Source organism: Aquaspirillum serpens DSM 68 (genome assembly GCF_000420525.1).
Lineage (GTDB): Bacteria > Pseudomonadota > Gammaproteobacteria > Burkholderiales > Aquaspirillaceae > Aquaspirillum > Aquaspirillum serpens.
Window position 1 is genome coordinate 1 of the sequence record NZ_ATVC01000012.1, and the last position, 44,770, is coordinate 44,770.

Sequence of the window (44,770 nt, forward strand, 5' to 3'; positions counted from 1 at the left end):
TGTGCTGGCAATGTTAATTGGGACCTCTTTTATTGGCTTTGGTATGGCTATGTTTAGCCAAGCAGGTTTGCTTACAGGTAGTACGGCAGGCGTGGCATTTTTACTGCATTATCAATTTGGACAACCGTTTGGTTTGTGGTTTTTCTTAATCAACTTACCATTTTATTGGCTTGCAGTGCGACAAATGGGATGGACATTTACCCTGCGAACCTTTGTTGCAGTCAGTTTGGTGTCTGTATTTGCCAGTTTACATCAGACTTTTTTACCGTTTGAGGGTGAACTCAACCCGTATTACACCGGATTATTAGGCGGTTTATTAATTGGCATGGGCTTAATTGCGTTATTTCGACACAAAGCCAGTGTGGGTGGGATCAATATTTTGACTTTATACCTACAACAACGTTACGCCATTCGGGCTGGCAAAGTTCAATTTGGTGTTGATTTATTGGTCTTGCTCTCATCATTATTTATGGTGAATGTACCGGAGTTAATCGGTTCTCTCATCGGTGCGGCAGCTCTTAGCTTAGTTATCGGGTTTTATCATCGGCCCGATCGCTATATTGCAATGCACTAACTGAAGATTGGCAATGAGCCCAGCCGCAATAAGCGATGGGCTCATGCTTTTGGGATGTAGTATCCCATACCGCGCCGAACTTGGATCGGAAGATCAACACCAAATTGGCGGCGCACTTTATTGCGTAACCGGCTAACAATCACTTCTAGGCGATGCTTGCCTATCTCGCCTTCCTCAAGCGCCATCTCCAGCAGAAAATCCTTATGCTCTATGAGCTCACCTTGAGCGAGAAAGAGTATTTTCAGAAAGTTCATTTCGGCCAGAGAAAGCGCCATGCTGTCTTGTTTTGGTGCGAATGCCAAATGACACATTTCTTCATTCAACATCCACGGGCCACAAACCAACACCTCGGTGCCTGATTCTGGCAAGGATGACTCTCCGTACATGCGCTCAATAATACGTCGAATCGCTAGCGACACTTCCATGATGTCAACTGGCTTGACAAAATAGTAATCGGCCCCTGAATCAAACCCTTCCATTTTATTTTCACGCAAACCGCGTGCTGTAATAAAAATAATCCCAATTTTTTTATTATGTTGTCTTAGATGACGAGCGATCGATAAGCCATCTTCGCCAACAAGCCCAATATCTAAAATGACGGCGGTAAAGCTTTGTACGCATAAGCTGCGGTAAAATTGTGTTGCATCTGAGAATTCTTCTGTCTCAAATCCTAAGTATCGAAGTTGAAAAACCAGCTCTTTTCTTAAGATTTCTTCATCTTCGACCCAAGCAATTTTATGATTATCGAATAATCCCATTTAAAAGTGACACTTTAGAATATGAATATACACTTGCCTACTCTAACCTTTACCAGTGGCCTTGGCAATTTGATTTTTGCTATTTTAGTTATTTTGTATATAAAACAATCAAGATCGACACAAAAGTCATTAAAAATTTGGTGTACGGCTAAGATCTTACTGAGCACAGGCTTTTTACTGAATTTTTCTCAGATTTTTTTCCCCAATCAAATTCCACCAGTAGTAGGAAATTTATTTCAGATAACTGGTGTAGCCACCGAATTTGCTGCTTACTGTTGTTTGCTCAATAAAACCTCTTGGCTGAAAAGATTGTGGCTATTTTGCGGCATCACGCTGCTGATTTTATTGGCGATTGCGATAGGCGAAGAAACACAGGGAGTTCGTCTGTTGTGGCTGTCAGCAGTCATTAGCTGTTTATTACTAGGAATAGCCATGTTGTTGTTCTTACACCCTCAACGTTCTGGCTTGGTGTGGGTGATTGGATGTGTCAATTTATGTGCAGCGACATCGATGTTGTTGCGGGTGTACTACGGGGTATTTATTGGTGAGTTGGTACGACATGAGATGAACTGGGCTAATTTAGGAATTTATCTGATGGCCTACATCACATTGATTATCAACGGTTTTGGTTTCTTGTTGCTGGCAAAAAGCCAAGATGATGAAGAAATTGTCACTTGGGTCGAGGCGGTGCGAGAAAACGAGGAGATACAACGCACCATGCTTGCCACCGCCTCACATGCTTTTCGCACGCCTTTAGCCGAGATTCAGGCCAGTTTAGATTCCTTACGGATTGTGGGAACCGATTTGCCGATGCCGGTATTACAGCGAGTGGACAATATTCGCTATGCAGCAAAGAAAATGTCTAACCTTGCCGATCGTTTGATTAGTGAGGAGCAGTTATTAGAACCTCACCGAGCACGGTCGCAAGAGGAAGTAAAAGCACCAGTCACTGACTATTCCACTTTGCACTTTTTAGAATTGGTAGCACACGAGTTTCGTAACCATACCGCTACGATTAAAGCAGGCGTGGATTCTTTATTGTTACTGAAAAATGAGTTGCCTGAAGCCGCCGAAGAAAATATGCAGCGTTTACGGCTAGGTTTGTGGCGGCTGGGAGATTTAACAGAAGATTTATTACAACAACACCGTTTTCGGACTGAGGTGGGATTAGATAGTGCTGTCTATCCGGTAGAGCTGTGGTCGTTGTTGAATAACAGTATTCACCACTATCAGTTGTTATATCCACATCGCAAAATCGAATTTATTTATCCTGAGCAAGAGATCAATTTGACGGTGGATGCAGCGTTATTTGGTATTGCTATCGATAACTTGATTGATAACGCGCTGTGGCACACGCAAAAAGAAAATAGTCCCATTATGGTAGAGGTCGGATTGAGTGAACGTGCAGTCGTCATTGCGGTGAAAGACTTTGGTGCCGGCATCAGCGCGGAAGATAAAAGCCAGATTTTCAAGCGTTATGTGTCCAGTCGCGGGGAACGGGGGCGAGGGTTGGGGCTACATATTGTTTGGCAAATCATGCAATTGCATAACGGGCAAGTGGAAGTGATCGACAACACACCAACCGGCACGGTGATGAAGCTGTCGTTTCCACTGGCACCACCACCCTCGATCACCTCTCCCTAAGGTGGCGATGACCGAGCGTGTGAAGCAATAGACTACAGCAAAAGCAAGGCCTCGATTTGTGAGATAAAGTCTGCCGAGGGATGTTTAGTAATCAGGCCTTGCGAAGGTGATTGGATACCTCGGATAAAGAAGCACGCAAAGCCGCCGAGGTGTTGTTCTGGCTGGTAGTTGGGCAGGCGGAGGTTAAGCAGGCGATGCAAGGCCAAGGTATAGCAAAGACCTTGGACATCGTAACGATGTTGCAGAATAGCGGCTTGCATAGTTTCGGCGGTGTAGTGATGATCGTCATGGCCGAGACGATTCGATTTATAGTCCAACACGAAATAACGCCCAGCATATTCAATCACCAGATCGATATAACCTTTGAACATACCATGTAGTGTATGGGCATTGAGTGGGGTGCGGTTGTCGCCTGGGAAGAGGGTATTAAGATCGTTCTCTAGTCTTTTGGTGTCGAGTTTCTTTTGAATAGAGAACATAAACTCCATTTCGGTTTGCACTTGATGCGGAGCAAGATCGGCAAGCCGTAGCGGTGGCAATTCTGGATGTAAAGCCAGCGGTGTATCTAACACCAATTTCAACCAGCTATCAAAAACCTCTACCCACTCGCTGAGATCACGGCGTTGACAACGCAGGGTGATCACGCGTTTTCGCTCGCGATCGTTGTGATGGGCAGCAGCAAAACCATATTCAGCCGCCCATTGCAACAAACCATGTAGAAACACACCAGCGCGGGGGCCGGCTTCAAAGCGATGAATATCGTGTCCGGTGGCAGCAGGAAGGGAAAGACGCGGGGGCATCACCGCCGTCAAACCTTCATCGGTAATCACCGGATGCGGCATGTTAAAAGGTTGTCGTTGGTGGCGATCGGGGAGCAAAGCAGAATAGCTGGCAATCCACCAACTGCGGTCAATCATACCGGTAAAGGTTCTTGCTTTATTCAAAGCAACAGGGGAAAGATTTGGCAAAGCGTCAACCGAACCGCTCACTGTGCGTGGTGCATGTGATACCGCAAAATAATCCGGCTGCTGGTACTGTAACGTGTTGAGCTCGTTAAGCCATTCCTGCCCTGTCCATCGTGTAGTCATGCCAAATAAACGACCTATGGCAGTGGTTTCATAGCCAATGTTTTTGTTAGCAACAGGGGCAATGCCGAGGGCAAGATGGTATTTGGCACGAGTTAACGCGACATAGAGTAGCCGCATTTCTTCAGCTTGCCATTCGGTAATAAAACGTTGCCATTCTTGTTCAGTGGCCTCTTCACCTTTGGCGATAAAGTGTGCCGAGCCGTCGGGTTGATGGATGAAAAATGCATTTGTTTTTTTCTGCTCTGGCCAGCGCGGGGCGCAAACAAATGGTAAAAAAACAATAGGGTATTCAAGCCCTTTGGATTTGTGGATCGTGACCACTTTGACCAAATTGGCTTCGCTTTCTAGGCGCAAGATAGCCTGTTGTTGTTGCAAATCAGGTTGTTCTATCAGTTGGCTGAGATGGCGAATTAAACCTTGTTCACCTTCAACTTGAGCCGAGTCAGCTTGAAGGCGCTCGGCAAGGTGTAAGAAGTTGGTCATCACTCGCTCGCCCCCCACCTCTTGCAACACCCGTTTTGGTACACCTTCATCTAGCAACAGTTGGCGCAACATGGTCAGGATACCGTTGCTTTGCCATAACGAACGGTAATCACGAAACCGCTTAATATAATTTTCCCATGCGATTTCATTGGTCACCAATTGTTCGAGCTGCGCCCATGACCAAGCCAGCGAGGGGGTGGCGAGGGCGCGGCGGACGCGATTGCCGTCTTCTGGATAGACGATGGCTTCCAGCCACAACAGAATATCGGCGGCTTGTTGGGTTTGAAAGACAGAATCACGGTCGGAGAGATACACCGAACGCACCCCCAAGCGGCCAAGGGCTTGGCGCATCACATTCGCTTCAAAGCCGCTCCGAACCAGAATAGCAATATCTTCCGCACGAATGGGGCGGGTGGACTCACCCTCGCCGTCGCAGGGCAGTTGGACGTGTTCCGCACCGGCTAACCAATCGGCAATTTGTTGCGCCGTATATCGGGCGGTCAGCAGGCGATAGTCAGTGGAATTGACTTCGTCAGTCCCAGCTACAAACTGAAAATCTACCGCCGCTAATGGCGTGTTATCTAGCGTTAGTCCTAGCGCTTGGTGATGGCTTTTCACGGGGAAAAAGGGAATATCAGGATGAAAAAATACCCCATCGCTGTTGCCTTGTCCCGTTCTCCATTCGCTATCGGCGTCGCCAAATAGCTGATTCACCGCCTCGACCAGCGGTTTGCTGGAACGGTAGTTGGTTTCTAATGTAGTGCGGTGCGCATCGGAAATAGCTCGACGGGCACTGATATAGGTAAAAATATCTGCCCCCCGAAAGGCATAAATTGCCTGTTTAGGGTCACCAATCAGCAATAAACCATATTCAGTGCTGTTTTGCTCGGGGTAGATTGTCGAAAAAATGCGATATTGGGCGGGATCGGTGTCTTGGAATTCGTCAATCATCGCCAGCGGAAATTGCTGCCGCAACACTTGTGCCAACGGATTTTCTGCGGCGGGTGGAGAGGTCTCCGTTCCATGAGAGAGCGCCTGATCAAGGCGTATAATCATGTCATCAAAACCAATTTCTGCTCGCCGTTGTTTTTCTTGATTCAAACGGTGGCCAATCCAATGCGCAGCGTGCTGCCAAATTTGTAAGGTCAATGACGGAAACGCTTTGACCTGATCGCGTAATTCAGCAAGGGCAGCGAGGGCGGCTTCGACTTCCTCTCGTTGGTCGGTGATTAAGCTGCAATTCTTTTTCAGGGCGGTGGTAATCCCTTCGGGTGATAAATACTTCCAAAAACCCTCTTCTTTCAAAGGCACGGGTAACAATGTTTCAGCGTCATCACTGTTAACCCATGTTTGTAAGCCATTAAGCCATATTTGCAGCTTTTCTGCTTTAATGCGACCGCCATGAAATTGTTTTTCTGCCTCAGTCTTGAGCAAAGCGCTAGCCAGCGCATCGAACCACCCTTGACGCCAAGGTTGCCGCAGCAAGGCAAGACGGTCGCAATAATCTTGGTTCAGTTCGGTGATAACCTCGGCCAAAGAAACGTTAGGAGACTGGCGAAGGTCGAGCCCACCTCGGGTCATCAATCCTTGAATATGAGTAAAAAGATTGGTTGGGGTTTGACCGAGGATGGCCAGCGCCTTTTTTAAAATAGGCCCTTGCAGCGTTTGCACATGCACGCGCCAGTAATCACGAGCCGCCTCTTGTTTCAATTCAACATCATCTGTATTCACCTTAAGCTCAAACAGACTTTGGCTATCAAAGGCATGTGTGCGCAGCATTTTTTGGCAAAAGGCGTGGATGGTATAAATCGCAGCCTGATCCATCACTTGTGCCGCTTGATCAAGACGATAGGCACATGCAGCAGCTTTTTTATCATCGCTCTGAGTGTAGCACTGATACAACTGCTGCAAAAACGGGTCATTGGCAAATTCTGCCGTCCGAAACACCGAGGCCGCTTGTTCCAAACGCCGCCGGATGCGGTCGCGCAATTCTTCAGTCGCAGCCTCGGTGAAGGTGACGACAAGAATCGATGACGGCATCTGAGCGGGCAGGGGACTATAACTATCGTCCTCATCCGCCGGCCCGAGAATTAAACGCACATATAAACTGGCAATGGTATAGGTTTTGCCAGTGCCGGCACTCGCCTCAATCAGGTGGTTACCGCTGAGAGGAAAGGTAAGCAGATCGAGTGTTTTGATTGATTCTGTGCTAGGTGCTGTGGTGGTGTTCAACATCGTCTTTCCATCGTCAGGGAGTATCGAGCATTTAGTAGTGGGGTTGCCAATATCAGCAACCCAATAACGGTTTATTCGAATTTGTCATCAATAAGCGGATAGCACGCTGCAGCGACTGAAGTGGCATAGCATAGCCCATAGAACTCATTGGCATAGTGTTCAAATCCAGCGGCGAATAGTGCTGACCAATTCGGCCATGCCCGCGCCAAGGCGGCGTCTCTTTCCACTTCACCTGTTTGATTAAACCCACCTTCATATTCATCTTTTGCCCGTTTTTGCCGCTTTTCACCGTTATCATCTGTTGCCGCAACGGACAAATAGACAGTAGCCGTACGAATCGCCACCGGCAGCGGCTGTCGCATCGCCTGACACCATAACGTGGCAAGCTGCTGTAACGCTTGTTGTGCTTCTCCAGCCGACAGTGGAGACCACACCAGATAGCATTTATCTTTTGGCGAAATCAGTACGGTGGATAAGGGCAATCCCTTGGCACTGGCGAGTAAATGTAACGGCCAATACAGAGCAATGGTATCTAAGCGAGGCGTCTGTTCTTTGCCTTGGAATAATGTGTTGGGTAAGACATGAAATAATGCCTGTTGCTGGTTGGGCCCCGTCCGGCGGTGTTTGATATCGGCATGAAGCTTCCATGCTGGGGTGTCGTCAGGCTGAACGGTTAACGAAAGCGAAGCAACTTCTTCTATTTCTTTCGGCCATTGCTCTGCCGCCTGTTGCCATAAGGAAAAGCCACACCATAAATCGGCTTTAAGGACTTCTAAATCGGCTTCGGCCACTTTACCCACCGGTAACAGCCCTTCGCCCCGCAGTTGCTTGCAGAAATCTTCCCAACGCATCGCCAGTTCGTATTCAGTTAAGCTGTCAGCTTGGCGAAGCAGCGTATTAAGGGCGCGTGAGCGCAACTGATAGAGGTCGAGGCCATCAAGGGCGAAGGCTTCGCAATCAAGCGGTGCTTCACTGTCGCGGAAGTAAATTTGCAACCGTTGAGAAAAAAACGCCGCCACTGGCTTTTTAAAGAAATAGGCCAATTGTTGGATCGGCATGCTGTCAGGGGGCGTGTATGCAGCGAGTTGGCCCGACTCGGGAAAGCTTTGTTCAGCAGGTGTCAGATGGACACCTTCCCAATGTGCGGCATAGGTCCACGCGGTTTGCCCTTGGAAATAACGCAGGCTAAAGGGTTGCAGTGGGTGTTCAGTCGTCAACAGGGTGCTAAGGCGGTGGTTCGGTTCGCTTTCCAGTTGCCATTGGCGGTCGAGATAGTTTTGTAGCTGACTGATTAACACCGAGGGGGGACGCCGGCGGTTATCACGGCTGTCTTGTCCAACATAGCTGATATATAGGGCTTCTCTGGCGGAGAGGACAGCTTCTAGCAATAGATAACGATCATCCTCGTGGCGAGAACGATCGCCCGGTCGGTAATCTTGTGCCATTAAGTCAAAATCGATGCGTTGGGTTTGGCGCGGATAATCGCCGTCGTTCATGCCCAATAGGCAAATGAGTTTGAACGGAATAGCGCGCATTGGCATCAATGTCCCAAAGGTGACAAAGCCTGACATAAACTGCAATGCCACACTGGTATCGGTAAACCCTTCTAACACCACTTCACGCACCACGGCCAGTGGTATCGGATGATCAATACCGGCCTGATCGCAGGCGATCACCCAATCGGTCACGCTTTGGGTAAATTTTTCTAATAGCGCCTGAGTAAATTCATCTTCAGCCACAATACAATCTTGTAATAACCGACCCAATTGTTCTTGCCACTGTTGAGGGCTATAGGCTTCGGTCAGGGCTTGGCTGTGGTCACTGAGAACCCTCAGGCAGTGTGCCAATTTACCAACCAACTCGGCTTCTAATCCACCAATTTCTGGATAGGGGTAGATATCAGACCACGCGCCCTCTTCCTCCACCGCATAACCCAACAACATGCGCTGCAATCCAAACAACCAGCTGTTTTGTGGTTCCGAGGGGAGTTGTAAACGCGTTTTATGTTCCCCATCCAAACCCCAACGAATCCCCGCGCCTTCAACCCATCGCCGCAATAGTGGCAATTCGTGGCTTTCAATGGCAAAGGCTTGGGCAAATTCAGGAATATCGAGCCAATCTAACAACTCACTGACTTGTAAGCGTTGTTCGGGTAGGTGTAGCAATGCTTCAATCACCCGCAGCACTGGTGCGGTACTGCGATCAGCGCGGTCGGCAAGATTGAACGGGATTTGAAACGATTTATCTTCGGTGTTAACAATCGTTTGCCGAAAAACTGATTGGACAAATGGGGCGTATAAATCAATATCCGGCACCATCACCATCACATCACTTGGTTTCAGCCTGCCATGACTTTTTTCAAATCGATCCAGTAATTGGTCATGTAAAATTTCGACCTCGCGCAGGGGGCTGTGCGCACTGTGAAAAACGATCGATTCATCTAATTGCGACAGGATGTTAGGTGTCGGCGCCGGTGGTTCTAAATCGACAATCGACCATTGTAATTTTTCCAGTAAAGAAGCGTGTTCGGATGGCTCAGTGTCATCGAACAGATCGATTTTGCTGAATAAAATTTTTTGCTGGGCACTGTAGGCTTGTTCATCATATTGATCTAACAGCGCAATAAAATCTCGCCCTTGCCGTCCCCATGCCGCTAGTAGAGGGTGACCATGGAGATGTAACAGTTCTGGATCATTTAATAACTCTGGCATCCCAGAACGCTTGGCATGGCGCCGCCGCCCTGCACGTTGCAACACATTGCGCACTTCTAAAATGTCAGCCCAATAGTGTCGGCATGGATTGAGCACCGCCATGATCACATGGCAATGCTGACTTAAGGCATGCAGCGCTTCAACCACTTGCGCCGGCAAGGAAGAAATGCCAAACACAATAATGCGTTCTGGCAACCCTACTGGCCGTTGCGACAGCGATTCCAGCGTGGAGAGAAACTTCGGGTGGATGGCGGCTCGGTGGGTGTTAATTTGTTCTAACAGGGTTTGATTCAGTTTTAGCCACAGTTTAACTTGCCAATGTTGGCTGTCTGTCAGCGGCATGATATGGCCGTTGCTTAACCGGAGTTGATACTGTTCTTCGCTCCAATCGGTCAGCCAATCTGCACGATAGACCTGATATTGGTCGAATAAATCCGCCAGTTGGAGCGCAAGCTGATAACGTTTGCGGCCATCGGCGTCATACTCTAAAAATCGCGCTAACGCTGCAAAATCATTAGGCTGTTGTTTAATCCAATCGGGTAGGTGACGATAGAGATGCCATTGCAGTTGTTTCTTATCAAAAGCAGATTGCAACGGCACGTCTTCCTTACCAAGCACAGTGCGATAGCTATGCCATAAAAATTCTGAAGGCAGTTTGAACGATAACGCAGCAGCGATGCGGTGTTGATGAGCCAATTCTAATTTCAGCCAATGTGCCATGCCGTGGCTATGCGTCAAAATGACTTCATTGCTGAGAGGATGGGCGAGGGGATGTTGCTGTATCCAACCAAAAACCACTTCACGCAGCGCTTCCATTCTGTTGGCGTGGAGGATAGTTAAACCACAATATTCAGACATACCGCCCTCTCAATCAGGGAAATTTTATTTGTATCGGATGTTACCAGAATTTTTCTCTGGTAATTTTGCTAAGACAGTTTCGTTGAGGCACAACCGTGGCAAATTAAGCTGGGGTATTATTTACAATATTTAGAAAAGTTGATTACAGCCTATGACCACCACTCGACCTTTGCTCTATAGCTACCGCCGTTGTCCTTACGCTATGCGAGCTAGAACCAGTCTGTTAATTGCGAACATTGAGTTTGATATTCACGAGATTGTGCTAAAAGATAAACCAGCCGCGATGTTAGCCGCCTCGCCAAAAGGCACCGTACCCGTTTTATGCTTGCCAGATGGTACGGTGATTGATCAGAGCTGGGACATTATTCAATGGGCGTTGCAAAACGTCCCCCATTGGTGGCAAGCAGCACAAAGTGCAGACAATCTGGCCTTGTTGCATACCAATGATGGCGAATTTAAGTATCACCTCGACCGCTATAAATACCCAGAACGCTTTAGTGATAGTCAAGGCCGCGAGGTACATCGACAGCAAGCGATGGAATGTCTATTACAACCTCTCGCAATCCGCCTCAGTGCCAACCCATTTCTCGGCGGTGAACAGCCCTGCGCCACTGATATTGCCATTTTCCCTTTTGTACGGCAGTTTGCTGCGATTGACCCTGTCTGGTTCGCCGAACAACCTCTCCCCGCCTTGCATCAATGGCTATCATACTGGCTCACCTCACCCTTATTTTTACGCTGCATGGCTAAAACCCCCAGTCAGCAAACAATAAAGTTTCCACTGTAATTTTCTTGCCCCAGATGGGACAGCCTTCGAAAGATAACCACCATGTCCACCACCCCCGACCTCGCCAGCATCGCCCAACAACTTGAACGCCTCACCGAGTTATGCCGTATGATCGAACAACGCAGCAACAAATACGACGACAACCCACACCCCAACCGCACCCTCGGCGGCATTCAAATTTTGGCAAACATCGCCGCCAACCTAGCCGATGAAAGCGCAGCACAGCTACACTTATTGCAACTGCAACAACAAAGCAAACCGTCTAGCTAATCATCGCAAGGCGTGTGCTTGCTTTCTGTCCATCGCAGCGGTCTGTTCTGTCGAGTCTCAATGCTTTTTTGAAATGACGACTATGCCACGCTGTGTTGTGCGTATGGCATAGCCCTATTGATTGCATCAGGAGGAAAAATTGAGCGAGCATTCCCCCAAATCTGGCAAGAAATCGCGCTATCCACGCAAACCCCGCGCCGCACATCCCCCACCAAACAAAACCGCCCCCGCCCAAAAACGCAGCACCCTGCCGGCGGCGGTGATGAAATGGGTACAACCGCCGCTGCAGGTTGACGATAACGACCAACACCAGATGTTGGATGTTAACCTCATCACCCCATCGCCTTTTCAACCTTGCTTTCCCACCGAAGACGAAATCCGCCGCCTAGCTGATAGCTTTTCTATTTCCGGCGGACAAGTGACCCCGATCGTCGTCCGGCCACACCCAACCCGCGCTGGGTTTTATGAATTGATTGCCGGTGAAAGGCGGTGGCGTGCCAGTCGTTTATTGGGATTACCCAAAATCCGCGCTGTGGTGCGCGAGTTGACCGACTATCAAGCCCTGCTCTACGTCCTCACCGACAACCCCTCACACCATAAAATTACCGACATTGAGCTGTTCGAATCACAACAAAAACTCAGCCAAGCCCTCGGCGGAGAACAACTGTCTTTGCGCCAGCAAGAAATGTTATTAGGCCGTTCGCGTTCGGGGTTGCATCGTTTACGTTGGTTCAAGCGGTTGAATGCCGACAATCTCGCTTGGGCAAAACAACATAAACACGCGCTATCGGCCTCGACCATCGACCGCGTGATGGCGAAAATCGGCGAGTCGCCGCGCACGGTGGAGTTATTAAACCTCGCCATTCAAACCCTACGCGAACAACCCTCGCTGGATGGTGTCAGCACCGACCCCACCGGCACCGGTACCGCGAAAGAAATCACCTATTCCGCACTGTTCAAAGCCATTTTGAGCCGTAGCACCAGCCGCTTTAAGGAACATCCTGCCTTTTTAGACGGCAATGTGATTGTCTCAAATGGTAAAGTGTCGTTGCGGCGGTTATCGCTCAAAGCCCTGCTCGCCCTGAGCCCAGAAGAATTGCACCGCCAACTGCATGAAGTCGTGGCCCAAGCCAAACACGTGGCCACCCTTTCCCCAGATGATAACCGCCGTGAAATGGAACAAGACGACGAGCTGCCGGATGATATTGGCAACCGGCTCTAACCCTTAACGGACATGCTATGCACGAAAGAAAAACCCTCGATGGCCAAGCCAGCGCCATCATGACCTTGTTATGTGTCATTTGGGGCTTGCAACAAGTGGTACTCAAAGCCGCTGCCGATGATATTACCCCCTTGCTACAAATCGCCCTGCGCTCGGGGATTGCTGCGGCGTTGGTGTGGTTAGTGATGCGGTGGCGACAGGAAAAAATGCAATGGGGCAATGGCTATTGGAAAGCCGGCGGTTTGGTTGGAACGCTGTTTGCCATTGAATTTTTATTAGTCGGCGAAGGGCTGCGTTTTACCTCGGCCTCGCACATGGTGGTATTGCTCTATACCGCGCCGATTTTTGTTGCCCTCGGTTTGCATTGGAAATTGCCTGCTGAACGGCTTAACCGTTGGCAGTGGCTGGGGATTGGCTTGGCCTTTGCTGGCATTGTGTTGACCTTTTTTGGTCGTGGTGACGATCATACCTACAGCGAAAGCGAGCTGAGCCGGATGTTATGGGGCGATATGCTGGGTTTATTGGCCGGTGTGTCGTGGGCGGCAACCACTTTAGTGGTGCGCCTATCTCGTCTCGCCAGCGCACCGACCTCACATACCTTGCAATATCAGCTGTTAGGGGCATTTGTGCTATTAGTGCCCGCCGCCATGTTGTTAGGCCAAGCACAGATTCATTTCACCCCACTCGCCATCGGCAGCCTGTTGTTTCACTCGGTCGTTGTGTCATTTGCCAGCTATCTGGCGTGGTTTTGGCTGTTGAAAAATTATCTTGCCTCGCGCCTCGGGGTGTTTTCTTTTCTGACGCCGTTGTTTGGAATGGTTTTTGGCGTGTGGTTATTAAATGAACCATTAGAACGCAATTTCATCTTCGGCACTGTCTGTGTGCTGGGAGGTGTGGTGTTGGTCAGTGGGCACAGTTGGTTAAACAGTGCTTGGCAAGGGATTTGGAAACGATAGGGGGACGGCATGTTACAACGGTCTGATACTTCGGCTGGTGAAGGTTGCGCACAGGCACAAATGGCCTCGTATGCGCGAATCGAAGCCCAACGGCAAGCGCAATCACAAGGGCGCTGGCAAAAAATCTGCTGTTGGTGGCGGCAATGGGCTGGAAAAACCACGCCACGCCATCATGTAGCGCGCCAGTAGTCTGCGCGCAATCAAACACCGTGAAACAACACAGAAAGGGCCCACCATGTTTAAAAAATTGCTTGCCTCGATTGGTGTCGGGGGTGCCAAGGTTGATACCCAGCTAGACAACCCACGTTTATACCCAGGTGATGTGTTACGGGGTAAAGTGGTGGTACAGGGCGGCAAAGCGGCACAGGATATTGAAAAAATCGAATTGGTGTTGATGATCGAAGCCGAAGACGATAGCAATGACGATACACGCGTCAATTTACCGTTAGGCAGTCTGCGCGTCAGCCAAGCGTTTACCATCCGTGCCGAAGAACGCCGCGAATTTCCATTTGAAATTCAACTGCCAGCCGATTTACCGATCAATGGCCTGCCCTATCACGGCCAACCGCTACCGATTTGGATTCACACCGATTTGGCTATTGATGCTGCCATCGATACCAACGACCGCGATTTCTTAGAAATTCTGCCGCCGGCCCCTGTGAGCACCTTGCTGCAAGCCTTCGATCAATTAGGCTGGGGGATTAGCAGCACCGATGTTGAATTGGGTACAGCGCGAGTCGGCCATGTCAGCAGCACGTTGGGGTGTTATCAAGAAATTGAACTCAGACCACGCGGCGGCAGTTTCCGCATTCAAGAAATTGAATTGACCTTCTTGCCGTATGGCAATGAAACCCATGTGCTGATCGAGGTCGATTCACGCTTTGGCAGTGATTTTTATGCTTCGCTGGTGATGGGGCCAGACTTTGCCCATCGTGATTGGGTGAACGAATTGCGCGCACAGTTGCCATTATGACCGAGGGACACTAATCGCCATCCATTTGACCCTTGTGATGTTGGGTTGCCGATGGTTGGCAACCCAATCGGCCGAGCGCAGTTTTAGGTGTCGGGTTGTTGAATGGTTTTGGCCTGTTGCACACCGATTTTTAACACCTGATTGGCGGTTAAGATATCCGACTCTAAGCGGTTCAACGCTTTTAGATCTGCAACACTGACCCGATAGCGTTTGGCAATGTCGGGCAGAGTTTCGCCTTGTTGTACCACATGACGCGAGTCAGCCGAGGTAGAAACATTCAAATCCAAAATCCGATTATCAGCATTCGCCACTGTCGTGGTTTCAGCACTGACCACGCTGGTTTCTGGCAAGTCTGCGTTAGGCGTTTCTTTGGTTTGTTGTGCAGCAACCAATAAAGGTTGGCCTGGCTGAATGCGTAGATTGGTCAAACCGTTGGTGCGCTTCAAAATATCGAGATCCATGCCAAAGCGTTGCGCGATGTCTTCAGCGGTATCATCTACTTGCGCCACATAGGGTTGCCAATTCATCAATGGTGCCGAGAAACGTGCCAGATTTTCATGGAAACGCTCGGATTTTGCTGCCGGAATTAAAATTTGGCGGCCAGTTTTATGCGCCAGCACCGGACGGTTAAACCCTGGATTTAAGAAACGAACTTCTTCTTCTGTGGTTTCTGCCAATTTGGCAGCCACTTCAAGATCCATGTGTTTACCCGGAGAAATTGCCACGAAATAAGGCTTGTTGGGCAATTTTTCGAGGCGAACACTAAAGCGTTGCGGCTCGGCCAGAATATTGCGCACGGCCAATAGTTTTGGCACGTAATTGCGCGTTTCAGCGGGCAAGCTCAGGTTTTCAAAATCTTCTGGCAAACCACGGGCACGGTTGCGTGCAATCGCACGGCTGACATTGCCTTCACCCCAGTTATACGAAGCGAGGGCAAGGTTCCAATCGCCAAACATGGCGTGGAGATTTTCTAAATAATCAAGGGCGGCGCGGGTGGCGGCGGTGACATCACGGCGGCCATCGTACCACCATGTTTGTTCTAAACCATATTGGCGGCCAGTCGCTGGCATAAATTGCCATAAACCCGAGGCACCCACTGGCGACATGGCTTGAGCATTAAACGCACTTTCAACCAGCGGCAACAGCGCGATTTCTGTCGGCATACCACGGCGTTCAACTTCGTTAATGATGTGGAATAGGTAACGATGGCTGCGCGTCAACATCCGGCGGAAAGATTCCGGATTTTTGCTATACATGCGTTCATGGCGGCGAACCAGTTCGCTGTTGACTTCGCCTAATTGAAAACCGTCACGTACTCGCAACCAAACATTGTCACCATTACGCAAAGTACCGTTGTTTTGTTGGATCAGGTATTGCGCCACTCGCGATGCCGAATCGGGAGCCAAAAAATTGTCCGCATACGCCGTCGCTGTGATTGCACAGCCCACCGCCATAGAAACCGACCACGTCAACAACCGTACCTTCATCATTATATGCGCCTCCTCAAAACAGGCGCCGATGCTAGCCGGCATCTGGCTGTCACGTCAATGAAAAATTATGATATTTCATGATCTTGCTCTATTTTTTCATGTAATTCCCCAAAGTCATGAGTTTTCAATCAGGAGAATGTCCAACCGCTAAATCAAAACATTGCTATATCATGATTTACTGTTACAAAGATGCTGCTCTTACCTGTGGTTTGCCCAATTGATTTTTCTCTGTATGAGGACCTCGCACCATGCCGAAAAAGAAAAAAGCACCGTCGAAATTGTTTGTCCTCGATACCAATGTGCTGTTGCACGACCCCACCAGCCTGTTTCGCTTTCAAGAACACGATGTGTTTATCCCAATCGTGACGCTGGAAGAATTGGATAATCACAAAAAAGGTATGTCAGAACTGGCGCGTAATGCACGACAAGCCAGCCGGTTTATGGATGAGCTGGTGTGTGATCAATCGAATAAACAAATCGAGGCAGGTATTCCTCTGATCACCCACAGCCATCAAGCCGCTACCGGTGCCTTATATCTGCAAACCGCCGCCCTCGCGGCAGAGTTACCCGACAGTTTGCCCTTGGGCCGTGGCGATAACCGCATCTTGGCTTTGGTATTAGCGCTACAACAACGCGATAAAAAACGCGAAGTGGTGTTGGTGTCGAAAGACATCAATATGCGCATTAAAGCGCGGGCGTTGGGTTTGGCGGCAGAAGATTATTTCAATGACCAAGTGCTAGAAGACAGCGATTTATTGTATAGCGGTACTAAACAAATCGATCCCCTGTTTTGGCAACGACATGGCGAGGGGCTACGTTCGTGGACAGAGAACAGCCGCACCTATTATGAAATCAATGGGCCAGATTGTTCTCAATTATTGGTCAATCAATTTTTATGGCAAGACGATGAATCATTTGTCGCGAAAGTCAAAAGCCGGCAAGGAAGTAGCGCGATTTTAGAAACCTTGCGCGACTACAGCCACCAGAAAAATAGCGTCTGGGGCATCACGGCGCGCAATCGTGAACAAAATTTCGCCCTCAATTTGCTGCTTGATCCGGAAATTGACTTTATTACTCTGTTGGGTCAGGCAGGAACAGGTAAAACCTTGCTCACCCTTGCCGCGGGTTTGGTGCAAACACTGGAGCAAAAACGCTACAGCGAAATTATTATGACCCGTGTCACAGTGCCCGTTGGTGAAGATATTGGTTTTTTACCGGGTAGCGAAGAAGAAAAAATGGCACCGTGGATGGGTGCTTTAGAGGATAATCTAGATATCTTAAATCGACCGGAGGAGGATGGTGGCGAATGGGGACGGGCAGCAACACGCGATTTAATGCGCTCCCGTATCAAAATCAAAAGCCTCAACTTTATGCGCGGTCGCACTTTTTTGAATAAATTTCTCATCATTGATGAAGCACAAAACCTGACACCGAAACAAATGAAAACTTTAATTACCCGCGCCGGCCCCGGCACCAAAGTGGTGTGCTTGGGCAATATCGCTCAAATTGATACCCCCTATCTCACTGAAGGCAGTTCCGGTTTAACGTATGTCGTTGACCGCATGAAAGGTTGGAATCACGCCGGCCATGTCACCTTGGCACGCGGTGAACGCTCACGCTTGGCCGATCACGCCGGAGAGGTATTGTAATGACTGTCCATCTTGAACGTATCGACCGCCATCCCACACCACCTGTCGCAGAGCGCCCACCGCTGTTATTTGTTCACGGTGCATATTGTGCGGCATGGTGTTGGGATGAGCATTTCTTACCGTTTTTTGCGGAAAACGGTTGGTCTGCCACCGCATTCAGCCTCGAAGGACACGGCGGAAGCGGTGGGCAAAGTTGGATTGCCATTTTAAGCATTGATGAATACGTCAAAAACCTGCGGCAAATCATTGCTACCTTGCCAAGTCTGCCGATTTTGGTCGGTCATTCGATGGGCGGTTTTGTGATTCAACGCTATTTAGAATTGGGCTATCCGGCGGCAGGGGTGATACTGTTGGCGTCGGTGCCAGGCGAAGGCATGGCGCGCTCGGCCATTCGCATGTTGGGCACCACACCAGACTTATTGACCTCCTTAAACCTATTCCAAGCAGACCAACGCTATCAACCTGAACTCGATCAGGCCAAACGGCTGTTGTTTTCCGACAGTATGCCGGAGGAAGAATTAGCAAAATGGGCCTATCGTTTCACACCAGAATCCATGCGAGCTATTTTAGACATGACGCTGGTAAGCTTTTTTAGCGTGAAGGCGTTAGAACAGATACCTGCGCTGGTGTTGGGCGGTGATGAAGATAAAATCATCAGCCCAAGCGAAGTGGTTAAAACCGCACGCCGTTTGCACACCGAAGCGGAAATTGTCAGTGGTTGTGGTCACATGATGATGTTGGATACTGTGTGGCAAGAGGTAGCGCAGCGAATGTTGGAATGGCTGTCACTGAATTGGCCGACCGTCACCGAACCACAACCCACTGTACAGGCTGAAGCGGTCATGGCCGACAGCGTCACAGCAACACCAGCCACGCCACGACGCCGTAGCACCCGCCGCCCAAGCAGTAAGCTGTCACGTTTTGCCATGGTTCGCAGTAGCGAAGAAAAATCAAACGATTGATTGACAGCCAGTGATCTGCTCCGTACAGTCGCAATGCCTTTGTCACGTTGCCACTGTTTCGGAGCTTTTTTCATGACTCATCCTACCTTTCCTCATCTCAATCTCTCGCAAGAGGGCCATGTCTTACACCTCGAACTTAATCGACCCGATAAATCCAACGCCCTGAACGATCCGCTGTGGCAATCGCTACGCCAAGCGTTTGAGTGGGCAGATGGTGAACCCAGTGTGCGCGTGGTGGTGTTGTCCGGTGCAGGGAAAAATTTCTGTGCAGGGATTGATTTGGCGATGTTGATGCAGCTTTCGCAGCTGATTGCTGATGATTGTGAAGGACGGAAACGGGAAAAATTACGGCGCAAAATTCTTGAATTACAGGCGGTCGCCAATGCGATTGAGCAATGCCGTAAACCGGTGATTGCTGCCTTGCATGGGGCTTGTGTCGGGGGGGCGATTGATTTAATCGTCGCGGCAGATATTCGCTATGCCAGTGCAGACGCCTATTTTGCCGTCAAAGAAATTGATATGGCGATGGCGGCAGATGTCGGGACGTTGCAACGCTTACCGCGTTTGGTCGGTGAAGGCATTGCCCGAGAATGGTGTTTAACCGGTCGCCGTGTAGCGGCGGCAGAAGCGGAATGGCGCGGCTTGGTCAACCAAGTGTTGCCCGATCAAACCCAGCTGTTAGAACATGCGTTTAGCCAAGCGCGTGCCTTGGCCGCCAAATCGCCTTTAGCCATGCGCGGCACCAAACAGGTGTTGAACTATAGCCGCGATCACAGCATTGCCGAAGGCTTGGAATATGTTGCAACGTGGAATGCTTCGATGTTGTTATCGAATGATATTCAAAGCGCAGTGATGGCCGCGATGCAAAATACTCAGCCAGATTTTGCTGATTAAATCGCAAGACTTGTATCATGTGCGCCAAGACAGAAAGATGCCGTTATCACTGACACGGGAGCGCACATGAAACAACCTATTCTTGCTTTTGATATTGAAACCATCCCTGATGTCCAAGGGTTGCGGGTATTACATGGCTTTGCGGCAGATATTTCCGACACCGATGTGGCGGAATATGCGTTTCAACGCCAACGCCAGAAAAATGGTTCCGATTTTTTGCCACATTATCTGCATCGGGTGTTGGCGATTTCTTGTGTATTGCGGTGGGAGGATAAAATCCATATCGCCACCCTCGGTCAGGTTGGTAGCAGTGAAGCTGAAATTATTCAAAAATTCTTTCAGTTAATTGAAAAATATACACCGCAATTAGTGACATGGAATGGTGGTGGTTTTGACTTGCCTGCACTGCACTACCGCGCCTTACTGCATGGGATTTATGCGGAACGATATTGGGATTTGGGTGATAATGACCGCGATTTTAAGTGGAATAATTACATCAGCCGCTATCACACCCGCCACCTCGATTTAATGGATATCCTCGCGATGTATCAACCACGCGCCAATGCGCCATTGGATGATATTGCGCGGCTATGTGGTTTCCCAGGGAAGCAAGGGATGGACGGCAGCCAAGTGTGGAGCGCGTACTTAGCCGGAGAAGAACAAGCCATTCGTGATTATTGTGAAACCGATGCCGCCAACACCTATCTGGTGTATTTGCGCTTTCAGATGATGCGCGGCCAACTCGATCAAGCGCAATACCAAGCCGAGTGCGATCGATTGCGCCATGCCCTGACACAAAAATCACAACCACATTGGCAAGCCTTTCTTGCCGCATGGTCAGCCTAATTCAAAAATATTGAACAAGATGGCGAAAAACTTTCGCTATCTTGTTACCTCATCCTTTCGTAAGCTGTGCGCATTGCTTACACGTTTTCTACGAAAGGATTTTTCTGATGGCCACTCTGTTAGTGATTCAATCCAGCCTCTCGACCACTGGTCAAGCGCGACAACTGGCACAACAATTTGCCAATACTTGGCAAACACAACATCCCGATGGTCAAGTAATTGTGCGCGATTTAGCCGCCAATCCCTTGCCCCATCTGAGTGATAGCGATATTGCCGCCTTCTTTTCACCAAGCGAAAGCTTAGATGATGTTGCGATGGCACGGCGGCAAGAATCGGACGATCTGATTGCTGAATTGCAAGCCGCTGATGCAGTGGTGATTGGAGTGCCGATGTATAACTTCGGTGTGCCGTCCACATTGAAAGCGTATTTCGACCGCATTGCCCGCGCTGGTGTGACTTTCAAATATACCGAACAAGGCCCAGTCGGTTTAATTGCAGATAAGCCCGTGTATTTGCTGGCAGCACGCGGCGGGCAATATGTCGGCACAGCCGCCGATAGTCAAACACCGTTCTTAACCACTTTCTTGAATTTTATCGGCTTGCGCTCACTGCACTATGTGTATGCCGAAGGTTTGAATATGGGCGCAGAATTGCGCGAGGCGGCCTTACGTCAAGCATCAGAAACAATTGACCGCCTCGCCCGCAGTTAATTCATTTCAATTTCTCCGCCAAGCGCCAGCAGCAAGGATTGCCATAACAAAGACAATTCTTGCTGCATTAAACTGGCGGTGGCCACAAATAAACTTTCAGGGTCTTCGCCTTCTTCGCTGGCTTCTTGTTGTACCGTATCTAAAAAACCAATTCGTTTTAATTGCAACGATTCGGTCAATGTAAAACGCACCCGCTCCTGAAAAACCAAACCCAATTGGCTAACGGTTTTACCTTGTAATAAATGTTGTTGAATTTCTGGCAAGGTTAAATCATGCCGTAAACAACGAATTACTGCACCATTTCCATCTTTTAATTCACAGTCATTATCTAAGGCAAAATCTGTTGGTGGCCCAGATAATAGCCATTCCGTCATCGCACTGGCCGGTGAACGTTCGGTGTGAAACAAACTCAGCGGCAGAACAGGGAGATGTTCGCGCAATACACTCAGCCATTCTTCCGCCCGTTTTGCTTGTGCGGCGTCAATCAGCAAATAGCCGCGTTCACGATCAAGCAAACCTTGAATCGTGCGTGATTTTGCAAAAGCACGCGGTAATAAATCATCAATCACATCTTGTTTAAGCGTACGTTGCTCTTTTTTACCCACACGACGTAGTTCTTCTTTTTCGATTTGTCCCACTTTTTGCGCCAACCGTTCTTTCACCACGCTGGTCGGCAACACTTTTTCTTCCCGTTTCAGCATCAACATCGAACAAGCCGGATTTGACCACGTCATTCTATCTGCCTGCTGCGGCAACACCGGCACCCATCCCGCCGAACTCAACTGCAATCCGGTACAGGGAAAAAATGGACGTTTTTGCAATGCCGTTTCTAACTGTTCAGCCGTTGGCATATTTTTTAATGGTAAACGAAAGCAAATTACATTTTTAAACCACATCAGATAAACCTCTTATCAAAAAATGACCATTATCGTTATTTTACGCTATCGCTAGCCTAGTCTCTACCATCGCTAAATTGGTATTTGTTTTGTTTTAATTAGAAAAATAAAAAAGCGCGGTATCAGATTCGATACCGCGCTGCGATGCCTTACCCTGTGGGGATTCAAGCAAGGGAATTAGTGTTGCAAATCAAAACGATCTAAATTCATCACTTTATCCCACGCTGCAACAAAATCACGCACAAACTTCTCTTTTACATCGTCTTGGGCATAGACCTCGGCCAAAGCGCGTAATTGCGAATTAGAGCCAAAGACCAAATCCACACGGCTTGCTGTCCATTTAATATGGCCGGTCTGCCGGTCACGTCCTTCAAAATGTTGGGCATCATCAGCAGTAGGCCGCCAAACAGTGCTCATGTCCAACAGGTTAACAAAGAAATCATTGCTCAAGACCTGTGGCTGTGTGGTGAACACACCTTCTGCTGCACCACCAACATTTGCGCCTAACACTCGCAAACCTCCGACCAACACGGTCATTTCTGGTGCACTCAAGGTCAACAACTGGGCTTTATCAATCAGCATTTCCTCGGCAGGGACGGCATAAACTTGTTTTTGATAGTTACGGAAACCATCGGCTGCCGGTTCTAACACAGCAAACGACGCCACATCGGTTTGCTCTTGTGTTGCATCCATCCGCCCCGGGGTAAAGGGCACAGTGACCGATACACCAGCAGCTTGCGCGGCGGCTTCGACTGCGGCACAACCAGCCAACACAATCAAATCAGCCAGCGACACTTTTTTGCCATCAGTTTGAGCAACATTGAATTGTTGTTGCACCGTTTCCAACACAGCCAACACCTTGGCTAATTGTGCGGGTTGGTTAACCGCCCAATCTTTCTGCGGTGCTAACCGAATGCGGGCGCCATTCGCTCCACCACGCAAATCGGAACCACGGAAAGTCGAAGCCGAGGCCCACGCGGTCGCCACCCATTCAGCAATCGACACCTCCGAAGCCAACAGGGTGTGTTTCAAAGCTGCAATATCAGCAGCGTCAATCACAGGATGATCCAAAGCAGGAATCGGGTCTTGCCAAATTAAGGTTTCGCTTGGGACTTCTGGCCCTAAATAACGGGTTTTTGGCCCCATATCGCGGTGTGTCAATTTGAACCAAGCGCGTGCAAAAGCATCGGCAAATGCGGCAGGGTCTTGGTGGAAACGGCGCGAGATGGGTTCATAAATTGGGTCGAAACGCAATGACAAATCCGCTGTGGTCATCATCGGTGGGTGTTTTTTCGATGGATCGTGAGCATCGGGAATCAAATGCTCTGGTTTGCAATCTTTTGCCACCCATTGATGTGCACCAGCAGGGCTCTTTGTCAGCTCCCATTCATAGCCAAACAACATATCAAAATAGCCGTTATCCCACTGCGTCGGATTGGGTTTCCACGCCCCTTCAATGCCACTGGTGGTGGTATGCACGCCTTTTCCGGTACCCAATTGATTGAACCAACCTAACCCTTGCTGTTCAATCGGTGCGGCTTCAGGCTCAGGGCCAACTAATTTTGGATCACCGGCACCATGTGCTTTACCAAAGGTATGCCCACCGGCAACCAACGCCACCGTTTCTTCATCATTCATTGCCATCCGCGCAAAGGTTTCACGCACATCACGTCCGGATGCAACAGGATCGGGGTTACCGTCTGGGCCTTCAGGATTGACATAAATCAGCCCCATTTGCACAGCCGCCAGAGGATTAGCTAATTCACGTTCACCGGAATAGCGGCTATTCGCTTTGTCGCTTGTCGCCAGCCATTCTTTTTCTGCGCCCCAATAAATGTCTTCTTCTGGCTGCCAAATATCTGCGCGGCCACCGCCGAAACCAAAGGTTTTGAAACCCATGGATTCTAAAGCACAGTTCCCCGCCAAAATCATCAAATCAGCCCATGAAATTTTGTTACCGTATTTTTGTTTGATCGGCCACAACAAGCGGCGGGCTTTGTCGAGGTTGCCGTTATCTGGCCAACTGTTGATAGGGGCAAAGCGTTGGTTACCGGTACCTGCCCCCCCTCGGCCATCAGCGGTACGATAGGTACCCGCACTGTGCCACGCCATACGGATAAACAAACCACCATAATGCCCCCAATCCGCCGGCCACCAATCTTGTGAGACAGTCATTAAGGCATACAAGTCTTGTTTCAGGGCGTCGTAGTCGAGTTGGTTAAACGCTTTGGCATAGTCAAAGTCGCCACCAAGGGGATTAGAAGCAGGGGCGTGTTGATGGAGGATGTTGAGGTTCAGCGCCTTTGGCCACCAATCGCGATTAGATTGTGCACCATGTGTAGTACGTGCGCCGTGCATTGCCGCAAAGGGGCATTTTTTCTCATTGCTCATCGGTGTTTCTCCATTGTTTTAGGTATCGCACAAAACACATCCACCCTGACGGCCTTGCTGTGATGTCAGACTGAACAAACAGTTGATGGCTACAGCATAGACAAGAAAAAATGATTTATCTAATTGATTAGATGGATGGCGTCGATAGCAAGAAACAATGAATTTTTCGAGAAAAGCGAAAACCCGCTAAATGCCGGTGGCAGCAAGGATTAGCGGATTTTTGCAACTGCAGTGAGAGCAAATTTGTGTGGTGTGAATTTTTTAGCTGAGGCGCAGTCTCTTTGTGCATTGCTTCCACTAATGTTGTAGCATGGAGAGACAACATCAAGCATGGAGAGACAACATCATTAAGAATTGAGGTTGTTATTATGCGTTTACAGACACTTTCCGCTTATAGACTGACATCCAAAGCAATCACAACAAATCGAACATTTACTACATCGAACGGGGTCAGTTTCTCTATTTTTGTTTCTAAGGATTCCGACTCTCTCGTTCAATACTATATTGTCGAATCACACTGGCAAGAAACAGCACATTCTAAAATTATTCCTCTTGCTCAGATTCAATTAAGTAAAACAACAGGAAAAATGAAAGTTACTACATTCCAGCCTGAAAATTGGAACTTAAAAATTAGCACTGAGGAGTTTATGCAATATATCAACGAATGTGCGCCAGATCTTTTTTCTTCAGATCAAAGTACGACTCTTATTCATTAACATGGAGCAAAAATCATCCACTCAGGCAACTTAAGATATGTGTCCAACTATTATTGCAGATGTGCATGAAAAAATACCACTTAGCTGCAGCACACTAGCAGAATATGAAATTAACACTATTATTGACGCCAAAATCATTGAAAACTTTGGCCCCAATCAGCTTTCAGTGCGATTCTCTCTCATGGAGGGAGAACATTGTGGCGCAGTGTCAGTAGAAATTATCCAAGAAAAATCCCTTCCATATCCAATAGGCAATGTTGATTTTCAAAAACTAAGTGACAGTGGAACCTGTTTAGAGAAAGGCGCGCAAATAAAAAGTGCTTATTTCATTCAAGATTTTCGAGGTTTAGGGTTAGGCATAACGGTTTATGAGCTAATAGCAAAACATTATTTATTAGTCAGCGATACAATTCAAACTCATGATGGCTCAACCTTTTGGAAGTTTAAACTAGGTGACCATGACTCTCTTGAGGTTCACATCGTTTATTTACCAAAAAGTGGTATTCCCTATAAAATGGTTGATAGAAATGGCAAACCAGAAATCTATCATTACACCAGAGAAGAATTAGAACCAAAGATCTGGGGCTTAGAATCACCAGATGCAGTTCACCAATTTATCAACGCATCCTCAGAAGACACGCGTAGCAACGTGGTGCTGACAGCGACTTTCCGAAAATAATCAGCATCTCCAACGGGATGGCCTAACACGGTCAGCATGTCTAGTTTTGCTCTTCAAGTTTGTATTAAGTCAGACACCTTGCAGCAAAAAAATTTTCTTGTTGTAGCACATTAACAAATCGCTTAGGATTTTCCGGATACGCTATTCATACAGCGTATGCAACAATCGAACAAAAAAACAAAATCCAGCAGTAACAACAGAAAGGTTGTCCTTAACCCAACACAAAGCGAGACATCATGCAAAAACACATGCTTTTCGTGCTAGCCACCGCTGCCATGCTTCCGATTCATGCCAATGCACGAGACACCTCCCACGGTTCACATGGCCCTGTTTCCGATCAAGTCATCATCGAACAAGAAGCCAACTTAGCCAAAAACACCGAAAACAAATGCTTCGGGCTGCAGGCACCGCGTGATATCGACGCTGTTGAAGGCAATAATCCCATCATCTTTAACACCGCACCGCCTTACACACAGGTAAATCAACTCCCGTCTAAAGACAGAAGCTTTATGGTCAGGAAAACCCGCCACATTCCGGACATTTACAAGGCCGGTTGCACAAACGGCAGTTTGTGCAATCCCCCGTTATTCGGCTTTGCCGCCATGCCACGAGAGGGATGCGGGCGACGTACTGACGATAGCGCAATTCCTCCCCTAACTCAAGTCAGGGGTTTCCTCGCGGAGGTTCTATGAACCTGTGTAACATCCATTTCCATAAAAACGCCGAGCACAAAGGCGGGGAATTTACTGTTTATGCAGGCAATGGTGACGGGCATGGCTATGAAACTGGGTTTAAGTATTCCGGCAAACTGAGCAAATCGGAACTGTCTCCCGTGAAAAACGGCGTCTGTCCAAGTGCCCACGGTAGCCTACAATCTGGCGATACCATCGAATTGCACTATGTTCACTCATCAGCACAAGTCAAACCGGGCCCGACCTTGGGCGCCTGTTTGAGCGAAGCAGTGAAAAACCCACAGCTACGGGTGGAAGCACAGGTATATGTGCTGGTCAATGATCCGAAAGCCTTGGACTTTAACGAACTGACACGGCATGGCGAGAAAAACGGCTACCAACAAGCGTTAGGCATCCCAACCAACACCGGCGAACCTATTCAATATGCCGGCTCAACCACCGGCCCCACCTATAACGAACAAGGTTCACCCTTACAAGTGAGTTGGAGTGTTCGGCCTAAAGTGGCAAAGGTGAATATCAAAACCGTGGGCGAATGGTGTAAAGGCAATGCTTTTAAAGAAGACCACGCGCATGGGGTAAGAAACTTAGTGTTAAATCGCAAATTGCTGTCACCAATGACGCGCTAACCCGCTCTCATTCAAGAGGGGGTTGGTCATGTTGACGAATCCCCCTTGCTATTGTCCTTTCTGCCAAATCGCCACCATGTTAAAACCTCAGCATATTATTCCGCTGTTGATGGGCGCGTTATTGATCAGCAAAACGCAATCTGCCCACAGTGCAGAGCCGCCCCACCACACTCCCCATCAAAGTATTGCGATTTTAAATAACCAGATGTACAACATCGGCGAAACGGATCCACAACTCGAACGCTTTGTAGCAGCAGAGAAAAAGGCCGCCGCCGAGATTCGAGCCTATATTGATCGCGGTGTTGAGCCTAATTTATTGATTGAACGCAATGAAACTGGACAAACGCCGCTTATTGCTGCAGCGTTTATGGGTTATCCAAATGTGATCAAAGAATTATTACGTTCAAATGTCACCTTAAGCGCTATCAATGCCACCAATCAGCTTGGCTTATCGGCATGGGTATCGGCCAATATCGGATATCGCCAAGCGATTTGGGCATGTCAGCCAAAAGTATTTGAAAATCCTTTTGTGTTAGTGCCGATTTTTGTCAGTCGCCCTTATTATTTACAGGACGATAACCCCTACCATAAAAGCCGCGATTTACTGGCAGCAGCAGGGGCAAAAGCAGATATGGCAGAAGCAAAGCAATTTTGGCTGAATCATTGCACCGACCAAACAAAAACAACCCGCCAGCGAGTCACCGCCAGCCAAGATTTATTAGCGACCGTCTTAGATGAAGGCGAAGAAGTGTTAAATCGTTTTATGGCAGAAAGACGAAAAAAATAAAAGCTAGGCAAGAATCCCGCCTAGCTTTTATGCATTTTATTGCGCGGTAATTTGCACAATCACCAATCGCTTTTTATCGTCTTTGATCTGAAATTTAATCTTTTGTCCGACCTCGACTTTTTCTAATAAAGCGCGGTCATCGACCTGAAACACCATCGTCATCGGTGGCATATCCCATGCCACAATCGGGCCATGCTTAATGGTGATTTTTCCTGCAGCGAAATCCACCCGCCGTACTTCACCCTCGCTCTCAGCCAATGCCGGTAGCGGAGCAGCCGCGTGATGCTGATGGGACGATTCAGCATGGCTGATGGTTGGGAACACAGCAACAACACTTAGCACCGCCAGCGCCAGCACAATCGGAGTTTGTTTAACGCTGAACATGGATTTTCCCTTTCATCCCAGCTTGAAAATGACTGGGAAATAAACACGCAAAATGCACTTCACCGCTTTGATTGAAATGCCACAGCAATTCCCCTTCAGTTCCACCGGCTAGTGATAACGTATTGGGCTCTTCATGCTGCATATTGGGAAATTTTTTCATCATTTCATAATGTTGCAGCAAATCGCTCTGTGAACCGAGCGTAAATTCATGTTGCAATTTACCGGTGTTTTTCACCGCAAAACGAATGGTTTCCCCTGCTTTTACTTTAATTTGTGCCGGTTCAAAACGCATATTGTCCGACATCACCACCGCCACCGTGCTCGAAATCGGCTTGCCTTGCCCCGGCTCGCCAATGGCTGCTGTGGTGTGGTGTTGATGGTCATGGCTGCCAGCAGCCAACGCTGTTGTAGTGGCAAGGCTAAGACTTAATGCCAAAAATAATGTTTTCATCTCACATCCTGTATTTAATGATGTCCGTCGGTGGGATTTTTTTGCCGCACGCGCCATTCTGCCGGCTGTGTGGTGTGTGGTTTTGCTGCCGTTGCAGTCGGAACAGCGCCACGATATTCATACGCCACTGTTCCTTTCGGATGGCTAAACCACCCCGGATCGCTGTAATCATTCGGCTTTTGGTGTCGCCGCACTTTTAACACCGTGAACATACCGCCCATTTCCAACGGGCCAAATGGGCCGTGGCCGGTCATCATTGGCGCGGTGTTATCGGGTAATAGCATTTCCATGCTGCCCATGTCCGCCATACCGCGCTCACCCATCACCATGTAATCTGGCACCAGTTTTTGAATTTTCTGCACCAAACCGCGATGATCGACACCAATCATGGTCGGGACGTTGTGCCCCATCGCATTCATGGTGTGGTGGCTCTTATGGCAGTGCATCGCCCAATCGCCTTCTTCATCGGCAATCAATTCCAACTGTCGCATCTGCCCAACGGCAATATCGGTGGTGACCTCTGGCCAGCGTGCGCTTTTAGGTACCGGCCCGCCATCCGTACCGGTAACCATAAATTCATGGCCATGTAGATGAATCGGATGGTTGGTCATGGTGAGATTGCCAACACGAATCCGCACCTTGTCATTCAAGCGCACATTGAGTGAGTCAATCGCCGGAAAAATGCGGCTGTTCCATGCCCAGATATTGAAATCGGTCATGGTGTTGACCTTTGGTGTTTTGCTACCTGGTTCGATATCAAACGCATTTAACAAAAAACAAAAATCACGATCGACTTCATCAATCAATGGGTGAGGCTGTTTGGGGTGGGTAATCCACATGCCGTGCATCCCCATGGCCATTTGCACCATTTCATCAGCGTGGGGATGGTACATAAACGTTCCCGGGCGACGGGCAGTAAACTCATAGACAAAGGTTTTACCGGGGGGAATCGCCGATTGTGTCAACCCAGACACCCCATCCATCCCATTCGGCAACCGCTGGCCGTGCCAATGCACGCTGGTGTGTTCGGGCAGCCGATTGGTAACAAATATCCTGACTTTATCCCCTTCAACCACTTCAATGGTTGGGCCGGGACTTTGGCCGTTATACCCCCAGAGTTGCGCCACAAAACCCGGTGCCATCTCACGCACCACCGGTTCAGCTACCAGATGAAATTCTTTCACACCATCACGCATCCGCCACGGCAGAGTCCAACCATTGAGCGTTACCACTGGGCGATAGGGGCGACCATTTGGCGGAAACAGTGGGGCAGCTGTTTTAACAGATGCCTGAGACACCGGCTCTGGCAATGCAGCGAGTGCCGCCCGCGCCACTCCTGCGCCTACAACGGCGGCGGCGGTACCTAAAAATAACCGGCGTTTATTGAGATCAATCGTCATCTTTTGTTCTCCCATGCGCTCAATGCGCTGCCGCGCCAGCAGGCGCACCTGCGCTGCCGCTGGATAATTGAATTGGGTGTTTTGGTAGGTTGCCCTGCAACACCCACAACAACTCCATTTCTGCCAACCAAAAATCGCGGTTTGCTTCAATTGCATCGCGGATGGTCTGGGCACGGTTACGAGTTTCGGCAAGTAAATCCCATGTGCTCAATAACATACCGTTATAACGCAAGAGGGTTTCTTCATGAATTTGCTGCTGTAGCGGCACAATTTGGGTTTGATAACTGCTGGCTTGTTGATAAGCGGTCAGATAGGCTTGATAGCTAAACTCGGCATTCGCCTGTGTCGCCAGTTGTTCTTTGCGTGGTAATTGCTGCAAGACTTGTTGCAGATGTTGTTGAAATTCATGCGCTGACAAAGCTTGTTTTGGAACATCAGGCAACCGGGCTGGCAATGTCAACGGCTGGTGATGGCTCACCACCCACTGCTTTAATACCTGTTGCAGTTGTTGTCGTTGTTGTTTTGCTTGATATTGACTGCGTTGGGTTTGTAACTTGGCTTGTAATAGCATGCCCTGTTGTTGTGCGGCTTGCAGTTGACTCCAATTCCCCACTTTGGCCATCCGTTGCCCAAGTTCAGCAGCGGCTTCGACAGCGCTCAAGGCATCCGCTTGATAACGCTGCATCTGTTCCGCCGCCACAGCCAATACCCAAGCGCGGCGCGCTTCATAAGCGGTTTCCCACACGTCTTCAGCATGGTCGATACGCTGATACTGTTGTGGGGTGAGCAATAGCCATTGCCCTTCTGCAATGTGATTTTGTTGTATGTTTCCCAGCTTTGCCAATGGTCGCATCAAGCTAGGATGGGCTTGCCATGCCAATCGCACCGCCTCGGCAGCAGAAGTCAGCGGCAACACAGCGGCATCGTGAGGGGGTGTTGTGGTGGGTGGGGGAGCGGCGTGCTGCGCTTCCCATTTCACAATATCCACATGGCCACGCGGAAATTGCGCCACGTGTTGATTGGCACTTTGCCAATCGCCAGCCTGTGTCACAACGGAATGGGTTTCGGCTAACACAGTCAAGGATAGACTGGCTAACCATGCCCCGAGCCAAACAGATTTCATTGTTATCACCGATGCAAAGGGTAGAGATGACATTGTGGGTGAACACACCCAACAACCACCTGACAGCCAGATGACAAAATTGTCATCTTCCACTTTTGCCGATGAAAGCTGGCACACTGTCGGCCGGTGTTAAAAGAGAGTCCCAAATTGAAAATTTTATTGGTCGAAGACGAGCACAAAACAGGTGAATACTTAAAACAAGGTCTCGGCGAGGCCGGGTTTATGGTCGATCTTGTCAACAATGGCCTAGATGGTTTGCACTATGCGCTTGAGCACAGTTATGCCCTGTTGATTTTGGATGTGATGTTGCCGCAATTAGATGGGTGGCAAATATTGAACGAGCTACGCCAGCGCGGCATTGACACCCCAGTGTTATTCCTGACCGCCCGCGATCAAGTCGAAGATCGAGTAAAAGGTTTGGAATTGGGCGCGGATGATTATTTGGTGAAACCATTTTCGTTTGCCGAATTATTAGCACGGGTACGAACCTTGTTACGCCGTGGCCGCAGCGCACCCGACGCCCACCGCCTACAGTTGGCCAATTTAGAAATGGATTTGTTACGGCGGCGCGTCGTGCGTGATGGTAAGCGTATTCACCTGACCAGCAAGGAATTTGCTTTGTTAGAGCTGTTATTACGCCGACAAGGCGAGGTTTTACCACGCTCGCTGATTGCATCGCAGGTGTGGGACATGAATTTTGACAGTGATACCAATGTGATTGATGTCGCCATGCGCCGGTTACGCAATAAGATCGATGAAGGTTTTGAACCAAAGTTGATTCATACCGTACGCGGCATGGGATATGTCTTAGAGCAGCAGGATGAGTTGGCATGTTAAAAACGCGGTCACTCACGCGGCGGTTAACTTGGCTTTATATCGCAGTGTCTAGCTTGGTGTTGCTCGGTTTTGGTAGTTTGGTTGCCCTTGCTATTTCACAGCATTTTGCTGAACTCGATCAACAATACCTTGCCGATAAGCTGCATGTGATTCAAAACATCCACGCTCACGACCCACACCATACAGCCAACGCATTACACCCAATCGTTGACGGCCATCATGGTTTATCCGTCCAGCTCTATCAGCAAGGCAAACTTATCTATCAATCTGCGCCCCAACCAGCAGCCATCGGTTTGCATCCGCTTCCCTTAGATACGCTGTTCTCGTTATCAGAACAGGGCGAGAATTATCATGGTTTATGTGTGGCTAATACACAAAATGCACAAAGCGAGACCCTACCCTCTTCTGTCCGTTGTGCGCTGTTAAACACCCGTCATCACCAACATTTTATGGATTGGTTGCTGATGGTGTTGGGTTTATCTATCGTCGCCGCCGCCGCAGTAGCAGGGGTATTGGGCTGGTGGGCGACCCGACGTGGCCTCGCCCCGTTACATGACATTAAACAACAGCTGCAACATATCACTGCACAACGATTAGATGTGACCCTGACGGTTGATAGTGTGCCAGCCGAGATGACGGATTTAGTCAATTCCTTAAATGGTTTGTTATGGCGTTTGCAGCATGATTTTCAGCGGTTGTCTGAATTTTCGTCTGACTTAGCCCATGAACTACGCACACCGTTAAGCAATTTACTGACGGAAACCCAAGTCGCGATTTCTCAAGCACGAAGTGCCGACAGTTATCGACAAACACTGGCTTCGAATGCGGAAGAGTTTGAGCGTTTGGCGCGCATGGTGTCGGATATGCTGTTCCTCGCCAAAACAGAACATGGCCTTAGCTTGCCCAGTTGTGTGCCGTTGCCATTGGAAACCGAGGTTCACGCGCTATTTGAGTTTTATGAGGCTTTAGCAGAAGAAAAAAATGTCCTTTTGCAATGTGATGGTCAGTTAACCATAGAAGGAGATAAGCTGATGTTGCGGCGAGCGTTAAGCAATTTGTTATCGAATGCCTTACGCTATGCCCCAGCCGGAGGATGGATTCGGGTTGAGATGACAAGTGATACCGAGGGAGGCAGTTTACAGGTCAGTAATAATGGGCCAGCGATTGCGGCAGACGATTTACCCCGTTTGTTTGATCGGTTTTTTCGTGCGGATAAATCGCGGCTACATAGTGAAGGAAGTGGTTTAGGGTTGGCGATTACACGGTCGATTGTGGAATTACACGGCGGTACCATCTCAGCCACCTCCACCCCAACACGCACCAGTTTTCGCTTGTTTTTTCCGAGGAAAACACCATCAAAACCACACGCTTCAAAGTAGTTCTACTAAGATTAACGACAAGCCACTCCCCACAAACCCAATTTCTTATGAAAATCATGCAAAGAAAATCAGGAGCGTAACCATTATGCAAACCAATATCTCAATCGATGAGAATTTAATCAATGACGTCTTGCGATTGACCGGCCTGAAAACGAAAAAAGAAGCCGTTGAAGAAGGCTTGAAAACGCTGATTCGTTTAGCAAAACAGGAAGAAATCAGAAAATTAAGAGGACAGATTCAATGGGAAGGTAACCTAGAAGAAATGAGGACAGATAAATGATTTTAGTTGACTCTAGTGTTTGGATTGACTATTTCCGCGGAGTAGATTCACCACAAACAAAACAGTTAGACAATTTACTTATGACTCAACCAGTCTCAATCGGTGACTTGATCCTTGCTGAGGTTTTACAGGGCTGTGCCAGTGAAACCGACTTCAACCGTGTAAAACGAGTTCTGTTAAATCTTGAGATTGTTGAGCTTGGAGGAGTTGATATTGCTCTACAAGCGGCAACAAATTACAGAGTATTAAGGAAAATCGGCATTACCATTAGAAAAACCATCGACGTTGTGATTGCAACCTACTGCATACAAAATGGATATTTTTTGTTACACAACGATAGAGATTTTTTGCCCTTTACAGAGCATCTAGGACTTGCAACTCTCTGAAAAATAATTACATAAAAAATCGGATGCCAACATCACCAAACAATCAAACCATCGGCAACAACACTTTAGCCGCATGATCGGCGATACATTGCGACAACTCCTCAAACCTCGGGGATTGCACAGTCCAATGATGCCAAAATAATGGCACATCAGAAGGACGATGAGGGGCGAGATCGACCAGACGTTGACGAGCAATATCATCGGCCAACTGCTGCTCTGGCACCATTCCATAGCCAAACCCTAAGCGAATCGCACCAATAAAAGCATCACTAGAAGGCAGATAATGACAAGGATAGGCCTCATCAGGCAGTCCTAATTCACGCAACAAAAAATCAGCCTGCAAACGATCTTTACGATCAAACACCATCACCGGCGCATATCGCGCTGCCTCACGCTGCAACCCATCAGGGAAATACTGGCGTTGAAAGGCAAGCGAAGCCACCAAACGATAACGCATGATACCCAACGGCAACGCGGTACACCCACGCATCGCACGCGATGAGCTGGAAATACATCCCAACACCAAACCGGCTTCCATCTGAGCATGCGTATGGTCTTGGTCATCGACCCGAATATCTAACAACAGGCGTTGCTGCTGCACAAAATCGGCTAAAGCTGGCAATAACCACGTCGCCAAGGTGTCGTTATTCACTGCCAGACCCAAGCGCAACGGGGCATTGCGTAAGTCGAGAAATGACTGGCTAAACTCCTCCTCCAATGCACATTGCCGCCGTAAGTATTGCACCAAAAACCGCCCAGCATGGGTTGTACGACATGGCCGACTGCGTACCACCAACGGCATACCTAATTCGGTTTCTAATGCACGCACTCGCTGAGACACGGCAGAGGGCGTTAAATGTAGCTGTTGTGCGGCCTGTTCAAAACTGCCACTGTCAATCACAGCCAACAAAGCTTGGGTTTTACGGTTGTCGAGTTGCATAAAAAAATAAAGCAAAAGAAAGGTAAAGAATGGTAACCGCTGTCAGCACAAAAAAAACAGCAAACCAATGCGGCTTGCTGCTTCCAAAGGTTGTGTTGCACAACAGGATTTACTGGAATACCTTGATATAAGGTTGTTACTGAATGGGGTCGGTATGGGCAGTCGGTTGTGCAGCATTGATCTGCACCAAGCTTAAATGACCATCACCATACGCACAATTCACCCCAAATACCGCGCCGGTATCAATCACAAACAGATTACCGAGTGGCGTGACGCAATCTTGTGGGGTATGGCCAGCATAAATACGCGCAATGCCCTCCACTCCCGTACGATCTTGTTTATTGGCGCGATAGCGACCCCATAAACACGTCTGCACAGTTTTAGTTTTTTCGGCGCGCAGGGCGTTAGTAAATTCTTGCCAATCCATGCCCAGCGGCACTTCCGCATGAATAATGCCCACCAAGCCATTCGGTGTTTCAACTTCAATCGCAAATGGCAAAGCACAAATTTTATCTAATACACGGTAGCGGTCGTCATCGGAGATGTCATACCACCATTCAACCCCATTTTGCTTGGCCCACTCGGCAATGTGGCTCAGATCGGGCGTACCATCGACATACATATCCAACAACATATCTTCATGGTTGCCCATCACCGGATAGAAAAATGGCTGTTGTAGAAACTCCAGACAACGTAGTGACTCCGGCCCACGATCAATCAAATCCCCCACGGAAAATAGGCGATCTTTACCCGGGTCGAAATCAATACAAGCCAGTGCCTGTTCTAGTAAAGAATAACAACCATGTATATCGCCCACAACAAAATCACGGCCTGTTTCATTGATTGAAAAACGGCGAACCATTTGTAAATTATCATCCATTTTAGTGCGTCCTTTGCGTCGGGTAAAAACAACTTTGGGTTTGAAAAAATACTGATAGAGAGAACGAAAAAACGTCAGACCAACCATACCACCTCTTCTTAACTTGTTGTTGTATCAGTAGTTACCAAGCCACATTAGCAGTTAATTCCATCGCTGACAACTCTGTCGCCCCTTGTGGGTGCATGGCCAGCGTGGAGAAAGTCAATAAACAAAACATAATCAATTCAATCTATTTTTTATTTTCAAAAAATAAATATCCCGTAGAATATAAAAATAGAAAAAATGCGTTAACTTAATATATTTCAATTTTTAATTTGAAATAAAAAAACGGGGGCGGTGAGTCGCACTCACCGCCCCCGCCTTCACGATTAAACTTTATTCTGCTGCAGGTGTCGCGTTTGCTTCACGTTGTTGCTGAATCGCCGACAAGGCATTGCTTAAGAAATCGTCGTAGCCTTTTTGCACCAACTCATAGGTTTTGTTAATCCCTTCGGCAACATTTCCATTGAGCACGCCCAAGCCTTGCAAAATCTGGCTGGCTTCGTTAAAGCCCTTTTCAAAACCACCACGAATCACGCCCACAAAATCTTTCACCAAGGTTTCTGGGTCTTTGTCTGGATTTTGCGCGGCATAGGCGCCAAAGAAAGCCGTGGTCAATGACACGATGCGGTCAGCAGTGCCTTCGGGCGAGTTGTCTTGCCCCATCGCATTTTGAATGGCATTTGGCCCTAAACTGGGTTCAAGCTCGAGATTGATCGCTTCAACTGCCGAGCGATACAACAACGCCTGTGATTTATCACCGGCTTTAATCGACACTTCCAACGCCGATTGCACCACTCGGGCATTCAGTTGTTCTTGTGCGGTCAGTTCAGCGGTTTTTTCTTCTTTTTTTACCGCATTGGTTTGTTCTTTCTCAGTTTTTTTCACTGAGGTCTCAGCTGTCACAGGGCGGCTGTTGGCAGCGATAGCGCTAGAATAGGTCATGGTGGCTCTCCACAAAAGTAAGCAAAATCCGCTTATCTGCAGTATCGTCCACCACTAGATAAGCTTGAAGCAGAAACAAAAACTTTTCTCGCTTTAATTGATATCATCCACCCTGCCCCCATACATCGCCGCACTGTCATCGACAAAAACCGAAGAAAGTATCCACCATGACCTCTGTTTCTCACTTCGATCAAGCGGCACAAGGCTGGGAACAACGTCCCATCTCACAACAACTGGCCAGCAGCATTCCCACCGCGATTCAACAAGCAATTGCCTTACAACCACAGCATCGGCTGTTGGATTTTGGCGCGGGGACGGGTTTGTTAAGCGCAGCCTTGGCATCACAGGTGGCGGAGATCGTGGCGTTGGACACGTCCGATGCCATGTTAGCGGTGTTGGCAGAGAAACAACTGCCGAATGTGCGTATTGTGAATCAAGATATTTTTCACGGCATGGCTGACACCTTTGATGGTGTAGTCAGCTGTATGGCAGTGCATCATGTTGCTGACACGGCGGGATTATTCACCGTCTTTTTTCAACATCTCGTCAGTGGTGGTTTTATTGCCATTGCCGATCTCGATCAAGAAGATGGCAGTTTTCACGGTGATAACGAGGGCAAAGGGGTGAAGCACTTGGGGTTTGATCGGCAACAACTGAGCACGATGTTGCAGAACATTGGCTATCAAGCTATCGCGTTTCACACCGCAGTGAATGTTGAAAAAGATGGCCGCAGCTATCCGGTTTTTCTGCTAATTGCCCGTAAACCCTGAGTTTAGCCAGTTTTGAATAAAAGCACCCGACTGCTGCATTTTTTCTTGCAAGCCATAGAAGGCGAAATTTACGCGCACGGCGACCGCTTGCCTTCTTTGCGCGAGGTGTGCCGCGTGCATCAGGTGAGCATGTCCACCGCCAAAAAAGTCTATTACGACTTAGAACGGCAAGGTTATGTGCAAGCCTGTCCACGCGAGGGCTTTCGTGTCCTTACCGGTGCGCGGCCAACGATCAACAACACAGAATTGGCCGATTGGCGTTGGCAATTACAACAACCTGCGCCAGCGGCATGGGGCTCACCTTTTATTCATCCCAGTTTGGCTTATGCGCCCAGTTTGGCACAAACGTATCAACGTGCTCTGCGCCATCCTCCCAGTGATCATCCCCCAATGGCAGGTTTTGATCCGCTGCGACGACAAATTGCCCGCCGTTATCTTGAGCAAGGGGTGGCTGTCGATTGGCGTCAGTTGTTAATCACCTGTGGTGCTATGGAAGGCTTACAGCTGGCATTGCGTGTGGTCAGTCAGGCTAAGCCACAGGCAAAAATTGTGGTGATGACACCGGCTTTCCCCAGCGTGTTTGATTTGTTGCAACAAGCCCAAATTCCGTACTGTTGTCTTGCGGTTGAACAAGAAGACGACTTGGTACCACAGTTGGCAGCATTGGCAAGCACCAACGCTTTAGCCGGCGTGGTTTTAATGAGTCAATGCCGCCATCCCGATGGCAAGGCGTTGTCAGATCGCTGCAAAACGGCTTTAGTCGAATTTGCCACGCAACAGCAGCTCCCGTTGATCGAAGATGATACCTACCGCGAGTTGATTTACGATGGACAACCGCGTTTGCCGTTATTGGCCTTAGATCGACAAGGGATTGTGTTGCACACCGCTTCTTTTTCTAAAACCTTTGCCAGCGGTCATCGGGTCGGTTGGTTAGCAACGGGGCGCTTTCATCATGCGATTTGTGCCTTGAAACACAGTTCAACACTCGGCTCGCCCCTGCCCAGCCAACACGCTCTAGCCACTTTTTTAGCCGAAGACCAAGCTGAACCGCATTTGAGCCGCCTGCGCCCACTGTTACAACAACGGATTCAGCTGATGCGCGACACCGCTTTAGCGGTTTTCCCAACAGGGACACAGATTGAGACACCAGCAGGCGGCTATTTTTTATGGGTGAAACTCCCGAGTGAGCTCGATCCGATGGCGGTGTTGCCCTTGGCACTGCGACAGGGGATTCACTTTGCGCCGGGTAGCTTGTGCCAACCGCATCAAGCCCCCCATTATCTACGACTCAATGCCAGTGCTTATTTGCCTGCTCAAGCTGCGTATCTCACCCAACTCGGTTCACTGTTACAACATTCGCTCAATCCGTAAAGAAACGCGAATGTTCAATCCGTTGCTGGCCGGTTTGTGACTCGGTCAACACCCACTCAATTTCATGCCCCCCTGCAGTGACAGCTTCATCCATCGGTAAGGTCAAACTTAATGACAGTTCTGTGCGCGACAGAGGCGGTACTGTCACCAGATATGGTTGTGCCGGCAGGGTCAGTTGTGGCAGACCACGCGCTTCAAGTTGGAATTGCACTGGCTGTTCTCGCCCATTGCTCAGACGCAAGACATAATCGTTTTGCCATTCCCCCTCGCTGGTTTGCCGCACCAGTTGTTGCCGATCGCGCAAGACATCCATTTTAAAAGGAATATGATTTGCCAAACCCCACCCCATCGCCGCGATCACCAACAGCAACCCTGCGCTATACAACACCGTTTTGAAACGCCATAACGGCATTTTTTCTGCATCAGCAGGGGCATAACGAATTAAACCGCGTGGTTTGTGAATTTTCTCCATCACCTGATCACAGGCATCAATACAGGCGGCACAGCTGGTACATTCGTACTGTAGGCCATTGCGAATATCAATCCCTGTCGGACACACTTGGACACAGATACCGCAATCGACACAATCGCCTTTTGCCCCATCTTGCCCTCGGCGCGGCTCGCCACGAGGCGTGTCATACGCCACCACCCAAGTATGGCGGTCGAACATGACGCCCTGAAAGCGGGCATACGGGCACATGTGTTTACAGACTGCCTCGCGCAGACGATCGGCCAAAACAAAGGTAAATACCGCATAAGACAACAACCAAAACGCCTCCCAATAGCCCATGTCCAGCGTCAATAGCTGTGTCCCCAAGGTGCGCGCAGGAGAAAACCACGCGACAAAGGTAAAGCCAGTCCATAAACAGAAGGCGATCGCTAAGCCATAGCGCGCTGATTTGCGGAGGATTTTTTCAAGATGCCACGGTTGTTGTGCCAATTTACGGCGGGCAACATGGTCGCCCTCACACAGTCGCTCAATCCATAACATGATTTGTGAATAGACGGTTTGTGGACAGCTATAACCACACCACACCCGCCCGACAATGGTTGTCCATAAGAACAAGGCAAACGCACAGGCCATCAACAGCGCAGCGAGATAGATGAAATCCTGTGGCCAAAACACCCACGGCCCAATCAACAACCGGCTGTGTTCAATATCAAACCAAATCGCCTGCCGCCCTTGCCAATTTACCCACGGCATCACAAAGAAAAATAATTGTGTCAGCAACACCATACCGACACGCCAATAGTTAAAGCGACCATGCACAAGGCGGGGATAAAACGTCATGGTCTGTTGTTTTGCTGTCATTGCCTACACTCACTCAGGAATGAAAGTCAGCATCGTAGACAGCGACTGACTGAGAAAATAGTCACAGCAATGCACCAACTTAGATACACAGCAAAACCAAAACCAAAATAAAAAAAGAATTTTTTTGCAAAAACTCCACTTATAGCAAAATATTGACAAAATTTTATGCCATATTAAAATGCCGACACGCTAAAAGCACTATTTTAGTGCAAACCTCTTTCTCATCGCCAAGGTGTGTTATGCGATTAAGCCATCTCAAAATCCATGTCCAGTTGTTCCTTCTCACTGTTTCAATGATCGTTGTGCTGTTAATTGTTGGTGTACAGTCCTTTATTGCCTCTAACGATAGCCTAACCCGCGCCAAAGACATCTACGACAATCAGCTTATTGCCATCATCCAGCTAGGTGAAGTCGAAAACGCCATTAGCCAAAACCGGATGCAAATGATGTTAGGGACGTTTGCCAGCACCTCACTCGGTGATATTCCTCCTAACGCAGCTCAACGCGATCAATACTTCAATGCCATTGCTACAACACGCGCCAAACGCGATCAACAATGGCAAGCCTATATGGCCACTTATCTGACCGATAACGAAAAAAAATTAGCAGAAGTTGCCGCCACCGCCATGCGGCAATACGATCAAATGGCCGACCGCTATATCGCCTTGATTCGTGCAGATCAATTAAGCGATGCTGAACGCTTCCGGTTAAAAGAGCTCACACCACAAGGGCGGAGCATGAATGAGGCCCTGAGCGCGCTCATTGCCTATCAAAAAGACACGGCCGAACGCGATTACCTCAGCAACCAGGCCAACATGGAACGGGAGAAATGGATTAACTTAGTGTTAATTGTGTTGGGTGTGGTGGGTAGTCTGGGTCTAGCGTGGATTATTGGCCGCAGCGTGACACGCCCGCTTGCCGAAACGGTCAAAATTGCCCAAGCGATTGCCAATAAACAACTCGACATCTCGGTGCCACGCGGTGGTGATAATGAAGTGGGGCAACTCTTGGCTGCCTGTCGCCAGATGCGTGATGCCTTAAACGAAACACTTTTATTAGTTCATCGCAACTCTTCAGAAGTCACCTCAGCCGCAATGCAGCTACGCGAAAATGCCGGTCATATCCGTCATGCGTCGCAGCAACAAAGCGAAGCCGCCAGTGCTATGGCTGCTGCTGTCGAAGAATTGACCACCAGCATCGACCAAGTCTCACATCGCACCCAAGCGGTACAAAACGATGTTGACCATGCTCATGAACAATCGATCTCGGGCAAAAAGATTGTCAGCCATACCGCAGAAGAAATGCGAAAAATTGCGGATAAAGTCCGCGCTTCGGCTCAGATGACACGCCAACTGGGAGAGCGTTCGCAGGCCATCGACAGTATTGTCGCGGTGATTCGTGATATTGCGGAACAAACTAATTTATTGGCCCTGAATGCGGCAATTGAAGCCGCCCGCGCCGGTGAACAAGGGCGCGGCTTTGCCGTAGTGGCCGATGAAGTGCGGAAATTGGCCGAACGAACCGCACAATCTACCCAACAAATTGGTGAAATGATTGGCGCCATCCGCAACGAGATTGAAGTTGTGGTGAAAGATATGCAGGAAGGGGAAACCCACATGCAAGGTGGGGTGGAGTTGGCAGAAAAAGCACAGCAAGCAATTGATGCCATCACACAAAGCACCGCCAGCATTCACCGTGCCGTGAATGATATTTCTCATGCCTTGCAAGAACAAACCTCGGCCAGCATGGATGTTTCGCGCAATGTAGAGCATGTGGCGCAAATGTCGGAGGAAAATAGCAGCGCCGTAGGCCAAACCGCCGACTCTGCGCAACATTTACAACACCTCTCGCAACAATTAGATGACGTGGTCAAACAATTTAGTTTACGCGGATCGAACTAAAACACCATAAATCCTTTTTTTACAGACACTTACACAACCCTATTTCTGTTGCGGGAATAGGGTTTTTTGTCGAAAACAACAAAAATAGAAATTAACAATTGATAAAACTTAATCGCATAACATAGAATCATATTCTCGATTTTTTTCAGAAACGGAGTGGGGTATGTCTGGTGTGCGAGTACGTTCCATTTTTATAGCATTGATAGTGTTCTCATCACTTTTGTTATCTCTGACACTGCTATCACTCACCAAGCTTTCGACAGCCGCAGATGACCTCGCTGAAGCCAATGCCAAACGCTATCAATCCTATTTGTTGGCCGATATGCTGCGGCAAAGCTCAGACGACCTCACTCGTTTAGCACGAACTTATGTCTTGACCGGCGACAGCCGCTATGAACAGCAATACCGGGATATTTTGGCGATTCGGAATGGCGAAAAACCGATGCCACAGGCTTATGAACGGATTTATTGGGATTTTGTTGCAGCAGGCGAAACCCAGCCGCGTCCCAATGGACGGCAAGTAGCGTTGCTGGATTTAATGAAAGAAGCCGGTTTTTCTGAAGCAGAATTTGCCAAGCTGAACGAAGCCAAAGCCAATTCTGACGGTTTGGTGAAAACAGAAACCATCGCCATGAATGCGATGAAGGGAAAATTTGAGGATGGCCAAGGGGGGTTTACTCGCACAGCCGATCCCGATCCGTTACTGGCGCAACGTCTGATGCATGATGCAGCCTACCACCGCGAAAAAGCTAAAATTATGAAGTCGGTGGACGAGTTTTTTGTTTTGCTCGACCAACGCACCCAAGGCGCGGTTGATCAAGCGGTGGCGGCCAAAGACATGGCGGAGTTTTGGGCTTGGACAGCGCTGGCGATCAATTTAATTGGTTTGGCTTTAGGTCTGTTATATAGCTATCGCGTCTTACTCAATGTATTAGGTGGCGAACCTGCGGCAGTGTTAGAAGTGGTGAAACAAATTGCAGCCGGTAATTTACGCACCCCCGCCACTGCCGCCAAGAAAGACAGCCTGTTACACCATGTCCATCACATGCAACATGCGCTGCGGCAAACCGTACATCTGATTCAAAACAAGGCGCAAGAAGTGGACAGCGCCAGCAATGAATTATCTTCAGTCACCGAACAAATTGGCACTGCAGCACAACAACAATCGCAATCCGCCGCCAGCATGGCCGCTTCGATGGAAGAACTGAGTTCGAGTATTGAACATGTTTCACAACAAACGGGCAGCGTCAGTGAGCGTTCTTTACATACGACTGAGCAAATTAACCAAGCGATTGAAGTCATTTTGCGTTTAGATCAAGAGATCAACAAAATTGCCAGCTTGGCTAATGAATCGAATCAAACGGTTTCCCAGCTCGATGCCATGTCGGCGCAAATTGCTTCTGTAGTCAGCATTATTCGTGACATTGCCGACCAAACCAATTTATTGGCACTGAACGCAGCAATTGAAGCAGCGCGAGCCGGTGAGCAAGGGCGCGGGTTTGCGGTGGTGGCGGACGAGGTGCGGAAATTGGCCGAGCGTACCGCCACGGCGACATTTGATATTCAAAATATGATTCAAAAAGTCACCAACTGCACTGCCCAAGCCAATCAATTAACCCAATCACAATCGGCACAGGTGCATGTTGGCAGTCAGTTGGCACAAAATGCCAAGGAGGTGATTGACGGGGTAACGAAAGAATCTAGCCACACCGTACAATCGGTGCAACAGCTCAATCATTCATTCCGCGAACAATCCACTGTCAGCCATCAACTGGCACATCAAGTGGAACATATTGCCCAAATGAGTGAAGAAACACATGCGGCAGTGAACCAAATTGCCCAAGCCGCAAGACGTTTGCGTGGCTTAGCGCATGATATGCACCACTCGTCTATGCAATTCCAAACTTAACCCCACATCGGCATAGACAGCACCACAAAAACAGAGAACAATCCCGTGTTAGAAAAAATCCAACTACACTAAACAATCGCTATTTTATCCCCTGCGCCGTAAAACCTCGCCATTCATGGCGGGTATATCAGGCGCAAACGGCAAAGCCGTTTTTTTTGGGTTTAGTGTTGCGGTTGTAAAGTAAAAACAAATCGATGTTTGCTTTGCGGTTTGTATAATGAGCGCATGAAACGACTCCAAGCCTTCAAATTCCAACTGACACCTAATGGCCAGCAAAAACGACACATGTCGCGCTTTGCGGGTTTGTGTCGGTTCGTCTTTAATAAGGCGTTGGCGTTGCAAAAGCAATGGTATCAGACTGACCCGACAAGCAAGTTTTCTTACGTCAAATTGGCCAATCTATTACCCAGTTGGAAGCAAGAATTTACTTGGCTAAGTGAGTCTCCCAGTCAAGCCTTGCAACAGGCTTTGAAGGACTTAGAACGAGCGTATCAAAACTTCTTTGCCAAACGTACCGCATTTCCAAAGTTCAAGAAAAAAGGCGTGAGCGATAGTTTTCGCTATCC

The 44,770-nt window shown here is 48.7% G+C and carries 41 protein-coding genes; 27 read left to right on the forward strand and 14 right to left on the reverse strand.

The features are described from left to right. Positions 1–574, forward strand: a 574-nt coding sequence (locus tag G465_RS0103860) for a DUF6198 family protein (RefSeq protein ID WP_027405151.1), incomplete at its 5' end; no start/stop codon positions are given. A gap of 41 nt (positions 575–615) precedes the next feature. Here G465_RS0103860 and G465_RS0103865 read toward each other — a convergent pair. Continuing rightward, entirely contained in the window at positions 616–1,332 is a 717-nt protein-coding gene (locus G465_RS0103865) for a response regulator transcription factor (protein WP_022653170.1), read from the reverse strand. Between the two features lie 309 nt (positions 1,333–1,641). On the opposite strand from G465_RS0103865, the gene G465_RS0103870 reads away from it, so the two are divergent. Beyond that, positions 1,642–2,976: a sensor histidine kinase gene (locus G465_RS0103870; RefSeq protein WP_162138806.1), complete on the forward strand. Its 1,335-nt coding sequence runs from the start codon at positions 1,642–1,644 to the stop codon at positions 2,974–2,976. A 32-nt stretch (positions 2,977–3,008) separates the two neighbouring features. Here the strand turns inward: G465_RS0103870 and recB are convergent, their stop codons facing one another. Beyond that, on the reverse strand, positions 3,009–6,782 hold the full coding sequence (gene recB / locus G465_RS13380; protein WP_022653172.1) for an exodeoxyribonuclease V subunit beta: 3,774 nt from the start codon (positions 6,780–6,782) through the stop codon (positions 3,009–3,011). 71 nt (positions 6,783–6,853) lie between these two features. Then, positions 6,854–10,351 carry an exodeoxyribonuclease V subunit gamma gene (recC, locus tag G465_RS0103880; protein ID WP_022653173.1) on the reverse strand — a complete coding sequence of 1,166 codons (3,498 nt, stop codon included), beginning with the start codon at positions 10,349–10,351 and terminating at the stop codon, positions 6,854–6,856. Between the two features lie 151 nt (positions 10,352–10,502). On the opposite strand from recC, the gene G465_RS0103885 reads away from it, so the two are divergent. The 6 genes from G465_RS0103885 to G465_RS0103910 all read left to right on the forward strand — a co-directional run bounded on the left by G465_RS0103885 (position 10,503) and on the right by G465_RS0103910 (position 14,559). Next, positions 10,503–11,138, forward strand: coding sequence for a glutathione S-transferase (locus tag G465_RS0103885; protein ID WP_022653174.1), 636 nt, complete (start codon positions 10,503–10,505; stop codon positions 11,136–11,138). Positions 11,139–11,180: 42 nt separating this feature from the next. Then, positions 11,181–11,408 (forward strand): hypothetical protein, encoded by a 228-nt coding sequence (locus G465_RS0103890; protein ID WP_022653175.1) that lies wholly within the window; start codon positions 11,181–11,183, stop codon positions 11,406–11,408. Positions 11,409–11,547: 139 nt separating this feature from the next. After that, positions 11,548–12,630 (forward strand): ParB/RepB/Spo0J family partition protein, encoded by a 1,083-nt coding sequence (locus G465_RS14965; protein WP_022653176.1) that lies wholly within the window; start codon positions 11,548–11,550, stop codon positions 12,628–12,630. Between the two features lie 17 nt (positions 12,631–12,647). Then, the gene (locus tag G465_RS0103900; protein WP_022653177.1) at positions 12,648–13,586 is read left to right on the forward strand and encodes a DMT family transporter; all 939 of its coding nucleotides are present in this window, start codon (positions 12,648–12,650) and stop codon (positions 13,584–13,586) included. A gap of 9 nt (positions 13,587–13,595) precedes the next feature. Further along, complete coding sequence (locus G465_RS0103905) at positions 13,596–13,775, forward strand: hypothetical protein (RefSeq protein ID WP_022653178.1); 180 nt, start codon at positions 13,596–13,598, stop codon at positions 13,773–13,775. A 46-nt stretch (positions 13,776–13,821) separates the two neighbouring features. Continuing rightward, complete coding sequence (locus G465_RS0103910) at positions 13,822–14,559, forward strand: sporulation protein (protein ID WP_022653179.1); 738 nt, start codon at positions 13,822–13,824, stop codon at positions 14,557–14,559. 83 nt (positions 14,560–14,642) lie between these two features. On the opposite strand, the gene G465_RS13390 is transcribed toward G465_RS0103910, so the two are convergent. Then, positions 14,643–16,049, reverse strand: coding sequence for a transglycosylase SLT domain-containing protein (locus G465_RS13390; RefSeq protein ID WP_022653180.1), 1,407 nt, complete (start codon positions 16,047–16,049; stop codon positions 14,643–14,645). 248 nt (positions 16,050–16,297) lie between these two features. Here G465_RS13390 and G465_RS0103920 point away from each other — a divergent pair, with 248 nt between their 5' ends. From G465_RS0103920 to G465_RS0103940, 5 genes are all read left to right on the forward strand, one after another. Then, complete coding sequence (locus G465_RS0103920; RefSeq protein WP_022653181.1) at positions 16,298–17,698, forward strand: PhoH family protein; 1,401 nt, start codon at positions 16,298–16,300, stop codon at positions 17,696–17,698. Further along, positions 17,698–18,660 carry an alpha/beta hydrolase gene (locus tag G465_RS13395; protein ID WP_022653182.1) on the forward strand — a complete coding sequence of 321 codons (963 nt, stop codon included), beginning with the start codon at positions 17,698–17,700 and terminating at the stop codon, positions 18,658–18,660. Before G465_RS0103920 ends, G465_RS13395 begins: the two co-directional genes overlap by 1 nt. A gap of 72 nt (positions 18,661–18,732) precedes the next feature. After that, the gene (locus tag G465_RS0103930; protein ID WP_022653183.1) at positions 18,733–19,554 is read left to right on the forward strand and encodes a crotonase/enoyl-CoA hydratase family protein; all 822 of its coding nucleotides are present in this window, start codon (positions 18,733–18,735) and stop codon (positions 19,552–19,554) included. A 66-nt stretch (positions 19,555–19,620) separates the two neighbouring features. Further along, complete coding sequence (locus G465_RS0103935; RefSeq protein WP_022653184.1) at positions 19,621–20,400, forward strand: 3'-5' exonuclease; 780 nt, start codon at positions 19,621–19,623, stop codon at positions 20,398–20,400. A 107-nt stretch (positions 20,401–20,507) separates the two neighbouring features. Next, entirely contained in the window at positions 20,508–21,110 is a 603-nt protein-coding gene (locus G465_RS0103940) for an FMN-dependent NADH-azoreductase (protein ID WP_022653185.1), read from the forward strand. Here the strand turns inward: G465_RS0103940 and G465_RS0103945 are convergent. Continuing rightward, on the reverse strand, positions 21,107–22,006 hold the full coding sequence (locus G465_RS0103945; RefSeq protein WP_022653186.1) for a recombination-associated protein RdgC: 900 nt from the start codon (positions 22,004–22,006) through the stop codon (positions 21,107–21,109). The genes G465_RS0103940 and G465_RS0103945 overlap by 4 nt on opposite strands. A gap of 177 nt (positions 22,007–22,183) precedes the next feature. Next, positions 22,184–24,397: a catalase/peroxidase HPI gene (gene katG / locus G465_RS0103950; RefSeq protein WP_022653187.1), complete on the reverse strand. Its 2,214-nt coding sequence runs from the start codon at positions 24,395–24,397 to the stop codon at positions 22,184–22,186. A 368-nt stretch (positions 24,398–24,765) separates the two neighbouring features. Between katG and G465_RS0103955 the strand changes: the two genes are divergently transcribed. The 5 genes from G465_RS0103955 (at position 24,766) to G465_RS13410 (ending at position 27,897) form a co-directional block, all read left to right on the forward strand. Next, positions 24,766–25,113 carry a hypothetical protein gene (locus G465_RS0103955; protein WP_022653189.1) on the forward strand — a complete coding sequence of 116 codons (348 nt, stop codon included), beginning with the start codon at positions 24,766–24,768 and terminating at the stop codon, positions 25,111–25,113. A 37-nt stretch (positions 25,114–25,150) separates the two neighbouring features. Then, positions 25,151–25,792 (forward strand): hypothetical protein, encoded by a 642-nt coding sequence (locus tag G465_RS0103960; RefSeq protein WP_022653190.1) that lies wholly within the window; start codon positions 25,151–25,153, stop codon positions 25,790–25,792. 236 nt (positions 25,793–26,028) lie between these two features. Next, entirely contained in the window at positions 26,029–26,484 is a 456-nt protein-coding gene (locus tag G465_RS13400; protein ID WP_040399110.1) for a hypothetical protein, read from the forward strand. Next, positions 26,481–27,110: a delta-class carbonic anhydrase gene (locus tag G465_RS13405; RefSeq protein WP_040399112.1), complete on the forward strand. Its 630-nt coding sequence runs from the start codon at positions 26,481–26,483 to the stop codon at positions 27,108–27,110. Before G465_RS13400 ends, G465_RS13405 begins: the two co-directional genes overlap by 4 nt. A 28-nt stretch (positions 27,111–27,138) precedes the next feature. Continuing rightward, positions 27,139–27,897, forward strand: coding sequence for an ankyrin repeat domain-containing protein (locus G465_RS13410; protein ID WP_155846487.1), 759 nt, complete (start codon positions 27,139–27,141; stop codon positions 27,895–27,897). A 36-nt stretch (positions 27,898–27,933) separates the two neighbouring features. On the opposite strand, the gene G465_RS13415 is transcribed toward G465_RS13410, so the two are convergent. Genes G465_RS13415 through G465_RS0103990 form a run of 4 tightly spaced genes read right to left on the reverse strand, consistent with a single transcriptional unit; the run spans position 27,934 to position 31,255 of the window. Continuing rightward, positions 27,934–28,281: a copper-binding protein gene (locus tag G465_RS13415; protein ID WP_022653192.1), complete on the reverse strand. Its 348-nt coding sequence runs from the start codon at positions 28,279–28,281 to the stop codon at positions 27,934–27,936. Next, on the reverse strand, positions 28,268–28,732 hold the full coding sequence (locus G465_RS0103980) for a cupredoxin domain-containing protein (protein WP_022653194.1): 465 nt from the start codon (positions 28,730–28,732) through the stop codon (positions 28,268–28,270). The genes G465_RS13415 and G465_RS0103980 overlap by 14 nt, the downstream gene beginning before the upstream one ends. Before the next feature lie 14 nt (positions 28,733–28,746). Continuing rightward, the gene (locus G465_RS0103985) at positions 28,747–30,132 is read right to left on the reverse strand and encodes a multicopper oxidase family protein (RefSeq protein ID WP_027405152.1); all 1,386 of its coding nucleotides are present in this window, start codon (positions 30,130–30,132) and stop codon (positions 28,747–28,749) included. Between the two features lie 19 nt (positions 30,133–30,151). Next, positions 30,152–31,255, reverse strand: coding sequence for a hypothetical protein (locus G465_RS0103990; protein WP_022653196.1), 1,104 nt, complete (start codon positions 31,253–31,255; stop codon positions 30,152–30,154). A 147-nt stretch (positions 31,256–31,402) separates the two neighbouring features. Here G465_RS0103990 and G465_RS0103995 point away from each other — a divergent pair, with 147 nt between their 5' ends. The 4 genes from G465_RS0103995 (at position 31,403) to vapC (ending at position 34,137) form a co-directional block, all read left to right on the forward strand. After that, positions 31,403–32,092, forward strand: a complete 690-nt coding sequence (locus tag G465_RS0103995) for a heavy metal response regulator transcription factor (RefSeq protein WP_027405153.1) — start codon at positions 31,403–31,405, stop codon at positions 32,090–32,092. Further along, the gene (locus G465_RS13420) at positions 32,086–33,471 is read left to right on the forward strand and encodes a heavy metal sensor histidine kinase (protein WP_022653199.1); all 1,386 of its coding nucleotides are present in this window, start codon (positions 32,086–32,088) and stop codon (positions 33,469–33,471) included. Before G465_RS0103995 ends, G465_RS13420 begins: the two co-directional genes overlap by 7 nt. A gap of 85 nt (positions 33,472–33,556) precedes the next feature. Beyond that, positions 33,557–33,751, forward strand: a complete 195-nt coding sequence (locus tag G465_RS0104005; RefSeq protein WP_022653200.1) for a type II toxin-antitoxin system VapB family antitoxin — start codon at positions 33,557–33,559, stop codon at positions 33,749–33,751. Further along, the gene (gene vapC, locus G465_RS0104010; protein WP_022653201.1) at positions 33,748–34,137 is read left to right on the forward strand and encodes a type II toxin-antitoxin system VapC family toxin; all 390 of its coding nucleotides are present in this window, start codon (positions 33,748–33,750) and stop codon (positions 34,135–34,137) included. The genes G465_RS0104005 and vapC overlap by 4 nt, the downstream gene beginning before the upstream one ends. Positions 34,138–34,180: 43 nt before the next feature. Here vapC and G465_RS0104015 read toward each other — a convergent pair whose 3' ends face one another. The 3 genes from G465_RS0104015 to G465_RS0104025 form a co-directional block, all read right to left on the reverse strand. Beyond that, entirely contained in the window at positions 34,181–35,077 is an 897-nt protein-coding gene (locus tag G465_RS0104015; protein WP_022653202.1) for a LysR family transcriptional regulator ArgP, read from the reverse strand. Positions 35,078–35,213: 136 nt separating this feature from the next. Beyond that, the gene (locus tag G465_RS0104020; RefSeq protein WP_027405154.1) at positions 35,214–35,957 is read right to left on the reverse strand and encodes a metallophosphoesterase; all 744 of its coding nucleotides are present in this window, start codon (positions 35,955–35,957) and stop codon (positions 35,214–35,216) included. Between the two features lie 375 nt (positions 35,958–36,332). Beyond that, entirely contained in the window at positions 36,333–36,941 is a 609-nt protein-coding gene (locus tag G465_RS0104025; protein WP_022653204.1) for a DUF5610 domain-containing protein, read from the reverse strand. A 167-nt stretch (positions 36,942–37,108) separates the two neighbouring features. Here G465_RS0104025 and G465_RS0104030 point away from each other — a divergent pair, with 167 nt between their 5' ends. Then, positions 37,109–37,711: a class I SAM-dependent methyltransferase gene (locus G465_RS0104030; RefSeq protein WP_022653205.1), complete on the forward strand. Its 603-nt coding sequence runs from the start codon at positions 37,109–37,111 to the stop codon at positions 37,709–37,711. Between the two features lie 45 nt (positions 37,712–37,756). After that, the gene (locus tag G465_RS13425; RefSeq protein WP_281166772.1) at positions 37,757–39,082 is read left to right on the forward strand and encodes an aminotransferase-like domain-containing protein; all 1,326 of its coding nucleotides are present in this window, start codon (positions 37,757–37,759) and stop codon (positions 39,080–39,082) included. Here G465_RS13425 and ccoG read toward each other — a convergent pair. After that, the gene (gene ccoG, locus G465_RS13430; RefSeq protein WP_040399113.1) at positions 39,072–40,394 is read right to left on the reverse strand and encodes a cytochrome c oxidase accessory protein CcoG; all 1,323 of its coding nucleotides are present in this window, start codon (positions 40,392–40,394) and stop codon (positions 39,072–39,074) included. The genes G465_RS13425 and ccoG overlap by 11 nt on opposite strands. Before the next feature lie 239 nt (positions 40,395–40,633). Here ccoG and G465_RS13435 point away from each other — a divergent pair, with 239 nt between their 5' ends. From G465_RS13435 to G465_RS0104055, 3 genes are all read left to right on the forward strand, one after another. After that, the gene (locus tag G465_RS13435; RefSeq protein ID WP_081642688.1) at positions 40,634–42,295 is read left to right on the forward strand and encodes a methyl-accepting chemotaxis protein; all 1,662 of its coding nucleotides are present in this window, start codon (positions 40,634–40,636) and stop codon (positions 42,293–42,295) included. A 205-nt stretch (positions 42,296–42,500) separates the two neighbouring features. Then, on the forward strand, positions 42,501–44,204 hold the full coding sequence (locus G465_RS13440; protein ID WP_162138807.1) for a methyl-accepting chemotaxis protein: 1,704 nt from the start codon (positions 42,501–42,503) through the stop codon (positions 44,202–44,204). Between the two features lie 225 nt (positions 44,205–44,429). Next, the coding region (locus G465_RS0104055; RefSeq protein ID WP_155846488.1) for an RNA-guided endonuclease InsQ/TnpB family protein at positions 44,430–44,770 on the forward strand (341 nt) is incomplete at its 3' end.

What these genes read in the sequence shown, in the direction of transcription:
- G465_RS0103865 (WP_022653170.1), bottom strand. Translation starts at nt 1,332, where the DNA reads ATGGGATTATTCGATAATCATAAAATTGCTTGGGTCGAAGATGAAGAA.
- recB (WP_022653172.1), bottom strand. Translation starts at nt 6,782, where the DNA reads ATGTTGAACACCACCACAGCACCTAGCACAGAATCAATCAAAACACTC.
- recC (WP_022653173.1), bottom strand. Translation starts at nt 10,351, where the DNA reads ATGTCTGAATATTGTGGTTTAACTATCCTCCACGCCAACAGAATGGAA.
- G465_RS0103885 (WP_022653174.1), top strand. Translation starts at nt 10,503, where the DNA reads ATGACCACCACTCGACCTTTGCTCTATAGCTACCGCCGTTGTCCTTAC.
- G465_RS0103890 (WP_022653175.1), top strand. Translation starts at nt 11,181, where the DNA reads ATGTCCACCACCCCCGACCTCGCCAGCATCGCCCAACAACTTGAACGC.
- G465_RS0103900 (WP_022653177.1), top strand. Translation starts at nt 12,648, where the DNA reads ATGCACGAAAGAAAAACCCTCGATGGCCAAGCCAGCGCCATCATGACC.
- G465_RS0103905 (WP_022653178.1), top strand. Translation starts at nt 13,596, where the DNA reads ATGTTACAACGGTCTGATACTTCGGCTGGTGAAGGTTGCGCACAGGCA.
- G465_RS0103910 (WP_022653179.1), top strand. Translation starts at nt 13,822, where the DNA reads ATGTTTAAAAAATTGCTTGCCTCGATTGGTGTCGGGGGTGCCAAGGTT.
- G465_RS13390 (WP_022653180.1), bottom strand. Translation starts at nt 16,049, where the DNA reads ATGATGAAGGTACGGTTGTTGACGTGGTCGGTTTCTATGGCGGTGGGC.
- G465_RS0103920 (WP_022653181.1), top strand. Translation starts at nt 16,298, where the DNA reads ATGCCGAAAAAGAAAAAAGCACCGTCGAAATTGTTTGTCCTCGATACC.
- G465_RS13395 (WP_022653182.1), top strand. Translation starts at nt 17,698, where the DNA reads ATGACTGTCCATCTTGAACGTATCGACCGCCATCCCACACCACCTGTC.
- G465_RS0103930 (WP_022653183.1), top strand. Translation starts at nt 18,733, where the DNA reads ATGACTCATCCTACCTTTCCTCATCTCAATCTCTCGCAAGAGGGCCAT.
- G465_RS0103935 (WP_022653184.1), top strand. Translation starts at nt 19,621, where the DNA reads ATGAAACAACCTATTCTTGCTTTTGATATTGAAACCATCCCTGATGTC.
- G465_RS0103940 (WP_022653185.1), top strand. Translation starts at nt 20,508, where the DNA reads ATGGCCACTCTGTTAGTGATTCAATCCAGCCTCTCGACCACTGGTCAA.
- G465_RS0103945 (WP_022653186.1), bottom strand. Translation starts at nt 22,006, where the DNA reads ATGTGGTTTAAAAATGTAATTTGCTTTCGTTTACCATTAAAAAATATG.
- katG (WP_022653187.1), bottom strand. Translation starts at nt 24,397, where the DNA reads ATGAGCAATGAGAAAAAATGCCCCTTTGCGGCAATGCACGGCGCACGT.
- G465_RS0103955 (WP_022653189.1), top strand. Translation starts at nt 24,766, where the DNA reads ATGCGTTTACAGACACTTTCCGCTTATAGACTGACATCCAAAGCAATC.
- G465_RS0103960 (WP_022653190.1), top strand. Translation starts at nt 25,151, where the DNA reads ATGTGTCCAACTATTATTGCAGATGTGCATGAAAAAATACCACTTAGC.
- G465_RS13400 (WP_040399110.1), top strand. Translation starts at nt 26,029, where the DNA reads ATGCAAAAACACATGCTTTTCGTGCTAGCCACCGCTGCCATGCTTCCG.
- G465_RS13405 (WP_040399112.1), top strand. Translation starts at nt 26,481, where the DNA reads ATGAACCTGTGTAACATCCATTTCCATAAAAACGCCGAGCACAAAGGC.
- G465_RS13410 (WP_155846487.1), top strand. Translation starts at nt 27,139, where the DNA reads ATGTTGACGAATCCCCCTTGCTATTGTCCTTTCTGCCAAATCGCCACC.
- G465_RS13415 (WP_022653192.1), bottom strand. Translation starts at nt 28,281, where the DNA reads ATGTTCAGCGTTAAACAAACTCCGATTGTGCTGGCGCTGGCGGTGCTA.
- G465_RS0103980 (WP_022653194.1), bottom strand. Translation starts at nt 28,732, where the DNA reads ATGAAAACATTATTTTTGGCATTAAGTCTTAGCCTTGCCACTACAACA.
- G465_RS0103985 (WP_027405152.1), bottom strand. Translation starts at nt 30,132, where the DNA reads ATGACGATTGATCTCAATAAACGCCGGTTATTTTTAGGTACCGCCGCC.
- G465_RS0103990 (WP_022653196.1), bottom strand. Translation starts at nt 31,255, where the DNA reads ATGAAATCTGTTTGGCTCGGGGCATGGTTAGCCAGTCTATCCTTGACT.
- G465_RS13420 (WP_022653199.1), top strand. Translation starts at nt 32,086, where the DNA reads ATGTTAAAAACGCGGTCACTCACGCGGCGGTTAACTTGGCTTTATATC.
- G465_RS0104005 (WP_022653200.1), top strand. Translation starts at nt 33,557, where the DNA reads ATGCAAACCAATATCTCAATCGATGAGAATTTAATCAATGACGTCTTG.
- vapC (WP_022653201.1), top strand. Translation starts at nt 33,748, where the DNA reads ATGATTTTAGTTGACTCTAGTGTTTGGATTGACTATTTCCGCGGAGTA.
- G465_RS0104015 (WP_022653202.1), bottom strand. Translation starts at nt 35,077, where the DNA reads ATGCAACTCGACAACCGTAAAACCCAAGCTTTGTTGGCTGTGATTGAC.
- G465_RS0104020 (WP_027405154.1), bottom strand. Translation starts at nt 35,957, where the DNA reads ATGGATGATAATTTACAAATGGTTCGCCGTTTTTCAATCAATGAAACA.
- G465_RS0104025 (WP_022653204.1), bottom strand. Translation starts at nt 36,941, where the DNA reads ATGACCTATTCTAGCGCTATCGCTGCCAACAGCCGCCCTGTGACAGCT.
- G465_RS0104030 (WP_022653205.1), top strand. Translation starts at nt 37,109, where the DNA reads ATGACCTCTGTTTCTCACTTCGATCAAGCGGCACAAGGCTGGGAACAA.
- ccoG (WP_040399113.1), bottom strand. Translation starts at nt 40,394, where the DNA reads ATGACAGCAAAACAACAGACCATGACGTTTTATCCCCGCCTTGTGCAT.
- G465_RS13435 (WP_081642688.1), top strand. Translation starts at nt 40,634, where the DNA reads ATGCGATTAAGCCATCTCAAAATCCATGTCCAGTTGTTCCTTCTCACT.